Here is a 53,044-nt window from a genome sequence, read left to right on the forward strand (position 1 = left end):
TGGACGGGACGTTCGGCCCGCAGCAGGTCTTCCTCAAGGCTCCGTCGCGGGCGAACACGTCACCGGCCGAGACTCCGCCGTACTTCGGCGAGGTCGACATCGACGGCGACAGCGGCGAGTTGACGGTGCGGCTGCGACAGGAGGGCGGCGACGTGCTGTTCTCGAAGACGTTGCAGCCGGGGCGCGTCGGGCAGTGAACCCCGAGCACTGAGGCCTCGTACCGCAGCTCGGGTCCCGGACCCGGGACCACCCCCGGAGAATGGGCGGAAACCGCAGGTCAGAGCGATTGTCAGTGGTCGGCTCTACGGTTTCCCCCATGACGCGATCAACACAGGCCGTTACCTATCGCCGACCCTCCGTGCTCGAGTCCGCGGAGGGCGTGGGGCAGCTGGGACTCGAGACGTCGAGGGGCGCGACGCCTGCCGGCCCGCGGGATCATCCGCGGTTCTTCAGCGGGTTCCTGACCTCGCCTCAGGTCGCGGCGGCGGGGCTGCTGGCGGTCGCCGACGTGGCGGCCGCCCGCTACCACCAGCAGCGGCTCACCGCCTCGCTCGACCCGGTGGTCACCGGCAGCGGCGACCGGCTGCGCTTCGAGTCCTTCTCGGGCTGCGGCGGGGTGTACGCGCGGCTCGACGTCCTGTCCGGGGGCCTCGACGGCGACGAGGTGGGGCACGGCACGACCAATGTCGATGTGAACAACCCGCTGCGCGAGGCCCTTTCGCGGATCGGCAGCGCGGATCCGCTGCATCTGCGGGTGGGTCCGCAGGAGTTGGCGGTCACCACGCTCGACGGGCCCGTGATCGAGAAGAAGGTGCCGTTGCCCGACCGCTGGCTGCGCGGTTTCGCCGAGGCGCAGGTGATATCCGCCGGGTTCGAGCTGCGGGCCGAGCTCGACGCGGCGGAGGCGGTGCGGTTCCTGCGGTCGCTGCCGCGCGCGTCGGGCCGGGAGGCCCGGTGGGTGGTTCCGGCGGGGCGCGGTCTGCGCCCGACCTCGCGGCCGGTGCCGGGAGCGGTGTGCCTGCCGGGCCCCGAGCGTCTGGTCGCGTTGCAGCGGGTGCTGCGACACGCGACGGCGCTGCGCGTGTACGGCCCGTCCGCCGCCACCCGGGCCGCGGTGTCCAGCGCGTGGGAGGTGGTGCTCCCCGGCATGCGGCTGACCCTGACGCTCTCCCCCGACGCGGCGCGCGGGTTCTCCGGCGAGGGTGGCGTGCTCGACGCACTGGCCACCGACCGGGCCGCCGAGGACGCGGAATTGATCGCGGTGCTGCTCGCGTGGGAGCCGCGGATCGACCTCGGGGACCTGGCGGCGTCCTCGGGTCTGACCGTGGAGCGGGTGCGCGCGGCGCTCGTGCGCCTGGGCACATCGGGGCGGGTCGGCTACGACACGGCGGAGGCCGCCTACTTCCATCGTGAACTGCCGTACGACGCGGACCGCGTGGAGCGGCACAATCCGCGGCTGCGGGACGCGCGGGCGCTGGTGAGCGCGGGTGCGGTGACGATCGAGGACGGGGCGGGGACGGTGACGGCGGACGACGGTCGGGTGCACCGGGTCCGTGAGGACGGGGGGACGTCGAGGTGTACGTGTCTGTGGTGGGCCAGGTATCGCGGTGGGCGCGGGCCCTGCAAGCACGCGCTCGCGGTGCGGATGGCGCGCAGGAGCGCGGCCGACGAGGACACGGCCTGGGGCGTGGTGGGCGCGCGCACGACGACCGCGCTGGGGGCGTGATGGGGGCCGGGACGCTGCTGGCGGCCGTGCGCGCGGGCCGGGTGGCCGAGGTGACGGATCTGCTCGACGGGCTGTCGGAGGCGGAGCGCCGGGCGTGCCTGCCGGGCCTGAAGGAGCTGCGCAAGGAGTTGCGCGAGGGGCCCTGGGACGCGGAGGCGCGCAAGGCCTATCCGGCGCTCCAGCTCGCGGGGGCGGCCTGCCACACGGGCGCGGCGGCGACCGCGGCCTGGCTCGGGGCGAGCGAGTGGGTGTGGCAGCGCCATGTGGCGCCCCGCGTGCTGCTGCACCTGCTGGCCGGCCGGGAGCCGGCGTGGCTGGCCGACGTGGCGCACCGTCTGGCGGCGCTGCCGGCGTCGCGCGGGGTGTCGTACGAGCTGATGGCGGGGCTGGTCGAGCTGGCCGGATGTCCGGTGCCGGTGACCGAGTCGTACGTCGTCGGCTGGGTGGGGAGCCTCAACGCCGGGCGCAGGACCGACCGTTCGCTCGCGGACCGGCTGCGGGCGGAGCCGCACGTGGCGGAGCTGGCGGCGGCGCTGTTCGAGACCGAGGACATCGGTGGACGGCTCGACTGGTTCCCGTCCGACAGCGCGCAGAGCTGGCCGCGAGCGCTGGCGGAGCTGGCGCGTGCGGAGGTGCTGGAGCGGAAGGTGCTGCTCGACGGGTGCGTGGCGCGGCTGCTGCGCGGCGGGCGCCCTTCCGATCTGCGGCTGTTCCTGAAGGTGCTGGAGGCGCTCGCGCCGGAGCGGGACGAGGAGAGCGAGCGGGTCGCCGACTGGGCGGCGCTGTGCGCGGACGGGTCGTCGCCGGTGGCGGCGCACGCGCAGAAGGTGCTCGGCGGGCTCGCGCTCGCGGGCATGCTGCCGGTGCGCACCCTCGCCGAGGTGTCGGGCGCGGTGCTGTTCCGCACGGAGAAGAAGCTGGTGCGGGCGCAGTTGGTGCTGCTGGGCAAGGTGCTCAGGTCGCGCGCGGGCGAGGGGGATCCGTCGGTCGCGGACGCGTTGCTGCCGGCGGTGGGCGAGGCGTTCGGGCACGCGGACACGGAGGTGCAGGAGCGGGCGCTGAAGCTCGTGGCACGGCACGTGGCCTGCGTGGGGCCGGTGACGCGGGAGCGGCTGGTCGAGGCGGCGGCGCAGCTGACGCCGGGCCTGCGTCCCCTGGCCGAGGAGACACTCGGCGTCGAGCTCGCTCCTGAGGAGCCGTACACGGAGCTGCTGCCGCTGACGCAGGAGCCGTTCCGGCTCGCGGTCGCGCCCGATGCGGCGGCGGAGGTCGCCGAGGAGGTGGGGGCGATCCTGGCGTCCGGCGGTGATCTGGCGGCGTTCGAGCGGACGCTGGACGGACTGGTGCGCCACGCCTTCCAGAACCGCGAGCACCTCGCGGCGGCGCTGGCCCCGGTCGTCGCGCGCTGCTGGTGGGCCGGTCCGGACACGTACGGGCAGGTGCAGGGCGCGTTCCGGGAGTCGACGTACGGCCTGGAGGTCGTGGCGGCGAGCGTCGTCGGCGTGCTGCAGCCGCGCACGCTGCGCCACGGGGCCGAGCACGGGCACGACGTGCGGCCCGGCAGGGTGGACAGAGTGCTGCGCCGCTGCTACGACGCGCGGTTGTGGGAGGTCGCGTACCGGATCCGGACGGGGCCGGTACCGTTCCTGCTGGCGACGCCGACCTGGAGCACGGGCTTCATCGAGCCGGGCGAGCTGGTGGAGCGGCTGCGGACGTACCGGGACCTGGGGGCGCGGGCCGGCGCGGACGACCTGGCGCAGGCCCTGCTGCGCGTGGACCGTTCGGACGCGCGGGCGGCGGCGGACGCCGCGGCAGGGGCGGCGGCGCTCGGCACCCGGGAGGGCGACCGGCTCGCGGCGTGGCTGGCCGTGCCGTCCTCGCCCGGCCCGGAGACGGTGCTCCGGCCTGTGGTCGACCGGGTCCTGGTCGAGAGGGCGGAGGACCGGGAGCTCCAAGGGGAGTTCCCCGCGCCGTTCACGCATCTCGGCCGGCCTTTGGTGGTCCTCGACGACATACCGGCGTACTGGTGGGGCGAGTCCGGGGCCGCCGCCACGGCCGGCCACCTTCTGGCGGCGCTGCCCGGGCGCCGGGAGGCCGTGGCGGCGCGGCTGATGGGCGAGTTGTCCAGCTGCGCCGTCGAGGGGGCGAGAGGCACGTCCGGGTTTCTGCCGCTGCTCGCGGAGGCCCCGGGCGAGGCGGGACCGGCCGTGCATCTGTCGGTGGTGTACGGGCTCACGGCGCGGCATGCGGAGGACCGGCTCGCCGGGGTGGACGCCCTGCTGATCCTGGCGGCCCGGGGCGAGCTCGACGCGGGGCTGCTGGGCTCTCTGACGGCGCGGGTGTGGGAGGCGGGCGGCGTCCGGCTGACCCGGCTCGCCGACGCGTTGGGCACGGCCGCCTCGACCGGGGCGTACGCGACGGTGTTCGGTGTGGTGCGGGGGCTGCTGCCGACGCTGCTCGCGAGCGGTGAGCCGGCGACCGCGCTGCGCGGGCTCGGCGAGCTGCTCGCCGTGTCGGCGGACTGCGCGGAGCGGACCGGGGCGCGGGAGCCGATACCCGGGCTCACCGAGGTGGCGGCGCGCCGGAGTTCGTCCCGACTGGTGACCCAGGCCCGCCGGTTGCGGACCGCACTCAACGGGAGGACAAAGCGGCCATAAGACCTCTTTACCCATCGGTCACACATCGTTCGTGATCACGCAACACCGTTCCTTCACAGTGGATGCATGAGTCCAGACATGTCTGATGTGACGCGAGCGAAGCACGGCCGGCCGGTCCACCACTGGCGGCGGGATCTGGTCGAACTGGCCGCGCTGTTCACGGCGGTCGCGGTCGCGGACGCGGTGGCGAACCTGATCGGGCACGGCCCCGACGGTCCGGTGCTGCTCGCGATCTCGGCGGTGGTGCTGCTGGCCACGGCGGGGTTCCACGTGTGGTGGGCACGGCGCCACGGGCACGCTCCCCCGACCGCGGATACCGGCGCCCGGGACACCGCCCCGCACACCGGCGGGACGGCACCCGGGCGACAGGACCGGGGCCGGGACCAGGGCCCGGTCGTGGGCGGGGCGTCGGTCGATCCCGCGCACGGCACGCTGTGGCGGATGCGAACGACGGTGCGGGACGAGCCGGGTTCGCTCGCCGTGCTGTGCACGGCGCTGGCCCGGTTGCGGGTCGACATCCTGAGCCTGCAGACGCATCCGCTGGCGGACGGCACGGTGGACGAGTTCCTGCTGCGCGCGCCGCAGGAACTGCCCGCCGCGGAGCTGTCGCGCGCGGTGGCCGAGGCCGGTGGTTCGGGGACCTGGGTCGAGCGGGCCGACGCCCACGACCTGGTGGACGCGCCCACCCGGATCCTGGGTCTCGCGACGCGCACGGCGCTGGACGCGGCGGAACTGCCCCTGTCGCTGCGCCAGTTGCTGGGCCGGTGCACGATCCGGTCGCTGCCGGCCTCGTCGCCGGCGGCGCGGGCGGACGACGGGACGCCCGTGGAGGGCGGGTACGACGGGACGGCGATGCGGCTGCGTACACCCGAGGGCGGGGTGATCACGGTGGAGCGGCCGTATCTGCCGTTCACGCCGACGGAGTTCGCGCGGGCGCGGGCGCTGGTGGAGCTGGACACGCGCCTCGGCCCGCGCGTGCCGCGCGCCCACGACATGCTGACGCTGCCGCAGGGCAACGAGGTGAAGGTGCGCCGCGCCGACGTGTCGGACGTGGCGGCGGCGAAGGCGATGCACGAGCGGTGCTCGCAGCGGACGTTGAGCATGCGGTACCACGGTCCGGTCGCGGACGCGGACCGGTACCTCAACCATCTACTCGGCCCGCGCTTCGGGCGGACGCTGGCCGCGCAGACGGCCTCGGGCCGGATCGTGGCCCTCGGCCATCTGCTGTGGGACGGCGACGAGACCGAGGTGGCGCTGCTCGTCGAGGACGACTGGCAGCGCCGCGGCATCGGGGCCGACCTGCTCGGCCGTCTGGTCACGATGGCGGTCGAGGCCGGCTGCGCGAGCGTGTACGCGGTGACGCAGGCGTCCAACACCGGCATGGTCGCCGCGATGCGCGGCCTCGGGCTGCCGCTCGACTACCAGATCGAGGAGGGCACCCTGGTCGTCACCGCCCGGCTGGACGCGACGCCAGTGGCGTCACGGCCGCCGTACGAGCAGGCCGAGCGGCACTGACGGCCGCCGGTCCGGCCGCCGCTCCGGCGGAGGCCGGAACCGGTGCGGAGGCGGAGACGGAGGCGTCGAGCGCCCGGTCCAGGTCGGCCCACAGGTCCTCGACGTCCTCCAGGCCGACGGACAGGCGCAGCAGCCGGTCGCTGACGCCGGAGGCCCTGCGGTCGTCGGCGTCGACGATCCGGTGGCTGATGGAGGCCGGGTGCTGGATCAGGGAGTCGACACTGCCGAGGCTCACCGCCGGGGTGATCAGCCGTACGCCGCCGATGACGGCGTGCGGATCGCCCGCGACCTCGAAGGAGACCATGGCGCCGCCGATGCTCGGGTAGTGGACGCGGGTGACGCGCGGGTCGGCGGCGAGCCGGGCGACCAGGTCCGCCGCGGTGGCGGACGCGGCCCGGACCCGCACGGGCAGGGTCGCCAGGCCGCGCAGCAGCAGGTAGCCGGCGAGCGGGTGCAGGACGCCGCCGGTGGCGAAGCGGACCTTGCGCAGTTCGCGGGCGAAGGCCTCGTCGCAGGCGACGACGCCGCCCAGCACGTCGCCGTGGCCGCCCAGGTACTTGGTCGCGCTGTGCAGCACGAGCCGGGCGCCGTGCTCGACGGGCCGCTGGAGGACGGGCGTCGCGAAGGTGTTGTCGACGAGCAGCGGCACGGAGCCGCAGGCGTGGGCGACGGCCCGCAGGTCGACCTCGGCGAGGGTCGGGTTGGCGGGCGACTCGACCATGACGAGGCCGGTGTCGGGCCGGATGGCGTCGGCGATCCCGGCCGGGTCGACCCAGGTCACCTCGGAGCCGAGGGCGCCCGCGGTGAGGAGGTGGTCGCTGCATCCGTACAGCGGCCGGACGGCGACGACGTGCCGCAGGCCCGCGCCGAGCCGGACGAGGAGGACGGCGGTGAGGGCCGCCATGCCGCTGGCGAACGCGACGGCGCTCTCGGCGCCTTCGAGCCGGGCGAGGGCCGTCTCGAAGCGGGCGACCGTCGGGTTGGCGAGGCGGCCGTAGACGGGCGGCCTGTCGTCGAGGACGCCGTCGGCGGCGAACGCGTCGATGCGCGCGGCCTCGCCGCGGCTGTCGGCGGACGGGTAGGTGGTGGAGAGGTCGATGGGCGGGGCGTGCAGGCCCAGGGCCGCGAGATCGTCGCGTCCGGCGTGCACGGCTTCGGTGGCGAGGGCCCGGGGCGCGGGGTACGGCCGGGGGTACGTCACTGCCTCGTCGGTATCCATGGGGCAAGGCTGAACACCGACCGAGGTCCGGTGCGTATGTTCCGTGCTACGTTCGGCGAATGGCTGATTCTGTCGTACTGGATCCGGTTGATCTGGAGATTCTGCGGCTGTTGCAGAACGACGCCCGCACGACGTACCGGGACCTCGCCGCACAGGTCGGGGTCGCGCCGTCCACGTGTCTCGACCGGGTGGCTCGGCTGCGGCGCTCGGGCGTGATCCTCGGGCATGTGCTGCGACTCGATCCGGCCAAGCTGGGGCGCGGGTTGCAGGCGCTGCTGTCCGTGCAGGTGCGCCCGCACCGGCGGGAGCTGGTGGGCCCGTTCGTCGAGCGGATCCGGGCGCTGCCCGAGGCGCGCACCGTCTTCCATCTGACCGGCCCCGACGACTACTTGGTGCAGGTCGCGGTGCGGGACATGGCCGATCTGCAGCGGCTCGTGCTCGACGAGTTCACGGCGCACCGGGAGGTGGCGCGCGTCGAGACGCGGCTGATCTTCCAGCAGTGGGAGTGCGGACCGCTGCTTCCGGCCGGGACCCCGGCCGCGCCCGGCACGCCCACAGCGAATCATGGTGACGGCGCCCCCTGACTCGTACGAGGATGTCCGCATGTCAGACACCTCGAGCACCCAGCTGTCCCCCGGCCCGCTGCCCCGTCAGGTCGCCGACGCCCACGTCGACGCCGTGGTCGCCCTCGACCCGCTCACCGGTACGTATCTCGGCGACCGCGCCTCCCACGGCAAGTTGCCCGATCTGTCGCCCGCCGGGCTCGACGCGGTCGCGGCCCAGGCGCGGGACACGCTCGCCCGGCTCGACGAGGCCGAGCGCCGGCCCGGCGCCGACAGCGACGTCGAGCGCCGCTGCGCCCGGCTGCTGCGCGAGCGGCTGACGGCCGAACTCGCGGTGCACGACGCGGAGGAGCACCTGCGCGTCGTCACCAACCTGGGCGGCCCGGTGCACAACGTGCGCGAGGTGTTCACCATCACCCCCACCGAGACCGACGAGGACTGGGCGGCGATCGCCGAGCGGCTGCGCGCGGTCCCGGCCGCGTTCGCCGGGTACCGGCAGACGCTCGAGGCGGGGCTGGAGCGGAAGCTCTACGGTCCGCCGCGGCCCGCCGCCACCTTCGTCGAGCAGCTCACCGAGTGGGCGGGCGAGGCGCAGGGGCGGGGCTGGTTCGAGGAGTTCACGGCCGCCGGACCCGAGGCGCTGCGTGGCGAGCTGATCGAGGCGGCGCGCGCGGCGGACGCGGCGACGGTCGCGCTGCGCGACTGGATGCGGGACGTGTACGCGCCGGCGATCGAGGGCGCGCCGAACGCGGTGGGCCGCGAGCGCTACGCGCGCTGGTCGCGCTACTACAACGGCACGGATCTCGACCTGGACGAGGCCTACGCGTACGGGTGGAGCGAGTTCCACCGACTGCTCGGCGAGATGCGGGCCGAGGCCGAGAAGATCCTGCCGGGCGCCGAGACGCCGTGGGTGGCGCTCGCGCACCTGGACGAGCACGGGCGGCACATCGAGGGCGTGGACGAGGTCCGCGACTGGCTGCAGAACCTGATGGACGAGGCCATCGAGGCCCTGGACGGCACGCACTTCGAACTGGCCGAGCGGGTACGGAAGGTGGAGTCCCGGATCGCGCCGCCCGGCAGCGCGGCGGCCCCCTACTACACGGCGCCGTCGGAGGACTTCTCGCGGCCCGGGCGCACCTGGCTGCCGACGATGGGCCAGACCCGCTTCCCCGTGTACGACCTGGTGTCGACCTGGTACCACGAGGGTGTGCCGGGCCATCACCTGCAACTCGCGCAGTGGGCGCACGTGGCGGGTGACCTGTCGCGCTACCAGGCGACGCTGGGCGGGGTCTCGGCGAACGCGGAGGGCTGGGCGCTGTACGCGGAGCGCCTGATGGACGAGCTGGGCTTCCTCAAGGACGCGGAGACGCGCCTCGGTTATCTCGACGCGCAGATGATGCGCGCGGCCCGGGTCATCGTCGACATCGGCATGCACCTGGAGCTGGAGATCCCGGCGGACTCGCCGTTCCACCCGGGCGAGCGGTGGACGCCCGAGCTGGCGCAGGAGTTCTTCGGGTCGCACAGCAGCCGGCCCGCGGACTTCGTGGAGAGCGAGCTGACCCGCTATCTGTCGATCCCGGGCCAGGCGATCGGCTACAAGCTGGGCGAGCGCGCGTGGCTGCTCGGCCGGGCCAACGCGCGGGCGGCGCACGGCGACGCGTTCGACGCGAAGGCCTGGCACATGGCGGCCCTCTCGCAGGGTTCGCTGGGCCTGGACGACCTGGTGGACGAGCTGTCCAAGCTCTAGCCGAGCCTGCCTCCCGCGGACCGGGGTCCCGTACGTGGGTCAGCCCCCGGTCCGCCGGAAGCCGCCCTCGGAGTCGATGACCTGCCCGGTGAGCCACGCGGCCTCGTCGGTCGCCAGCCAGGAGATCAGCCGGGCCGGGTCGTCGGGCATGCCCCAGCGACCGGCCGGGAACAGTCCGGCGATCGCTTCGTAGGCGTCGCCGTCGACGTAATCGGTGTCGACGGGGCCGGGGTTGACCGTGTTGACCGTGATCCCCCGGTCGGCGAGGGCGGTCGCGAGGGAGCGGGTGACCGAGGCGAGCGCGCCCTTCTGGAGGGCGTACGCGATCTCGCCGGGCATGCCGTCGGCGATGTCCTGTCCCGAGGTCATCAGGACGATCCGTCCGCCGGGTTCGACCGGGCGGTGCCGGGCGAAGGCCTCGACCAGCAGAACGACGGAGCGCGCGTCGACCGCCCAGTGCGCGTCGAGCATCGCGGCGTCGATCGTGTCGAGGGTGCCGTCGCTGCCGCTGAGGGCGTGGTTGGCGATCAGGATGTCGAGCCGGCCGCCGAGCGCCCGCGCGGCGTCGTCGATCAGCCGGGCGGAGGCGTCGGGTGCGCTGAGGTCGGCGGGACCGTGCGCGACGACGGCGTCGGGTGCGCCCCGCGCCGCGCGCACGGCGTCGGCCACCTGCTCGGGCCGGTCGGCGCCCCAGGGCATCGCCTCGTCGTGCGGAACGTGATGGTGGAGGTAGACGGCGGCCCCGTACGCGGCGAGCCGCCGCGCCACGGCACACCCGATCCCGCCGCGCCGGCTGGCGCCGGTGACGAGGGCGGTCCGGCCGCGCAGGGGCAGCGGGTCGCGGCGGAGTTCCTCGGGCGTGGGTGCGGGCAGTTTCGGCATGAGGAGCGATGATGCCAAGGCTCCGCACCGTTCGCACGACGATTACGCCCCGGGCCCGCCGCGTGCCCCGCGAAATTGCGTGGCGCTCGGGCACCCGCGGACACATCCTCGACCCCATGAACACCGAGCCCCGCACCCTCTTCCTCTCCCCCCGTGTCACCGCCACCGGCCACGCGCTGGCCGCCGCCGCACGTCGGCGCGGGATCGGGGTGGAGACGTACGGGGACTGGCGCACGCCCGAAGCGTGGCTCGGGGCGCCGGGGGCCTCGCTGTACGCGGGGCCGTTGTTCGCGGACGCGGTGGGGCGGGAGCTCGGGGTCGGGCTGCTGGAGGCGGCGCCGGGGTGGCTGGCCGGGCTTCCGGTCGAACTCGCGGGACGGGACGTGGAGTTGACGACCGTCGCCGAGGCCCGCCGACTGCGCCGCCCGGCGTTCGTGAAGCCGCCCAACGACAAGAGTTTCCCGGCCCGCGTCTACCCGGACGGCAGCCGTCTGCCCGGCCCGGACGCGGTGGACGATGACACTCCCGTGCTGGTCAGCGACATCGTGGCGTTCGAGGTCGAGTACCGGTTGTTCCTGCTCGACGGTGCCGTGCGCACCGGGAGCCGTTACGCGCGCCGGGGCGCCCTGGACGTGGCGCCGCTGGACGGTGGCGACCCGCTGCGCGACGAGGTGCTGGAGTTCGCCGCGCGGCTGCCCGCCGAGGGGCTGCCGAGCGCGATCGTCGTGGACGTGGGCCGGCTCGCGCCGGGCGGCGACTGGGCGGTCGTCGAGGCCAACGCGGCCTGGGCCAGCGGCCATTACGCCTGCGACCCGGACGGCGCGCTCGATGTGGTGCTGCGCGCGGCGGCCCCGGCCGGGACCGTCGGCCCCCGCGACGTCCCGTTCCTGCGGGCGGCCCCGCACCGGGTGTGACGAGGCCGGGGAGGCGCCGGGTTCAGCAGCCGCAGTCCTCGGCGTCGACGGGCGAGGTGAGCGGGTCCGTGGCCTGCCGCGCGGGCCCCTCCCAGGTCTCGTAGGCGAAGCCCTCGCGGACCCAGTACTCGAAGCCGCCGAGCATCTCCTTGACCTGGAAGCCGAGTTCGGCGAGGGCGAGGGCGGCGCGGGTCGCGCCGTTGCACGCCGGGCCCCAGCAGTACGTGACGACGGGGACCGACCGGTCGAGGAGCTCCTCGGCCTGCTCGGGGATGAGCGCCGTGGGCAGGTGGAGGGCGCCGGGGACGTGGCCCTGGTCCCAGGAGGCCGTGGAGCGGGAGTCGAGCAGGACGAAACCGGGGCCTTCGGGCAGGGCGAGCGCGGCGTTGACGTCGGTCACGTCGGCGTGGAAGGCGAGGCTCGCCCCGAAGTAGGCGGCAGCGGCGGCGGGCGAGGCGGGGGCCACCCGCAGGACGGGGTGGGCGCTGGTCGTCGTGGTCATGGCGCAACTCCTGGGACGTGGGACGGCCCGCGCTCGGCGGCCTCCCGGCATCTGAAGACACTGGAAATCTACGGCCGGTGATCACCTTCACTGAAGGGGCGATCCCCGGCACATCTCTTGATCGGCCGGGGATTCTCCTGCTATTCCTCGAACATGACCGCCGATTCCACAACCGCATCCCCTGCCGCGTCCGTGCACACCCCCGACGCCACCGACTGGCGCATCCTGGAGGCCCTGCAGCGCGACGGCCGCGCGAGCTACGCCGAGCTCGCACGCGCCGTGTCGATGTCCGCGAGCGCGGTGACCGAGCGGGTGCGCCGGCTGGAGGAGGCCGGAGTGATCGCCGGGTACACGGCGGTGGTCGTGCCGGAGCGGCTCGGGCTGCCGATCCTGGCGTTCGTCCGGCTGCGGTACCCGAACGGGAACTACAAGCCGTTCCACGACCTGGTCGCGGTGACCCCGGAGATCCTGGAGGCGCACCACGTCACCGGCGACGACTGCTTCGTCATCAAGGTCGCGGCGCGCTCCATGGGGCACCTGGAGGAGGTGTCGGGCAAGCTCGGCGCGCTGGGTTCGGTGACGACCAGCGTCGTGTACTCGTCACCGCTGCCGCGTCGCCCGATCGGTCACTGAGCGCCCCATTCCCCGCGGCGCGCCTTCAGACCCCGCCGCGCTGGCGCACCTCGGACCCCTCCCGCCCCTTCACGACCTCCAGTTGGGCGTGCACCCGGCGTCTCAGGTCACCGACGTGGCTGACGATGCCGACGCTGCGGTCCCGCTCGCGCAGCGTGTCCAGGACGTCCAGGACCTCGTCGAGGGTCTGGTCGTCGAGGCTGCCGAAGCCCTCGTCGATGAACAGGGTGTCGAGCCGGACCCCGCCCGCCTCGTCGGTGACCACGTCCGCGAGACCGAGCGCGAGCGCGAGCGAGGCGAAGAACGTCTCGCCTCCGGACAGCGTCGCCGTGTCCCGCTCCCGCCCGGTCCACGCGTCGACCACGTGCAGCCCGAGGCCCGAACGCCCGCGCCCGGACAGCGAGTCGGAGTGGACGAGCGTGTACCGGCCGGACGACATGCGGCGCAGGCGCGCCGTCGCGGCGGCGGCGACCTGTTCGAGGCGCGCGGCCAGGACGTAGGACTCCAGGCGCATCTTGCGCTCGTTGTCCGCCGAGGTGCCGGCGGCGAGGGAGGCGAGCCGGGCGATCCGGTTGTACGTGGCGCGCAGCGGGCCGAGCCGGCGGGCCTCCTTGGCCGCGCTGCGGGACAGCCGGTCGAGCGCGTCGCAGCGGCGTGCGGCGGCGTCCCGCGCGGAGGCGGCGGCGCGCACCCGGGCGTCGGCGGCGTCGGCCCGCGCGGTGGCGACGTCGGCGGCGGGCCGGTGGGCGGCGGCCGCGGTGTCCTCCTCGGCGAGGACCGCCCGCACGGCGGCCTCCTCGGCCTGCCACGCGTCGAGCCGGTGCTGGAGCTCCCGGTGGGCGGCGTCGTCGAGCAGCGCGCCCGCCGCGGCCTCCGGCGTGTCGAACCCGGTGCGGAACGCGGCGTCGGCGAGTCGCGCGTCGGCGTCCTTGAGCCGCTGCGCGGTGTCCTCGACTGCCCGGGCGGCGTCGGCGGCGGTGTCGAGCAGGGTGACGAGCCGCTCCAGCTGGGCGGCGCGCGCCTCGACGCTCGCGGCGCCGCCGCGGGCCTGCTCCAACTCCCCGACCAGGCCGTCCCGTTCGCTGTCGAGCGCCTCGCGCAGGGACGCCCGGCTCGCGGTGCGGGTGGCTGCCTCCTGGCGGGCGGCGGTCCTGCGGCCGTGCTCGCGCTCGGCGTGGTCGAGCGTCTCGCGGGCGGCGCGCAGGGTGGAGGCCTCGGCGCGGGCCTCGGCGTGTCGTGTCTCCAGTTCCCGTGCCGCGTCGGCGAGTTGACCGGCGGGCGCGTCTCCGGCCGCCGCCTTCGCCGCGGCCAGCTCCTCGCGGACGCGGGCCAGTCGCCGCTCGGTGTCGGCCCGGTGGTCCTCGGCCGTGCGGTGGGCGGCGAGCGCGCGCTCCTCGGCGGCCCGGTCCACATGTCCCTCGGACCTGGCGCTCGGCGCCGGGTGCTCGACGGAGCCGCACACCGCGCAGGGTTCGCCGTCGACGAGGGCCTCGGCGAGCTCGGCGGCGACGCCGCGCAGCCGTCGTTCCTTGAGCCCGAGCCAGTGCTCGTGCGCGGCGGCGGCGTCCTCGCGGGCGCGCAGGGTCGCCTCCTGCGCCGTCCCGGCCTGCTCGGCCAGGCGGTCCCGCTCGACGGCGGCGGCGGCCCGCTGCCGTACGGGTTCGAGCTGTCCGGCGAGGTGCTCGGCTTGGGTCGCCGCCTCCTGGGCGCGCTCGACCCGGGCCTGGAGTCCGGCCCTGCGGGTGTCCCAGGCGTCCAGCCAGCCGTCGGTCTCGGTGAGCAGCTCGGCGTCGGCGCGCTCCTCGCGGTCGAGCCGGGCGCGGTCGTCGGCGATGCGGGTCAGGCGCTGCTCGGCGCGGCGGGCGGCGTCGAGTCCGCCGAGCTCGTGGGCGAGGCGCCGGGCGGCCTCGGCGAGGGCTCCGGGGCCCGCGTCGTCGGCAAGGTGCCCGCCCGGGGCGCCGGCGGTGACCTCGGGGGCGGCGGCCAGCGCGGCACGGGTGCGTGCCTCTTCGCGCAGGGCCGCGCGGTGCTCGGCGTCGGCCGTGTCGCGCAGGGCGAGGGCGGGGGCGACGGTCTCGGCCTTGCGGCCGCGGTCCATGCGCTGCTGGAGGGCGCGGTGCTCGTCGGCGCGCTCGTCCAGCGTGGCGGCGCGCGCGCGTGCCTCGGCGAAGCGCCGCTGCAGCCGGGCCGTGTCCTGCTCGGCGGCGAGAGCGTCCTGCGCGGCCGTGCGGGCGGAGTCGGCGGCGCCCAGGGCGAGGTGGGCGTGGGTGAAGCGCTCGCGGGCGCCGCTCCGGGCGACGGCGGCCCAGGTCAGGACGGCGTCGGCGAGGCCCGGCTCGCCCGGTTCGGCGTCGACGGGCGCGAGTTCGGCGGTGTCGCCCGCGGCCTGCTGCATGCGGTGCGCGTCGGCGAGGAGCTCGGTGTCGCCCGCCTTGACCTGCTTCTCGGCGGCGCGCCGGTCCTCGGCGAGCCGCTGCTCGACGGCGGCGAACCGGTGGGTGTCGAAGAGCCGGCCGAGGAGTTTGCCGCGGGCCTCCGCGTCGGCGCGCAGGAACCGTGCGAAGTCGCCCTGCGGCAGCAGCACCACCTGGCAGAACTGGTCCTTGCTCATGCCGAGCAGCTGGGTGATCTCCTCGCCGATCTCCTGGTGGGAGCGGCTGAGGTCCTTCCACGCACGGGCCTCGGCGTCGTACTCGCGCAGCCAGCTCTGTGCCTTCTCCGTGGTGAAGCCGGTGCCGCGCTTCTTGGGGCGGGCGTACGGGGGCTGGCGGGTGAGCTCCAGGCGGCGGCCCGCGACGGTCAGGTCGAGGAGGACCTCGGTGCGCACGCCGGGCTCGGCGTGGTCGCTGCGCAGGTGCTGGCCCTGGGAGCCGCCGTTCTGCCGGGCGCCGGGGACCGACCCGTACAGCGCGTAGCAGACCGCGTCGAGGACGGAGGTCTTGCCGGCGCCGGTCGGGCCGTGCAGCAGGAAGAGTCCGGCGGAGGACAGCGCGTCGAAGTCGATCTCCTGCGTGCCGCCGAAGGGGCCGAACGCGGTGATCTTCAGGGTGTGCAGTCTCACCGGGCGACCTCGCGCACCACGTCGTCGGTCCGTACGGCGTCGAAGGCGGCGCGCAGCACGGCGCGCTCGTCCGGGTCGGGCCCGGCGCCGCGGACATGGGTCACGAAGTCCTCCGCGATCTCGTGGTCGTCGCGCCCGCTGAGGCGCTCCGCGTAGCTGGCGTCGGGGCGCGCGTCGGTGCGGCGCGGGTCGAACAGCAGGCTGAGGGTGTGCGGGAAGCGCTCGGTGAGGCGGGCCATGGGGTCGTCGGGCCGCACCTCGTCGGTGAGGGTGGCCTCGACCCAGGATTCCTCGTGGACGGTGAGTTCCGGGTCGGCGAGGAGGTCCTCCAGGTCGCCGCGGATCCGGGCGAGCGGCCGGGGCACGGGGCAGTCGATCCGCTCGGCGCTCACGGCGCCCTCGGCGTCCAGGTCGACGAGCCACATGCTCTTGCGGTGGTCGGCCTCGGAGAAGGAGTAGGGCAGCGGGGAGCCCGAGTAGCGGACGCGGTCACTGATGGTCTGGCTGCCGTGGAGGTGGCCCAGAGCCACGTAGTCGACCCCGTCGAAGACGCCGGCGGGGACGGCCGCGACGCCGCCGACCGTGATGTCCCGCTCGCTGTCGCTGGGGGCGCCGCCGGTGACGAAGGCGTGGGCGAGGACCACGGACCGGGTGCCGGGGGCGCGGGCGGCGAGGTCGGCACGCACGCGCTCCATCGCGGCCCCGAGCACCTGCTCGTGTCCGGCGCGCTCGACCCCGAACTCGGCCTTGACGAGGGCGGGCTCCAGGTAGGGCAGTCCGTAGAAGGCGACGTCGCCGTGCGCGTCACTCAGCACCACGGGCTCGGCGACACGGCTCGCCGCCGTACGGAGGTGGATGCCGGCGCGGCCGAGGAGTCCGGCGCCGACGCCGAGGCGGCGGGCCGAGTCGTGGTTCCCGGAGATCATCACCGTGGGCACGCCGAGGTCGGCGAGGCGGTGCAGGGCGTCGTCGTACAGCTCGACGGCGGACAGCGGGGGCACCGCCCGGTCGTACACGTCGCCCGACACGACCACCGCGTCGACCTCCCGCTCGCGCACGGTGTCGACGAGGTGGCCTATGAACGCGGACTGGGCGTCGAGCATGCTCACGCGGTGGAACGCGCGGCCCAGATGCCAGTCGGACGTGTGCAGCAGCCTCATGACACACGAGGCTAACCGCTGGGTCTGACAGCACGGCAGAAACACCGGGGCCGCCCCGGCTCTCCCGGCTCCCTGGTGACAGGCCTCACACCGGTTCGGCGCCGGTGCCACCCGTGGCTACCCGTAGGCCTCGCCGCCGAGCTCGAAGCCGGCCTCCCCCGCCGACACGTCGGCGAGCCACGCCCGGAACTGGTCGAGGTCCGACTCGGGCAGCCCGATCTCGATGGAGACGGCCTCCCCGTAGTGGACGTCGCGCACGCTGCGCCCTGTGGAGCGCAGGTCGTTCTCCATCTTGCCCGCGCGCGCGTGGCCGACGGTGACGGTGGCGAGCCGGTAGCGGCGGCGGGTGACGGTGCCGAGCGTGTCGAGCGCCTCGCCGACCGCGCCTCCGTAGGCGCGGATGAGGCCGCCCGCGCCGAGCTTCACGCCTCCGTAGTAGCGCGTCACGACGGCGACGACGTACCGCATCTCGCGCCGGGTGAGCATCTGGAGCATCGGGACGCCCGCGGTGCCGCCGGGCTCGCCGTCGTCGCTGGCCTTCTGCACGGAGGCGTCGGCGCCGATGACGTACGCGTAGCAGTTGTGGGTGGCGGTCGGGTGCTCCTTGCGGATGCGGGCGACGAAGGCCTGGGCCTCCTCCTCGGTGGCGGCGGGCGCGAGGGCGCACAGGAACCGGGAGCGGTTGATCTCTGTCTCGTGCACGCCCTCGTGGGCCACCGTGCGGTACTCGTCCTGCATCCGGCCAGCCTATGCGCCCGCGCGGAATCGGCGGGCGGCGCGGGTGGTTAGCCGGATGTCAGCCTTCCGCCCGACCATGCTTGGAGGCGCCGATGTACGGCGACCAGGAGACCGTCCGCAAGATCCTCACCGGTACCGGGGACACCTGGGCCGTGGTGGGGCTCTCCTCGAACCGGTCGCGGGCCGCGTACGGCGTCGCGCGGGTCCTGCAGGAGTTCGGCAAGCGGATCGTCCCGGTCCATCCGAAGGCCGAGACGGTGCACGGGGAGCCGGGGTACGCCTCGCTCGCGGACATCCCGTTCCCGGTGGACGTGGTGGACGTCTTCGTGAACAGCGAGCTGGCCGGTCCGGTGGCCGACGAGGCGGTGGCGATCGGGGCGAAGGCGGTGTGGTTCCAGCTCGGGGTGGTCGACGAGGAGGCGCATGCGCGGACCCGCGAGGAGGGCCTGGCGATGGTGATGGACCGCTGCCCGGCGATCGAAATCCCACGGCTGGCCTGACAAGTCGTCGCAGCGACTCCGTCGCGGGGCGCAAGCAACCTGCCCCTGGGGCGCACGAAGTGTGCCTTCCAGGGGCGCGGGGAACTGCGCGAGAAGCCCCACCGGGCGGCACCCCGGCAACGATCCTCGACCCCCTACGGCGGCGCCGCCGCAGCCCGAGCTCAGGGCGTGTCGAAGGAGGCGTAATACGCGGCGGCCATGTCTTCGTGGCCGTGTCCCTGTTCCGAGGCACGGCTGAAGCGGGCCGCGGCCGCCTCGGCCACGTCGAGGCGGACCCCGTGCGCCCGCCCGGCCTCGGCGATCAGACGGGCGTCCTTCGCCGCGGTGTCCACCGCGAACTGGGCCGGGCTCAGCCGGTCCTCCAGGATCAACGCCGACTTGGCATGCAGGTACGGCATGTCGAGCCCGCCGCCGGCGATCGCGTCGAGGAAGGACTGCGGGTCGACGCCGAGCGCCTTGGACAGGGCCAGCGCCTCCCCCACCGCATTGGTCGCGGCGAGCACCCAGCTGTTGGCGACGAGCTTGAGCCGGGTGGCCCCGCCCGCGCCGCCGTCCTCGCCGATCCACACGGTGCGGGCCCCGACCGCGTCGAGGACCGGGGCGACGGCGTCGCGCCGGTCGGCGGGCCCGGCCGCGAGGACGAGGAGCTGCCCGGCCTCGGCGGGCTGGCGGGTGCCGAGGACCGGTGTGTCGAAGAAGACGAGGCCGTGCCCGGCGGCGAAATCGGCCAGCTCGGCGACGCCGTCGATCCCGGCCGTCGTCGACTGCAGCCAGGCGGCGCCCGGCTTCAGCCCCGGCGCTGCCTGCCGCATGACGTCGAGCGCGGCGGGCCCGTCGTAGAGCATCGTGAGGACGACGTCGGCGTCGGCGACGGCCTCGGCCGGGGTGTCGCTGACCTGCACGCCGTCGGCGGCGAGCGGCTCGGCCTTGGCGCGGCTGCGGTTCCAGGCGCGCACGGTGTGTCCGGCGCGCGCGATGTTGCGGGCCATGGCGGCGCCCATGATGCCGGTGCCGAGGACACCGACGGTCAGCTGGTCTGTCATGTCGTCAACTCTCCCTCTGCGGCTGTCCGGTTCAAGATCTCATGAGCCGGCGTGCGACCGTGCCGTGCTCCGCTCCGGGCGCGTACGGTCGGCCAGGTGGACGAACGCACCCTGCTCACCCGTTCCGGCGGCCCCGTCACCCGGCGCCGTCTCGCCCGCGACCTGGTCGCGCTGGGACTGGGCCCCGGCGACACGGTCATGTTCCACACCAGGATGTCCGCGCTCGGCTACGTGACGGGCGGCTCCGGCACGGTGCTCGACGCGCTCCTCGACGTGGTCGGCGCGTCCGGCACGCTGATGGTCACGTGCGGCTGGAACGACGCCCTGCCCTACGACTTCGACACCTGGCCCGCCGACTGGCGGGACGCGGTGCGGGACGAACACCCGGCGTTCGATCCGGAGTCGAGCGAGTGCGACCACGCGAACGGGCGGCTGCCGGAGGCCCTGCGGCACCGGCCCGGAGCGCTGCGGAGCCGGCATCCGGACGCGAGTTTCGCCGCGCTGGGCGCGGGCGCCCGGGAGTTGACGGTGGATCACCCCTGGGACGACCCGCACGGGCCGGACAGTCCGCTCGCCCGGCTGGTGGCACGCGGCGGCCGGGTCCTGATGCTGGGCGCGCCGCTGGACACGCTGACCCTGCTGCATCACGCGGAGGCGCTGGCCGAGGCGCCGGGCAAGCGGTTCGTGTCGTACGAGCAGCCGGTGCGGGACGGCGGGCGGCGGGTGTGGCGGCGGTTCCACGACATCGACTCCGAGCGGGGCGCGTTCGACTACGGCTCCGTGGTGCCGCCGGGACGCGACGCGTTCGAGGTCATCGGCGCCGATCTGCTGGCCGCGGGGCTCGGGACCAGCGGGCGGGTCGGGGCGGCGCAGTGCCATCTCCTCGACGCGGGCACGGTCGTGGGGTTCGGACGGGCCTGGATCGAGGAGAGGCTGGGCGGGGCCTCCTAGACGGCGATGCCGAGGCCCTCGAGGACGGTGGCGCCGGGCAGTTCGGCGAGGGCCTTGCCCGGCACGATGAGCTTGCCGCGGCGGGTGCCGCTGCCGATGAGGACGTACGGCAGGTCGACTACGGCCGCGTCGACGAGGACCGGCCAGTCGGCGGGCAGCCCGATGGGGGTGATGCCGCCGTACTCCATGCCGGTCTCGCCGGTCGCGGTGTCCATCGAGGCGAAGGAGGCCTTGCGGGCGCCGAGGTGACGGCGCACGACGCCGTTGACGTCGACCTTGGTCGCGGACAGGACGACGCAGGCGGCGAGGGTCGCCTCGCCGCCGCGCTTGCCGCTGACGACGACACAGTTCGCGGAGGTGTCGAGCAGGTCGGGGCCGTAGTGCTCGACGAACGTGGCGGTGTCGGCCCAGTCGGGCTCGGTGTCGACGTGGATCAGATCCTGCGCGGGGACGCTGCCGCGCCAGTTCCGGACGGCGTCCGCGACGGGGCGGGTGAGGAGGTTCAGGGCCTCCGGGGCGGGGCTGACGGTGTCGAAGGTGCCGATGGGTGCGCGCATGTCCGGCACGCTAACAGTTGCCCGGGGCGGGATCGTGCGGGTCTCCAGTGATCTCCAGTCGGCTGCGGGCCGGTGGGGGCTGATCGCGCAGTTCCCCGCGCCCCTGAAATGCAGACCCTTCGGGTCGCATTTCCCCGATACAAGTGCGGGGAGCCTTTCATCTGGGAAAGGCGCGGCGAAGCCGCAGCCTTTCAGGGGCGCGGGGAACTGCGCGAGAAGCCCCACCGGAGCCGCACCCGACGACGCGACCGAGAGGAACTCAGCGCTCGAAGGGCACCGAAACCGCCAGCATCATTTCCACGGGCGTAGAGCCATCGTTCCGGTACTCGTGGGACACGGACGCCTCGAAGGTCGCACTGGCCCCCGCCGGCACCCGATGCACCACCCCGTCCACGACCAACGCCAGCTCACCGGAGGTCACGTGCAGCAACTCCACCGTCCCCTGCGGATGGGGGTCCGACGGGCTGCCCTCGCCCGGCGCGAGCCGCCACTCCCACATCTCGAACGGGCCGGGCGCCTCCGCGCCGACGAGCAGCCGGTTGTGGCTGCCGCCCTCCGTCGACCACAGCCGGACGGCCTGGTCACCGGGGACGACCCGCACCTTGGGGCCCTGCTCGTAGTCGAGCAGGGTGGTGATGCTGACGCCGAGCGCGTCGCCGATCTTGACGACCGTGCCGATGCTCGGGTTGGTGCGGGCCTGTTCGATCTGGATGACCATGCCTCGGCTGACCCCCGCCCGGGAGGCGAGCGTGTCGAGGGTGAAGCCGCGCTCGGTGCGCCAGTGCCTGACGTTGCGGGCGAGCGACTGGGTCAGCAGGTCGAGGTCCGACACGTTCCGTCCATCGAGGGGCCTGGAGGGGCACACCTGGTTGCACCCCGACGTGCAGCAAACTGTACTCAGACCCGGTAGCGGCGCAGCGCGGGCATCGCGCAGGCCAGGCCCAGCATCGTGACGACGACCAGGAGTCCGCCCCCGACCACGGCCGCGCGGGGCCCGAACGCGGAGCCCGCCGAGCCGTGCAGCACGTCGGCGAGCCGGGGCCCGCCCGCGACGACGACGGTGAAGACGCCCTGCATCCGGCCGCGCATCTCGTCGGTCGCGGCGGACAGCAGGATCGCCCCGCGGAAGACCATCGAGACCATGTCGGCGACCCCGGCGAGCGCGAGGAACGCCACGGCGAGCCAGAGGTTGCCGCTGAGCCCGAACCCGGCGATCGCGAGCCCCCACGCGACGACCGCGCCGATGACCATCCAGCCGTGCCGCCGGGCTCGCGAGAACGTGCCGGAGAACAGCCCGCCGGCCACCGCCCCGACGGGGATCGCCGCGAACAGCAGGCCGAGGGCGAGCCCTTCGCCGTAGGGCGCGTAGGTCTCGGCGGCGAGCTGCGGGAAGAGGGCGCGGGGCATGCCGAGGACCATCGCGACGATGTCGGCGAGGAAGGACAGCAGCAGCACCTTGTGCAGGGCGATGTACCGGAAGCCCTCGGCGATCTCGCGCACTCCGGCGCGGCGGGCGACGGCGCCGAGCGGAGGCAACGCGGGCAGCCGGTACACGGCCCAGACGGTGACGCAGAGGGCGAGCGCGTCGATGAGGTAGAGCTCGGGCAGGCCGATCACGGGGATCAGGACGCCGGCGAGCAGTGGGCCGACGACCTGGCCGGTCTGCATGACGGTGGAGCCGAGCGCGTTGGCCGCGGCGAGCTGTTCCTTGGGCACGAGCCGGGCGATGGAGGCCGTGCGGGCGGGCGAGTTGAGCCCCCAGAAGGCCTGCTGGAGGGCGAGGAGCAGCATCAGTACGGCGACGGAGCCGAGCCCGGTGACGGCCTGGAGCCAGAACAGGACCGAGGTGCCGGCGATGCCGCAGTTGGTGATGAGGAGCAGTTTGCGGCGGTCCATGGTGTCCGCGACGGCGCCGCCCCACAGGGCGAACACGACGAGCGGCACGAGCCCGGCGAGACTGGCCGCGCCGACCCAGGCGGAGGATCCGGTGATGTCGTAGATCTGCTTGGGCACGGCGACGGCGGTGAGCTGGCTGCCGACGGCGGTGACGATCGTGGAGGACCACAGGCGACGGTAGGCGGGGATGCGCAGCGGCCGGGTGTCCATCGCCCAGCGGCGCCGTGGTGCCGGTGTCTCGTCCGGTGCGGTGCCGGTACTGCTCTCGCTGGTGCCTGTGTCGTCCACGCTCATCCTGATTGCTCGCTACATCTACCTGTGCGGGCATCAGTGTCGCAGTCCTGGCGCGGACGGTGTCGGGCGGTCTCAGGTGCCGGCGATGAGCAGGGCTCCCATGGCGAGCATCGTGACGGCGACGAGTCCGTCGAGCACGCGCCAGGCGGCGGGCCGGGCGAGGTGGCGGCTCAGCAGCCGGGCGCCGAAGCCGAGTGCGACGAACCAGACCAGGCTCGCGAGGGTGGCGCCGAGTCCGAAGGTCCAGCGCAGCGGGCCGCGGTCGGCGGCGACGGAGCCGAGCAGCAGCACCGTGTCGAGGTACACGTGCGGGTTGAGCCAGGTCAGGGCGAGGCAGGTGAGCACGGCGCGGCGGCGCGAGCCGGTGGAGTCGCCCTCGGTCCGCAGGGCCGCGTCGCCGGGGCGCAGCACGCGCCGGGCGGCGAGTGCCCCGTAGCAGAGCAGGAAGGCGCCGCCGATCCAGCCGACGGCGGTGACCGCGCCCGGCCACGCGGCCACCAGCGCGCCGACGCCGCCGACGCCGAGGGCGATGAGCACCGCGTCGGACAGGGCGCAGATGCCGACCACGGCGAGGACGGCGTCGCGGCGGATGCCCTGGCGGAGCACGAACGCGTTCTGGGCGCCGATGGCGACGATGAGCGAGAGGCCGGTGCCGAAGCCGGCGGCCGCGGCGGTGAGGGAGGCGGTCATGGCCTCGACGCTACGGAGACGATCACCGCGCGTACAGCTAAAGATTTTTACGTAGCATGAGCACAGCTTAAGAAGGAACTGGGAAAGGGGTGGCGGGTGGTGATGTCCGAGCTGCCGCTGGACCAGGTGCGGACGCTGCTGGCCGTGGTCGACGAGGGCACGTTCGACGCGGCGGCGGCCGTGCTGCACGTGACGCCGTCGGCGGTGAGTCAGCGGGTGAAGGCGCTGGAGCAGCGCACGGGCCGGGTGCTGCTCGTGCGCACCAAGCCGGTGCGGCCGACCGAGTCGGGGCAGGTGGTGGTGCGGTACGCCCGGCAGCTGGCGCGCCTGGAGCGGGACGCGCACGCGGCGCTCGGGATGGGCCCGGACGACGGCGGGACGCGGGTGACGGCCGCGGTGAACGCGGACTCGCTGGCGACCTGGTTCCTGGACGCGCTCGCCCGGGTGCCGCAGGCTCCGCCGATCGCGTTCGAGCTGCACCGCGAGGACGAGACGCGCACGGCCGAGCTGCTGCGCGAGGGCCTGGTGATGGCGGCGGTGACCTCGTCGCCGGACGCGGTGGCGGGGTGTTCGGTGCGGGCGCTGGGCCGGATGCGGTATCTGGCGGCGGCGCACCCCGACTTCGTACGGGAGCGGCTCGACGGGCCGCTCGTGGAGGGGCTGGCGCGGGCGCCGGTGATGACGTTCGACCGCAGCGACGTGTTGCAGGACGCGTTCGTACGGGGGCTCGGCGGTGCCGGGGCGGGCGGGGTGCGGCACGCGGTGCCGACGTCGGACGGGTTCGCCGCGTCGGTGGCGGCGGGGCTCGGCTGGGGTCTGGTGCCCGAGGCGCAGGCGGTGCCGCTGCTGCGCGCGGGCCGGCTCGTCGAGCTGGCGCCTCGGCGGCCGGTGGACGTCCCGCTGTACTGGCAGCAGTGGAAGCTGGACTCGCCCGCGCTCGCGGCGGTGACCGAGGCGGTGACCACGACCGCGGCGACGGCCCTGCGCCACTGAGGCCGCGCCGCTACGGCCACGCCTTACTGCCGGCCCTCCAGTTCGGACAGCGCGAGGAGCTGTTCCGGGGTGATGTCCGCGGGGATGGGGCGGGGCGTCGGCGTGCGCAGCGGCGGCTGCCAGCCGGCCTCCTCGTCCCAGGTCCGCACGACCTTGGCGGGCGCCCCGGCGACGACGGCGTGGTCGGGGACGGTGCCGCGCACGACGGCGCCGGCGGCGACGACCACGTTCCGTCCGAGGCGGGCGCCCGGCAGGATCACGGCGCCGGTGCCGATCCAGCAGCCGGAGCCGATCTCCACGGGCTCCATGCGGGGCCACTGGCGTCCGACGGGCTCGTGCGGGTCGTCGTAGGAGTGATTGGTGGAGGTGATGTAGACGTACGGGCCCATGTAGACGTCACTGCCGATGGTGACCGTCGTGTCGGCGACGACGTGGCCACCGCGGCCGATGACGACGCCGTCGCCGAGGGTCAGGATCGGGTCGGGACCCAGGTCGAGGTCCGGCATCATCCCGGCCGTCAGGGTGACCTGTTCGCCGATGATGCAGTGCGCGCCGAGCCGGATCCACGGTTCGCCGAAGACGGTGCCCTGCGGGAACGCGAGCTTGGTGCCGGGGCCGATGGCGCGGAACCGGTAGCCGCCGGGCTGCTCCGCGGTGACGGCGCCGCGGCGCTGGGCCCACCGCCAGCCGGCCTGCACGGCGCGATGGGCGAGCCCGCCCCGGACGGCCCGCCGGCCTGGGGAGAACACGTTCCTGTTCTTTGGCACGGCGCCACGTTACTCACCCGTACGGCACTCCCCCACCTCGACGGCCTGTGATCTTCACCCCACGGGTACGGTTCGCTCAGGCGCGACGCAGGCGGAGCACGCCACGACTTGCAAGGAGCGGGATCGCATGGCCCACGAGGCACTCATCGCCGGGTTCGGCGGCAAGGAACCGAAGCTGGACCAGGACGCCTTCGCGGCGCCCAACTCCACGCTGATCGGCGACGTCACGCTGCACGCCGGGGCGAGCGTCTGGTACGGCGCGGTGCTGCGCGCGGAGTTCGAGCCGATCACGCTCGGTGCGGACAGCAACATCCAGGACAACTGCACGGTCCATGTCGACGCGGGGTTCCCGGTGACGATCGGCGAGCGCGTCTCGGTGGGGCACAACGCGGTCCTGCACGGCTGCACGATCGAGGACGACTGCCTGGTCGGGATGGGCGCGACGGTGCTCAACGGCGCGGTGATCGGCGCGGGTTCGCTGGTCGCGGCGCAGGCTCTGGTCCCGCAGGGCATGGTCGTCCCGCCCGGTTCGCTGGTCGCGGGCGTGCCGGCGAAGGTGCGGCGCGAGCTGACGCAGGAGGAGCGCGAGGGCGTGACCTTCAACGGCACGGTCTATGTGGACCTGGCCCGCTCCCACCGTGAGGTCCACGAGAAGGCCGCGGACGCGAGCTGACCGGCCCGCGGGGCCGGGGCCCGGTGCGGCGGGGGCGTCACTCGCCCGCGGGCACCGGCTCCGGCCCGGACTCCGTCTCGGCCTCGGCCTCGGCCTTGGCGGCGGCCTTCGCCGCCTTGCGCTTGACGATCAGCATCGAGGCGATGCCGATGAGCACGGCCGCACCGAGCCCCACGTACGAGAAGCGCTTGAGCCAGTCCTCGGCGACGACGCCGATGTAGTAGATGACGGCCGTGGTGCCGCCGGCCCAGACGACGCCGCCCAGGAAGTTGGCGATGAAGAACTTCCAGTACGGCATGTGCAGGACGCCGGCCAGCGGGCCGGCGAAGATGCGCAGCAGGGCGATGAAGCGGCCGAAGAACACGGCCCACATGCCCCACTTCTCGAACGACCGCTCCGCGGTGGCCACATGGGCGGGCCCGAAGTGCCGCGGGAACTTGGCGCCAAGTTTCGCGAGGAGCGGCCGGCCGCCCTTGCGGCCGATCGCGTAGCCGATGGAGTCGCCGATGACGGCGCCGGCCGTCGCGCACACGCCGAGCACGATCGGGTTCACGTCGCCGTGCTGCGAGGACAGCAGGGCGGCGGAGACGAGGACGATCTCACCGGGCAGCGGGATGCCGAGACTCTCCAGGCCGATGACGCCCGCCACCAAGGCGTAGATGGCGACCGCCGGGATCGTGTCGAGCCATTCCTGGACGTGCAACGCCGTCGCCTCCCGTGCCGGTGCGGTGTCTCCCCGAGGTGCGCGCCCCCTGTGCCGCGCGCCTCGGGAAGCCTACCTGTTCGGCCTGTTCGGTCCGGATCAGCTGTTGGGCCGCAGGGTCCACACGACGGTCATCTCGCCGGTGACGGCGCCGTCCGCGCGCGTGATGGCGATGCTGACGGGAAACTCCGGGCGCCCGCCCGCGTCCAGCTCGGCGACGACGTCGGCGGCCGGGCGGCCGAGGGTGGCCGTGGCGGTGACCGGGCCCATGGCCAGCTTCTTGTAGGCGATCTCGGCGCTGACGGCCAGCGGCACGGCGCGCGAGAGCTGGTCGCCGAAGGCGGCGAGGACGATGGCTCCGCTCGCGGACTCGGCCAGCGTGAACATGGCGCCGGCGTGCGGGCCGCCGACGTGGTTGTGGTAGTCCGCCTGGTCGGGCAGGGAGACGACGGCCTTGTCGGGCGCCGTCTCCTGGAACTCGAGGTTCAGCGTGCGGGCCATCGGCACGGTGGCGGCGAGCATGTCGCCGATGGACATCTGGTCTGCGCTCATATCCGAAGGTTACCCACGAGTAGCCAGCTTGGCCATCCCCTCGCGGACGTCCCCAAATGCCCCAGCCGCGCCACCTTCGTCCGCCGGAACGTTGCACGTCCGGTACAGGGCAGGGACATCCGTGGCCCCGGAACCCTCTATCGTTGACGGCCATGTGGCCAGGAACGCAGCCGCCCGGGGGCGAGCAGAACCCGCAGGACCCGAATCAGCCGGGACCCAACCCGTATCAGCAGCCGGGGTACCAGCAGCCGAACCCCTATCAGCAGCCGGGGTACCAGCAGCAGCCCAACCCGTACCAGCAGCAGCCTCAGCAGCCTGCCTGGAACGCGCCGACGACGCCGATGGGTCCACCCCAGGCGCCGAAGGGCGGCGGCGGGAACCAGACGAAGATCGTCGCCATCGTTGCCGCGGCCGCCGTCGTCGTGGCCGCGGGTGTGACCGGTTTCCTGGTGCTCGGTGGTGACAAGGACGACGACGCCAAGGGCGGTACGAAGAAGTCGCCCAAGGCCTCGGCGTCCGCTTCGAAGAGCCAGGAGCCGAGCGCGAGCGCGTCCGCGGCGAACCCGCGCGGCGGGGACAACGCGGTGCAGCCGGTCGTCGCCGGCTGGCAGACCGTTGTGAACACCAAGCACAAGACGGTGTTCGACGTGCCACAGGGCTGGGAGGTCAGCAGCAGCGGCTCGGACCAGATCATCGGCTTCGAGTACGACTACAAGGGCAAGGACGGCAAGAAGGAGCACGGGATGACCACCGTCTCCGCTCCCGCCCAGCTCCAGTCCAAGTGGTGCACCGAGGACTCCGACAAGGACGGCCGCGACGAGGACACCTCGCTGTCCGGGGCCGGCACCCGCGGTGAGAACGGCGCGAAGACCGCCAAGGAAGCCGCCCAGAACCGCATCCCGTGGTGGATCTACGGCGGCTACACCGAGCCGTCCACCAAGGCGGTCAAGGTCGACAAGCCCAAGGACTTCACCAACGCGCAGGGCATCAAGGGCAGCCTGATCAAGGCGCACTCCGAGGGCACCCCCAAGAAGGGCAAGTGCGCCAGCGAGGGCAAGGCCGTGGTCTTCGCCTTCCAGAACGGCGTCGGCGACTTCGTCTCCTGGGACCTGTGGGCCGCCAAGGGCGTCAAGAACGAGCTGTCGGACGCGACGATCACGAAGATCCTCAACTCCGTGCGCTACTACGAGGACCCCGAGGCCCAGTAGCACGACCGCTCCCGTCCGGTGCTCGGCCGGGAACCGGCTTGTGGATGCGGGTGTGCGGCGGCGATAGTCCCTGAGTGACCGACGCCGCCGCCTCCCCGCCCCACCAGCCACGACGTCCGCGCCGGCCCGCGTGGGCGGGGCGGAACTACACACTGCTCGCGGTGTCGGCGTTCATCACGACGCTCGGTTCGCACGGCGCGCTCATCGCCTCCGCGTTCGCCGTGCTCGACGCGGGCGGCGACGCCGGTGACGTGGGCCTGGTCGCGGCGGCCCGCACCCTGTTCCTGGTGGTCTTCCTGCTGGTGGGCGGCGCGGTCGCCGACCGGCTGCCGCGCCACCACGTCATGGTCGCCGCGAACGCCCTGAACTTCCTGTCCCAGGGCGCCTTCGCCCTGCTCGTCCTCCAGGGCGATCCGCAGCTCTGGCAGATGCTGGCGCTCAGCGCCCTCGGCGGCACGGGTCAGGCGTTCTTCAACCCGGCGGCCGAGGGCATGCTCATGTCCTCCGTCTCCGGCGAACAGGCGTCCCGCGCCTTCGCGCTCTTCCGGATGGGCATGTCCGGCGCGGCCGTCGGCGGGGCCGCGCTCGGCGGGGCGATGGTCGCCGCGCTCGGCCCCGGCTGGGTGCTCGCGCTCGACGCGGCGGCCTTCGCGGTGGCGGGCGGGCTGCGGGCGTTCCTCGACATCGGCCACATCGCGCCGCGCGAACCGGGCGCCGGACTCCTCGCGGACATCCGCGACGGCTGGCGGGAGGTCGTGGGGCGCCCCTGGCTGTGGGCGGTCATCGCCCAGTTCTCGGTGGTGGTCGCCGTCGTCGGCGCCGCCGAGTCGGTGTTCGGGCCGCTGGTCGCCCGGGACGAGCTGGGCGGGGCCGGTCCTTGGGGTCTGGCGCTCGGCGCGTTCGGCGCCGGCACGATCCTCGGCGGCCTGCTGATGATGCGCTGGAAGCCGAAGCGCCTCCTGCTCGCCGGCTCCCTGGCCGTCTTCTCCCTGGCGCTGCCCTCCGCCGCGCTCGCCGTGCCCGTGCCGCTGCCCGCCCTGATCGCCGTCATGTTCGTCAGTGGCGTCACGATCGAGATCTTCGGCGTCTCCTGGATCACCGCGGTGCACCAGGAGATTCCCGAGGAGAAGCTGTCCCGGGTCTCGGCCTACGACTGGTTCGGCTCGGTGGCGATGGTGCCGCTGGCGACCGCGCTGGCCGGGCCCGCCGAGTCGGCCTTCGGCCGCTCCCCCGCCCTGTGGGGCTGCGCGGCCCTGGTGGTGCTCGCCACGGCGGCCGTCCTGTGTGTGCCCGACGTACGCAACCTGCGGCGCCGCGAGCCGGAACCGGTCACGGCCGACGGGACCGCGGACCCCGCCGAGCTCACCCCACGCTGAACGAGCCGCCCGGCGGCAGCGGCGAGGGCACCGCGTCGGCGTCCGTCACGGGCCGCGCGTCGCCGATGAAGCGGCGCAGCCCGGGGCCGTGCTCGACCCGCGCGGGGAACGCGTCGCGTGCCGTGCGCCGGGCCAGCTCGGCCACGTCGATCTCGCCCTGCGAGGCGATCAGCACCGCGTTCCCGAACCGCCGCCCGCGCAGCACGGCGGGCTCGGCGATCACCGCGAGGTGGGTGAACACCTCGGCGAAGGTGGCCAGTTGGGAGCACAGGAAGGCGAAGGGGGCGCCGTCGGCGAGGTTGGCCGCGTAGAGCCCTCCGGGCCGGAGCACCCGGTCGGCCTCCCGCGCGTAGGCGAGCGTCGTCAGATGGGCGGGCACCTGGGAGCCGCCGAACACATCGGCGACGAGCACGTCCGCCGCGTCGTCGGGCGCCGCCGCGAGCCAGGCGCGGGCGTCCTCGCCGTGCACGGTCACGCCCGCGCCGGCGGGCAGCGGCAGCTCCTCGCCGACCAGCGCGAGCAGCCCCCGGTCGGCCTCGACGACGTCCTGCCGCGAGCCGGGGCGGGTGGCGGCCACGTACCGGGGCAGGGTGAGGGCGCCGCCGCCGAGGTGCAGCACGTCGAGCGCGCGGCCCTCGTCGTCGGCGCAGTCGAGGACGTGCCCGAGGCGCCGCGCGTACTCGAACTCCAGGTGCGTCGGCTGGTCGAGGTCGACGTACGACTGCGGGGCCCCGTCCACCGTGAGCAGCCAGGCGCGCCGCCGGTCGACATCGGGCATCAACTTGGCGAAGCCGTACTCGACAGCACGGCCGACGGGTATGGCCTCGACCTCAGGTTCGTTCACGTCCCTATTGTGCCGGTCCTCCGGAGGGGGAAGGCGCGGGGCCGCACAGCCCCGCGCCCCCCTTCAGAAGGCGCCGTCCCCTACATCAGCACGGCCGTCACGGTGCCGGCCCCCACCGTGCGCCCGCCTTCCCGGATCGCGAAGCCGAGCCCGGCCTCCAGGGGCACGTCCCGCCCCAGCTCGACGGTCATCGTGACCGTCTCCCCGGGCCGGGCGACCCCGGCCTCTCCGAGGTCGACGTCCCCCACGACGTCCCCGGTCCGCAGATAGAACTGCGGCCGGTACCCGGTGGTGAGCGGCGTACTGCGCCCGCCCTCCTTCGCGGAGAGCACGTAGACCTGCGCGGTGAAGCGCCGGGCCGGCCGGACGCTGCCCGGCTCGGCGACGACGTGCCCGCGCCGGACGGCGTCCCGCGGGACCCCGCGCAGCAACAGCGCCACGTTGTCCCCCGCCTGCGCCTCCTCCATCGGCTTGCCGAAGGTCTCGACGCCGGTGACGACGGTCTCCGCGTCCTTCAGGGACTCGGCCCCGTACACCCGGACGCGGTCCCCGACGCGGACGCGCCCGCGCTCGACGGCCCCGGTGACGACGGTGCCACGCCCGCTGATCGTCAGCACGTTCTCGACGGACAGCAGGAACGGCGCGTCCACGTACCGCTCGGGCATCGGCACGTACGTGTCCACGGCGTCGAGCAGCGCCTCGACGGCGGCCGTCCAGCGCGGGTCGCCCTCCAGGGCGCGCAGTCCGGAGACCCGGACGACGGGGACGGAGTCTCCGCCGTAGCCGTGCGCGGAGAGCAACTCGCGCACTTCCAGCTCGACGAGGTCGGTGAGCTCGTCGTCACCGGCGTCCGCCTTGTTGAGCGCGACGACGATGTGGTCGACGCCGACCTGCCGGGCGAGGAGCACGTGCTCGGCGGTCTGCGGCATGATCCCGTCGAGCGCCGAGACGACGAGGATGGCCCCGTCGAGCTGGGCGGCGCCCGTGACCATGTTCTTGACGTAGTCGGCGTGGCCCGGCATGTCCACGTGCGCGTAGTGCCGGGTGTCGGTCTCGTACTCGACGTGCGCGATGTTGATGGTGATGCCGCGCTGCGCCTCCTCGGGCGCCTTGTCGATGCGGTCGAACGGCACGAAGGTGCCGGATCCGCGCTCGGCGAGGACCTTGGTGATGGCGGCGGTCAGCGTGGTCTTGCCGTGGTCGACGTGGCCCATGGTGCCGATGTTGAGGTGCGGCTTGGTGCGCACGTATGCCGTCTTGGGCATGACTGGGTGGTCCCTTCCGGAACAGAAAAAGAGAAGCCTCCTGGGTGAGGCGGGGACCCCTGAGCTGTACCGACCCTCCCCCTGCGGGGTCCGCCGGAATGTCCGGAGAGGGTCAGCTTCGCGCGCCGTCGACGGCTGCTGCGAGGAAGTGGGTGGCGGCAGCCCGAGCAGCGCCCGCGACTGCGGGCGTAGCTGCGTGAGTGGCGTGCCGGAACATGAGGCAGATCATCGCCGACCCCGCGGCGGACGTCGAACGATTTTCCGCGCCCGGCGCGGGAGTTGTCAGGCGCCGGTGTGCTTGAGGGCCTCGCGCACGGACAGCGGCGCGAGCACGTCCCGGTGCGCGGCGACGAAGGCCCGCACGGCGTCGGGGTCGGTCTTCGCGTACGCCCGCAGGCTCCAGCCGATGGCCTTGCGGAGGAAGAACTCGCTGTCGCCCGCCCGGCGCAGGCAGTACCCGAAGAGGCGCTCCGTGTCGGTGGTGTCCGCGCGGCGGAGCTGGTGGAGCAGGGCGGTCCGGGCGAGCCAGATGTCGTCGTCGGCGATCCAGCGGTCCATCTCGGCGGTGAGCGCAGGGTCCGCGGCGACGAGGCCGCCGAAGACGTGCGCGGCGAGCAGGTCGACGGTGTCCCACCACGGGTCGGTCGTGATCAGGTGCCGGGCGACGGGCAGGAAGGCGGAGGTGAGGCGTCCGGTGTGGCGGCGCAGGTAGTCGACGGCGAAGTAGGCGTACTCGCGCTCGGGCAGCGCCCAGCAGCGCAGGGCGACGGCGGTGAGGTCGCGTTCGTCGGGGCGGGGCGTCCCGGCGAGGACGGCCCGGGTCCGTTCCTTGCGCACCGGTTGGGGCAGCCCGAGGAACGGGGCGACGTCCTTCATGTAGGCGCGCATCGCGGCGGCGCGCTCGGGGTCCGCCACAGCCTCGTACGCGGTGGGCAGCCGGGACAGGATCGTGTCGGCGAGCGCGCTGGGCGGCGGCGTGAGGACGGGCATCGCGATCCCCCTGGGCGACGGGGCCCGGCAGGTGAGACTCGGCAGGCAGACTCGGCAGGTGAGACCCACCCTACGGCGATCTTACGGAGGGGTCGGTTACTCTCCCCGGATGTTCGAGACCGTCCCCGCCCGTCCTGCCGGGTTCACCACGCGCTGCACCAGGGTGCTCCTTTCTCCCTGGTCACGGCTGTCGCTCCTGGTGATGCTGCTCGCGGCGGGTGCGACCTCGGTCCTGCTGTTCGAACCGCAGCGTCTGCTGGAGCGGGGCTGGCCGCCGCAGGTGGACGGTGCGGCGGCGCTGGTCCTGTTCACGGTGGCGTACGGGCTGTGCACGGTGGCGTTCGTGCCGCGGCCCTTCATCAGTCTGGCGGCGGGCGCGCTGTTCGGGTCCGCGCTCGGGCTGGCCGGCGCGATCGGCGGGACGGTGCTCGGCGCGGGGATCGCGTTCGGGCTGGGCCGGCTCCTCGGGCAGGACGCCCTGCGTCCGCTGCTGCGCGGGCGCTGGCTCAAGGCGGCGGACGGCCAGCTCAGCCGGCACGGTTTCCGGTCGATGCTGGCGGTCCGGCTGTTCCCCGGTGTCCCGTTCTGGGCGGCGAACTACTGCGCCTCGGTGTCCCGCATGGGCTGGACCCCGTTCCTCGTGGCGACGGGGCTCGGGTCGATCCCGAACACGGCGGCGTACGTGGTCGCGGGCGCCACCGCCGCGACGCCCACCTCCCCCGTGTTCCTGGTGTCGACGGGGTTCATCGTGGTGACGATGCTGGGGGGCGCGGTGGTCGCCTGGCGCAAGCGCCACGCCCTGAAGCACCGGGTCCGCTCCGGCGAACCGTCCGGGGTCTGACCGGCGGGGCTCAGAGGGCCTCGACGATCGTGGCGTTGGCGAGTCCGCCGGCCTCGCACATGGTCTGCAGTCCGTAGCGGGCGCCGCGGGCGCGCAGCGCGTGCACCATCGTGGTCATCAGCCGCGCCCCGCTGGCGCCCAGGGGATGGCCGAGCGCGAGGGCGCCGCCGTGCACGTTCAGCCGGGCCGGGTCGGCGCCGGTCTCCCGCAGCCAGGCGAGGACGACGGCGGCGAAGGCCTCGTTGACCTCGAACAGGTCGATGTCGCCGAGGTCGAGTCCGGCGCGGCGCAGCACCTTCTCGGTGGCCGGCACGACGCCGGTCAGCATGAGGAGCGGGTCGGAGCCGGTGACGGCGAAGGAGTGCAGCCGGGCCAGCGGGCGCAGTCCGAGCCGGGCCGCGTGCTCGCTGGTGGTGATCAGCAGGGCCGAGGCCCCGTCGTTGACCGGGCTGGCGTTGCCCGCGGTCACGTCCCAGGTGATCTGAGGGAACCGCTCCTCGAACGCGGGGTCGTAGTAGGCGGGCTTGAGTCCGCCGAGGACGTCGGGCGAGGTGCCGGGCCGTACGGACTCGTCGCGGGTGACGCCGTCGAGCGGGGCGACCTCGGCGTCGAAGAGACCGGCGTCCCACGCGGCTGCGGCTTTGGCGTGCGACGTGACGGCGTAGGCGTCCATCTGCTCCCTGGACAGGCCCCACTGCGCGGCGATCAGTTCGGCGCTGATGCCCTGCGGCACGAGGCCCTCCGGGTAGCGCGCGGCGACACCCGGGCCGAAGGGGTCGGCGCCTTCGGGCACGTTCGACCACATCGGTACGCGGCTCATCGACTCGACGCCGCAGGCGATCGCCATGTCGTAGGCGCCGGACAGGACGCCCTGCGCGGCGAAGTGGACCGCCTGCTGGGAGGAGCCGCACTGCCGGTCGACGGTGGTGGCGGGCACGGTCTCGGGGAAGCCCGCGGACAGGACGGCGTAGCGGGTGGTGTTCATGGCCTGCTCGGCGACCTGGTCGACGGTGCCGCCGATGACGTCGTCGACGAGCGCGGGGTCGACCCCGGCACGGTCGACGAGGGTGCGCAGGGTGTGGGCGAGGAGTTCGACGGGGTGGACGTGGGCGAGCGCGCCGCTCGGCCTGCCCTTTCCGATCGGGGTGCGTACGGCTTCGACGATGACGGCGTCACGCATGGCTCGGGCCTCCGGGGCGTGTGCGGTTACGCGTGAGTAGGAAATCCGGACTCACCATAACGCTGTACGTTGGGAAATCAAACCCTCTCCGGGAAGGGCCCCTACACTGGGCGCATGCCCGCTGCCGCCAAGGACCCGCGCCCCTGCTCGATCGCCGACACCCTGGCCGTGGTCGGCGAGAAGCACTCCCTGCTCGTGCTCCGTGAGGTGTGCCTGGGCAACGGGCGCTTCGACCGGCTCGTCCGGAACATCGGGGCGCCGCGCGACATCCTGGCCGCCCGCCTCAAGCGGCTCGTCGAGGCCGGGATCCTGGAGAAGGTCGCCTACCAGGAGCGCCCGCAGCGCTTCGAGTACCGCCCGACGCAGGCCGGACTGGAGCTCGAACCGGTGCTGATGACCCTCATGGCCTGGGGCGACCGCCATCTGCGCGACGACCGCCCGATGGTGATCGAGCACGGCTGCGGGCACGACCTGCGGCCCGTCGTGACCTGCGCCGCGTGCGGCGAGGCGGTGCGCCACGAGGACCTGCGGGCCCACCCGCAGGCGCCGGGCTGGACGACCTCGGGCCCCGAGGCCGCCTGACCGCGCGTCCGGCGGCACATTCCGGACACGCGGGGCGGGTCCGCGCCCGCGGGACACGCCCCCGTGGGAGGCCCGTCATTTTCGGGCGCTACGCTGCCCCCGCGTTCGCCCGCGACCCATGCGGGTGCGCCTCGCCGTGCCCGGACCGCGATCGCGGGACCGGTCTTCCGTCCCGTCACCTGGATCGCGTCTCTCCTCCATGTCTTGGTTCGAATCATTCATTCTCGGACTCGTCCAGGGGCTGACAGAGTTCCTGCCGATCTCGTCGAGCGCCCATCTGCGGCTCACCGCCGCGTTCGCCGGCTGGCACGACCCGGGGGCCGCCTTCACCGCGATCACCCAGCTCGGCACCGAGACCGCGGTGGTGATCTACTTCCGCAAGGACATCGCGCGGATCATCTCGGCGTGGTTCAGGTCGCTCACCGACAAGACGCTGCGCGGCGACCACGACGCGCAGATGGGCTGGCTGGTGATCGTCGGCTCCATACCCATCGGCGTGCTGGGCCTCGCGTTCAAGGACCAGATCGAGGGCCCGTTCCGCGATCTGCGCCTGACGGCGACGACGCTGATCGTGCTCGGCGTCGTGCTCGGCGTCGCGGACCGGCTCGCGGCGCGTGACGAACTGGGCGGCCGGCACCGCGCCGTGCGCTCGCGCAAGGAGCTCAAGGACCTGTCCGTCAAGGACGGTCTGATCTACGGCCTGTGCCAGGCGATGGCGCTGATCCCGGGCGTCTCGCGGTCCGGCGCGACCATCAGCGGCGGCCTCTTCCTCGGCTACACGCGCGAGTCGGCGGCCCGCTACTCGTTCCTGCTGGCCATCCCCGCGGTGCTCGCCTCCGGCGTCTTCGAGCTGAAGGACGCGACGGAGAGCGGCCATGTCTCGTGGGGTCCGACGATCTTCGCCACGGTCATCGCGTTCGGCGTCGGCTACGCGATCATCGCCTGGCTGATGAAGTTCATCTCGACGAAGAGCTTCATGCCGTTCGTCTACTACCGGATCGCGCTCGGCATCGCCCTGTTCGTCCTCGTGTCGCTGGGCGTCCTGAGCCCGCACGCGGCCGAGTCGGCGGGCTGACCTCAGGCCTCGACGGCCTCGACGCCCTGGACCGCCTCGATCACCGTAGGTCTCACCGGTTCGGGCCGCCGCGCACGGGTCGGCGGGCGTTCGCACCCCGAACCGTCAACTCCCGTTCACATTCGATCACTTGGCGCACCCGAACGCTCGCTCAGGGTTCCCAACCGGGCGGCGCGCACGTAGCCTTGGCACATGCCGCCTGTCATTTCCCGTCCCTCGCGGTCCGCCGACGAGGTGAACGAGCAGATCCGCAGTCTGTGGCTGCGGGCGGGGGGCCGCCTGACCGCGGAGCAGCGGGCGCAGTACGCGCTGCTGGTCACGGAGTGGGCGGACGCGACCCGGTCGCAGGCCCCCGAGGCCGCCTGACCGGGCCCGCCCCCGCCGCCGGACGGCTCAGCGCCCGCCGGCCACCCTGAGCACCGTGCCCGTCGTGTACGCCGCGCTGGGCGAGAGCAGCCAGGCGATCGCCGCCGCGACCTCCTCCGCCGTGCCCGGGCGGCGCAGCGGGATGCCGGGCGCCGCGGCCGCGGCCCGGCCCGGGTCGCCGCTCGCCGCGTGGATCTCCGTGTCGATGATGCCGGGCGCCACCGCGTTGACCCGTACGCCGAGCGGCCCGAGCTCCTTGGCGAGGCCCAGGGTGATGGTGTCGACGGCGGCCTTCGAGGCGGCGTAGTGGACATAGTCGCCGGGGCTGCCGAGGGTGGCGGCGGCCGAGGACACGTTCACGATGGCGCCTTCGCCTGCGGCGCCCATGTCGCGGGCGGCGCGGCGGCAGCAGAGCAGGACTCCGAGCACGTTCACGTCGACGACGCGGCGCAGGTCGTCGGTGCTGGTGTCGGCGAGCGGGCCGAGCGGGGCGGTGACGCCCGCGTTGTTCACCAGGCCGGTGAGCGCGCCGAGTTCGGCCTGCGCGAGGTCGAAGAGGCGCTCGACGTCCTCCTCCCGGGACGTGTCGGCCCGGGCGACGGCACAGCGGGCGCCGGCCGCGCGCACGGCGTCCGCGGTGCGTTCGGCCGCGTCCTTGTCGCTGACGTAGGACAGCGCGATGTCGTGGCCGTCGTGTGCGAGCCGCAGCGCGGTGGCGGCACCGATGCCGCGGCTGCCGCCGGTGACGAGGGTGCGGGGGCGGGTCAAGGAGTCCTCCCGGACGGGGTGCGGTCCCTCAGGACGATGATCACGTCGCGCCGGGCGCACCGTACCAGCGCCACGTGGTCCGGCGCGCGTGACCGGGCAGGTCGCCGCGGCCCGTCGCCCACAGCAGGGTCGCCCAGGGCGGGGTGTCCCGCGGCACGTCGGGGAAGAGCCGGCGCAGCGAGCGGGCGCACAGGTCCGCGGGCGCCTCGAAGGGGACCCCGAGGCCGAGCGCGAGGTCGTGGGTGTGCACGAGGGTCTCGACGACGCCCATCGCGGCGAAGCCCTCGGGGTCGCTGACGCCGAACACGTGGTGGCCGCGGGCGCTGGGCGCAGTGGCCCGCACGACGGCGGCGAGCAGCCCCCCGCAGTCCTCCAGGACCTGGAACATGCCCTCGGCCCCGGCCGTGCGGTCGGCGGTGACGGTGTTCAGCGGGCCTTCGGGGCGGCGCCGGTCGCCACCGAAGGGGTCGCCCGGCTCGGTCCTCGGGTTCAGGGAGCCGATGCGCGAGGCGTAGGCGAAAAGGTCGTCGGCGAGATGTTCGCCGGTCTCCCAGCAGGTCCAGGTGAGAGGTCCCGCGGGGGCGTCCCAGTCGGCCGCGGTGGCGGGGCGCAGTGTGGTCACGGCGAGCCGGACGGCCTGGGCGACGTCGTCGGCGGTGACCGGTCCGGTGACCGCCGCGGATGCCGTCGTGTTCGATTCAGCTGACATGCGGGCCACCGTAACGGACCTGGTGCCGCAAAACCGTCACGCCTCAACGTCCGGTCGGCGCACACCTCTTGGATCCGCGCGCGGCACACTCGACACTGATCCGATGACGCAGCGTGTGGAACTCGCGACCGTCCTCGACCGGCTCGCCGTCGACGAGCTGGTGACCGACTACGCCGTGGCCGTGGACGACGGCGACTGGGCGGCGTACCGCGCCCTGTTCGCCCCCGGTGGCCGCGCCGACTACCGCACGGCGGGCGGCGTGGAGGGCAGCGCGGAGGAGATCGCGCGCTGGCTGTCCGAGACCATGGAGCTGTTCCCGATGCGGCAGCATCTGATCGTCAACCGCCGGGTGCGGTTCGGCCGGCTCGACCGTGACGTGGGTGACGAGGCGCTGGTCCAGGCGGACTACGTCAACCCGATGCGGTTCCCCGGCGACGGCACGGCACCGGACTTCGAGTGCGGCGGCCGGTACGCGTTCGGCCTCGTCAGGACGGACTCCGGCTGGCGCCTGCACCGGGTCACCGTGCACGAGAAGTGGCGCCGCCTGCCGGAGCACGCGGCGAGCGCCCCGGGCGGCTCCTGACCCGCGCCGCCGGGGCCCACTGTCGTCGATCGCCCGGGACGCGCACACTGAAGGGACCTCTACAGGTCTCGTAGGAGGACGGGAGGCGCGGCCCATGGTGGGTTGGCGGCGGCGGCTCGACGTGTCGCCCTGGTTGCGGGGCGGGGCGGCGGCCGGGGCGGGCGCGCTGCCCGCGCTCGCGTTCCCCGCACCGTCGTTGTGGTGGTTCGCCTACGTCGCGCTCGTGCCGTGGATGCTGTTGGCGCGCTCGGCGGACACGCCGCGCCGGGCCGCCCTGGACGGCTGGCTCGGCGGTCTCGGGTTCATGCTCGCCGTGCACCACTGGCTGCTGCCGAGTCTGCACGTGTTCACGGTGGTCATCGCGGCGCTGCTCGGCGCCTTGTGGGCGCCGTGGGGGGTGCTGCTGCGGCGGCTGCTGCACGGGTCGCCCACGCCGGGGCAGGCGGCGGCCGCGCTGGTCGCGGTGCCCTCGGGCTGGCTGATGGTGGAACTGGTGCGTTCCTGGGAGGGGTTGGGCGGGCCGTGGGGTCTGCTCGGGTCCAGCCAGTGGCAGGTGGTGCCCGCGCTGCGGCTCGCGTCGGTGGGCGGGGTGTGGCTGGTGAGTCTGCTGGTGGTCACGGTGAACACGGCGATCGTGGTGCTCCTCGTGGCCCGCGACGCGCGGACGCCGGCCGTGGCGGGGCTCGTCGCGACGGTCACCGTGACGGGGGCCGCGTGGGCCTGGGCGCCGCGTCCCGAGACCGACGGGCGGGTACGGATCGCGGTGGTGCAGGCGGGCGTCGTGACCGGGGGCGCGAGCGCGGAGCGCCGCTTCGACCGTGAGGAGACGCTCACCCGGGAGCTGATCGGCCGGGACGTCGACCTGGTCGTGTGGGGCGAGAGCAGCGTCGGTTTCGACCTGACCGAGCGCCCCGACCTCGCCCGCCGGATCGCGGCGCTGTCCCGGGCGGTCGGCGCGGACGTGCTGGTCAACGTGGACGCGCGGCGGTCGGGTTCGGGCACCGGCGCGGGCCAGGGCATCTACAAGAGTTCGGTCCTGATCGGCCCGGACGGGCCGACGGGCGCGCGCTACGACAAGATGCGGCTGGTCCCGTTCGGCGAGTACGTGCCGGCGCGGGGGCTGCTGGGCTGGGCCACGTCGGTGGGCAGGGCGGCGGGCGAGGACCGGATGCGCGGCACCCGGCAGGTCGTCATGGACGTGTCGAACGGTAACGGGGGCGGACCGCTCCGGGTCGGCCCTCTGGTCTGCTTCGAATCGGCCTTCCCCGACATGACGCGGAAGCTGACGCAGGACGGGGCGCAGGTGCTGCTCGCGCAGTCGTCGACGTCCTCGTTCCAGCACAGCTGGGCGCCGGAGCAGCACGCTTCGCTGGCGGCGGTGCGGGCGGCGGAGACGGGGCGGCCGATGGTGCACGCGACGCTGACCGGGGTGTCGGCGGTGTACGGGCCCGACGGATCCCGGGCGGGGGCGTGGCTGGGCACGTCGGCGAGCTCCGCCCGCGTGTTCGACGTACCGACGGCCCGGGGCACGACCCTGTACGTGCGGTTCGGGGACTGGCCGGTGCACGGCGCTGTCGCGGTCCTGGTCGTCCTCGCCGCGACGGACATCCTCCGCCGCTCCCGCCGAGCGTCCCCGCTGCCGACGGCGCGCCCCGGAGTCGGCGGCGCCGTCCACTGAGTCCGGCGGCCCGTCAGGGGCGCGGGGAACTGCGCGAGAAGCCCCACCGGGCTGCGGGCGCGTGGCGGCGTGAACCACCCGCGGCGCGTAGGCGCGATCAGCCTCCGCCGGGCCGAGGCCTGCGAGGAGACCGGGAGGCTCAGCCCCCGATCCGGGTGACCTCCATGACGACCCGCTCGCACAGCTCATGCGTGGCCAACGCATCCCGCGCGCTCACGACATGCCCACTGCGCACCCCGTCGAGGAACGCCAGCACGGCCTGCTCGATACCCCGCTGCCGGGCCACGGGCACCCAGTCCCCGCGCCGCCGCACCGTCGGCTGCCCCTTGTGGTCGATGACCTCCGCGAGGTTCAGCACCTGCCGCTTGCTGTCCTCCCCGGACACCTCGAGGATCTCCTCGGCCGACCCGCTGAGCCGGTTCATGACCCCGAGCGCGGTGAACCCGTCGCCGGCGAGCTGCAGCACCACGTGATGGAGCAGCCCGTCCACGACCCGCGCCCGTACCGTGATGTCGTCGACGACGCCCGGCACGAGGAAGCGCAGGGTGTCGACGACGTGGATGAAGTCGTCGAGGATCATCGCCCGGGGCTCCTCGGGCAGCCCGACCCGGTTCTTCTGCATGAGGATCAGCTCGCGCGGATGGTCGGCGCACTGCGTGTATCCGGGGGCGTGGCGCCGGTTGAAGCCGACGGCGAGGCCGACCCCGCGCTCTTCCGCGCGCCGCACGAGCCGCTCGGAGTCGGCGAGTTCATAGGCGAGCGGCTTGTCCACGTAGGTGGGGACGCCGGCCTCGAGGAGCCGGGTGACGATCTCGGGGTGCACGGACGTGGGGGCGTGCACGAACGCGGCGTCGAGTCCCTGCGCGAGCAGCGCGTCGAGGTCCGCGTGGCGCTGCGCCGGCGGCAGGCGCAGCCCGTCCGCGACGCGGTTCAGGGTGGCGGGCGTCCGGGTCTGCAGATGCAGCTCGATCCCGGGCTGGGCGCCGAGTACCGGCAGGTACGCCTTCTGCGCGATGTCGCCGAGTCCGATGCAGCCGACCTTCACGTGCCCGCGCTCCTCTGTCCCCGCTCGCCCGGGCCCGTCGTGGCCCGGACTCCCTTCGGGCAGCATAGACGCGCCAGGTCAGACCCGCTCCCGGCGCCCGTCCGGGTACGGGGCGGCCTGCGGGGGCCGCCAGTCGGCGATGCCGTCCATGCCGCGCAGCAGCAGCGCCGGACCGAGGGCGCCGACGGCGCGGATCGCCGCGTCGCGCACGGCGATGCCCGGGCGGTTGCGCATCATGCTGAACCGGCTGATGGCCGCCGACCTGCGGACGATCCGGGTCATGCGGGCGAGGCGGGCCCGCGTGTAGCCGGGCAGATCCGCGGCGCGGCCGGGTGCCGCGTGGTGGGCGAGGACGACGGCGTCCTCGATGGCCTGATTGCCGCCCTGGCCGAGCGTGGGGGCCATCGCGTGCGCGGCGTCCCCGAGGAGGGCGACCCGGCCGCGGTGGAGGGCGGGGAGCGGCTCGGTGAGGTGGTGGACGTCGTGCCGCAGCACCCGGGCGGGATCGGCCCCGGCCAGGATCGCGGGGATCGGGTCGTGCCAGTCGCCGAACCGGCGCAGCAGTTCGGCCCGCTCGTCACCGTCGGGCGCCCGGCCGCCGGCGGGGGTCATGGCCGCCGCGTAGGCGTAGACGGTGCCGTCGGCGAAGGGATGCGTGCCCCAGAGCCGGCCCGGCCCCCAGCTCTCGTGCTGGACGAAGGGCCGATCGAGCGCCGGCACGAGGACGCGCCAGGTGGTGAATCCGGCGTACGTGACCCCGGGGTGCTCGGGGAAGAGCGCGCCGCGCACGGCGGAACGGACCCCGTCGGCGCCGACGACGAGGCCGGCGGCGAACTCCTCCCCGTCCGTCGTCACCCGGGCCGGGCGGGCCGGATCGGCCGGATCGCCGGGGTCGGTGAGGCGCGCGGCGGACGCGGTGCGCACGGCGCCGCGCGGCAGCCGGGCGGCGAGCTTGTCGATGAGGGTGGCGCGGTGCAGCAGCACCAGCGGGCCGCCGAAGCGGTCCGCCGCGCGCGCCGCGTCGGAGCGCGACAGCCAACGGCCGCCCGGCGTCATGAGCCCGCCCTCACCCTCCCACGCGGCCAGGGAGCGGATCTCGTCCCCCAGACCGACCACGTCGAGGGCGCGCAGGGCGTTGGGCGCGAGGGCGATCCCCGCCCCCACAGGCTTCAACTCCTCGGCTCGCTCCAGGACGGTCACACGGCGACCGCCCAGGTGAAGGGCCAGGGCGGCGGTGAGCCCGCCGATCCCGCCGCCGACCACCACAGCAGTCTCCTCGGCCGATGTCATGACGCCTCCCGGTGCTCCAGAACACGACGCCTCACTACACCTGTAGTGAGCTCCCTCCCTGACCGTACTACAGGTGTAGTGCAGTCGACTACAGGTGTAGTCAGCGCGATAGATTGCCGACCATGAAGCGCCCCGCCACCACCGAACCGTCCGGCGCACAGCCGTCCCGTGCCGACCGCATCGCCGACGCCGCCCTGGTCCTGCTCGCCGAGCGCGGCATGCGAGGCCTGACGCACCGGGCCGTCGACGAGACGGCGGGGCTGCCGCAGGGGTCGACGTCGAACCACGCCCGCACCCGGCTCGCCCTCCTGGAGGTGACGCTGCGCCGGCTCGCGGAGCGCGAGGCCCAGGTCCTCGCGATCGACGAGCTGCCCGCACCGGCGGACGGACTGCCCGCCCTCGTGGACGGCATGGCGCTGGCCCTGCACCGCTACCTGAGCCGCCATCCGCAACTGGTCGTCTGCCGCTACGAGTTGGCCCTGGAGGCGACCCGGCGACCCGAGCTGCGCACGTTCTTCGACGAGACCGGCCGTCAGTTCCGCGGGCCGCTGACCGAGTTGCTGCGCGCCGCGGGCTCGCCGGACCCCGCGCGGCACACCCTGTCCCTCGTGGCGTGGACGGAGGGGATCATGTTCTGCTGCGTCGCCGGAACGTTCCACGCGTCGGTGCCGAGCCTGACGGAACTGCGCGAAGGCTACGGGGAGTTGCTGCACGGCATGCTCGGTGGGCCGGGCCCGCGCCAGAGCTCCTGAACGGCGCGCGGCTCACGCTCGCGGCACCTCCGCGCCCTTCGCGTCACCCGTGCGGGGCATCCTCGCCCTCCACGGTTCCGCCGGCGTCCCGGCGTCCAGCAGAGTGGCGCGGGTGCCCAGAAAGATCACTTCCGCCTCGCTCCTGCTCACGGCGGCCGCGGCCGTCACCGCCGCGGCCTCCTCAGGCTGCATGAGCGTGTCCACGCCCGACGTCCCGGACCGGCCCGCCTCCCCCTCGGTGACCGCACCGGAAGCCCGCCCGGACGGTCAGGCCGACCTGCCGCTCACCCCGAGCCCGGTGAGCGACGGCCTGCGGCGCACCGGCGCCTCACCGCACCCGTCGAAACCGCACGCGGCGCCGCCCGCTCCCCCGGCCCGGCACGCCGCCCCTCCCCCGCGGCCCCCTGCGCAGCCCGCCCCGCACGTACCGGCGCCCCGCGCCGAAACCGAGCCCCCGCCCGCCCCGAAGCCCCCGGCCCAGACCGACGTCTGCGCCCTGGGCCGCCGCTACGGAGGCTGGGACCCGGACAGCCCCCAATCGGCGATCTGCCACAACGTGTACGGCGGCTGACCGGCTCATTTCTCGTACCGATGCGGCTGCGGGCCGTTGGGGGCTGGTCGCGCCCACGCGGCGGAGCCGCAAATCGACACAGCCCCGCGCCCCTGGAGATGCGCACTTCGTGCGCGATCTCCATCGGGGCGGTGCCCCATCGGGGAAATGCGACGCGAAGCGTCTGCATTTCAGGGGCGCGGGGAACTGCGCGACCAGCCACGACGAGAGCCGTGGACGAAGAACAACCCCACCCGGCACCCACCTGAAAATCCCGCCCCCGCCGGAGGCCCCCTCAGAACCCCCGCCGCGGCGGCCCGAGCGGCTCGCCCCCCGGCCGCCCACCCTCCTCGTCCCCGTCCTCGGGCAGCGCCGCGACCCGCTGCTCAAGCCGGGCGAGGGAGGCACGGACCCCCTGACCGTGCCCGTCGTCCCCCAGCGCTCCGAGCCCGGCCCGGGCCCGGGCGAGATGGCTGCGAGCGGCGCCGGGCCGGCCCAGCTTCACGTAGTCCGACGCGAGGCTGAGATGCAGCGTCGGATACAGGGAGCGCAGCGCGGCGCCCCCGCCCGGCCCCCGGGAGTCCGCGGCGGACAGCGCCCGCAGGTCCCAGGCCAGCTCGTCGTCCGGGTCGTCCTGGGTGTCGGCCATGTAGTGCGCCAGGGTGCAGCGGTGCAGTGGGTCGCCGTCCTCGCCGATCTCCGCCCACAGGCCGAGGAAGCGGTCGCGCGCCTCCTCGCGGTCGCCGGCGTGGGCCAGCATGACCACCTGCCCGATGCGGGTCATCATGGCGTCGTCCGCCGCCTGCTCACGCTGCTGTGCCACTGGCTCCTCCAAGCGCTGTCACCGATCGCGTGCGGCGCACACCCGTCGACGCTAACGGCCGCCGCCCGCGATCCCCGGCAGGCACGGCTCAGCCCAGATCGGGGATCTGCCAGTCGATCGGGTCGTGGCCCTGGGCCTTGACCGCCTCGTTGATCTGCGTGAACGGCTGGGAACCGAAGAACTTCTTCGCGGACAGCGGCGAGGGGTGGGCGCCCTTCACGACGATGTGCCGCTCGGTGTCGATGAGGGGAAGCTTCTTCTGCGCGTAGTTGCCCCACAGGACGAACACGCAGGGGTCGGGGCGGTCCACGACGGCGCGGATCACGGCGTCGGTGAACTTCTCCCAGCCCTTGCCCTTGTGCGAGTTCGCCTCGCCGGCGCGGACGGTCAGCACCGCGTTGAGCAGCAGGACGCCCTGCTCGGCCCACGGCATCAGATACCCGTTGTCCGGAATCGTGGTGCCGAGCTCGGCCTGCATCTCCTTGTAGATGTTCCGCAGCGACGGCGGGGTCTTCACACCGGGCCGCACCGAGAAGCAGAGGCCGTGCCCCTGGCCCTCGCCGTGGTACGGGTCCTGACCGAGGACGAGGACCTTGACCTTGTCGTACGGCGTCGCGTCGAGGGCGGCGAAGACCTGGTCGCGCGGCGGGTAGACGGGACCCTTCGCACGCTCCTCCTCGACGAACTCGGTGAGCTCCTTGAAGTAGGGCTTCTGCAGCTCCTCGCCGAGGACGCCGCGCCAGGACTCGGGCAGCATCGCGGTGTCGGTCACGTCAACAACCTCCGGGGTACGGTCACTTGCCCGGCCGGGCGCGGAGAAGTCCGCGCCCGGCCGGTTCGACAACACCCCTGAACCTACCGGCGCCCACTGACAGTCGGCGCCGGGGATCCCGTGCGGACCTCGCTCACCAGCTGGTCTTGCGGGACAGCTCCCACATCATCATGATCGTCGACGGGTCCAGGGCCCGCTCGCCACCGGAGATCTCGTCGCTGGCCGCGATGAACTGCTTGCCCTGCCACAGCGGCAACAGCTGCGCGTCCTGCGCCATGATCTGCTGCGCTCGCTCGAACTGGCGCACCACGGCCCCGCGGTCGCTCTCCTGGCGCGACTGCGGCAGCAGCCGGTCGGTGATCTCCGGCGTCACGTACGGGGTGCCCAGCGCGTTCTCCTTCCCGACGAACGGCGCGATGAAGTTGTCCGCGTCCGGGAAGTCGGGGAACCAGCCGCGGCCGAACACCGGGTACTCACCCTTGCGGTAGCCCGCCTCATAGGTCTTCCAGGGGCGGCTCTTGAGCGTCACCTTGAAGAGCTTGGACTCCTCGAGCTGCCGCTTGATCTCCTGGAACTCGGGCGCGGTCTGGGAGCCGTACCGGTCCGTGGTGTACCAGAGGGTGAGCGGGACGGGCGTGGTGATGCCCGCGTCCGACAGGATCCCGGCGGCCTTCGTGGCGCTCGGATCGCCGAAGTCGTCGAAGAAGTCCGTGGTGTGGCCCGTGAGGCCCTTGGGGACCATGGAGTACAGCGGCTCGACGGTGTCCCGGTAGACCTCGTGCGCGATGGCGCCGCGGTCGATCACCTGGGCGACGGCCCGGCGCACGGCGCGCTTGCCGGCCCACGGGTCCTTCGGGTTGAAGACGAGGTAGCTGATCTCGGTGCCCGCGCCCTCGACGAGCTGCAGACCCTCGGAGCCGTGCTTGGCCTGGAGGTCGACGACGTCGGACGCGCCGAGTCCGCGGAAGGTCGCGTCGATCTTCTTCGCCTTCAGGGCGGCGACCATGTCGGCCGAGTCCTCGAAGTAGCGGATCGTCACGGCGTCGTTCTTGCGGTCGGCGAAGCCGTCGTAGTGCTCGTTCTTCACGAGGACGGCCTTGTCGCCCTCGGTGTAGGAGTCGAGCGCGTAGGGCCCCGAGCCGGTGATCTTGCCGTCCTCGCGGAGCTTGTCGGCCGGGTACTCCTTCGGGTCCACGATCGACATCGCCGGAGTGGCGAGGACGAAGGGGAACGTGGCGTCGGTCTTCTTGAGGTGGAAGGTCACCTCCCGGTCGCCCTTGGTGGTGACGCGGTCGAGGCTGCCGAGCAGTCCGACCGGTCCGCCCTTGACCCCGACCCTGCGGATGCGGTCGATCGAGTACTTCACCGCGGCGGCGTCGAGCTTGTCGCCGTCGGAGAACTTCATGTCCTCGCGCAGGGTGCACCGGTACTCGCGGTTGCCGGCGTCCTCGAAGGAGCACTCGGCGGCGTCGGGTTCCGGCTGGGCGGCTCCGGAGGGGAAGGCGACGAGGGTCTGGAAGACGTTGCGGTACAGCTCCCAGGAACCGTCCCAGGAGGCCGCGGGGTCGAGCGTGCTGGGCGCGCTCGTCGTTCCCACGACGATGGGCTCCGCATCCTCGGAGCCGCCTGATTCCACCAGTCCGCACCCGGCGAGCAGGGATATGGACGCAGTCGCCGCCAACGTACGGGGGGCAAGCAACCGTTTGAACACGCGCACGCTCCTCGATCGGACATGCCAAGGGATCGGCAGACCATATCGCAGAGCCCCGCCGGTTGAACCGCTTGTTCCGGCGGGGCTCTTCAACTGCGAGGACGTTTGTCAGCCGTTGTCAGCCGACGCCCTTTTCATCGTGCTCAGCCGACGCCGGCGTTGAGGAAAATGCCGCCGTCCACGACCAGGGTCTGACCCGTGATCCAGTCGGACTGGCTCGAGGTGAGGAACGCGGCGGCGCCGCCGATGTCCTCGGGCACGCCGAGCCGGCCCAGCGGGTAGGACGCCGCGACCTCGGCCTCCCGGCCCTCGTACAGGGCCTCGGCGAACTTGGTCTTCACGACGGCCGGCGCGATCGAGTTGACCCGCACCATCGGGGCGAACTCGTGGGCGAGCTGGAGCGTCAGGTTGATCATCGCGGCCTTGCTGATGCCGTACGCGCCGATGAAGGGCGAGGCGGAGACGCCGGCGACGGACGCGATGTTCACGATCGCGCCGCCGTTGTCCTTCTGCCAGGCCTTCCAGGTCTGCTGGGCGAAGCCGAGCGCCGAGACGACGTTGGTCTCGAAGACCTTGCGGGCGACGTCCAGGTCGAGGTCCGCGATGGGGCCGAAGACCGGGTTCGTGCCGGCGTTGTTCACCAGGAAGTCGACGCGGCCGAAGGCCTCCATGGTGCGCTCGACGGCGACGGCCTGGTGCGCCACGTCGTGGGCCTTGCCCGCTACGTAGATGACGCGGTCGGCGCCGAGGGACTCGACGGCCTCCTTGAGGGCGTCCTCGCCGCGTCCGGTGATGCAGACGCGGTCGCCGCGGGCGACGAGGGCCTCGGCGACGCCGTAGCCGATGCCGCGGCTGGCGCCGGTGACGAGGGCGACCTTGCCGGAGAGCGGCGGGAGTTCGGTGGTGCTCATGTCCGTGGCCTCCGGGTTCAGTTGAGCGGGCCGCCGGCCACGTACATGACCTGGCCGGAGACGAAGCCGGCCGCCTCGCCGGTGAAGAAGGCGATGGCATTGGCGATGTCGTCCGGGCGGCCCACGCGCTGCACCGGGATCTGGGTGGCGGCGGCGGCCTGGAAGTCCTCGAAGCCCATGCCGACGCGCTCGGCGGTGGCCTTGGTCATCTCGGTGACGATGAAGCCGGGGGCGACGGCGTTGGCGGTGACGCCGAACTTGCCGAGCTCGATGGCGAGGGTCTTGGTGAAGCCCTGCAGGCCGGCCTTGGCGGCGGAGTAGTTGGCCTGGCCGCGGTTGCCGAGCGCCGAGGAGGAGGACAGGTTCACGATGCGGCCGAACTTGGCCTCCACCATGTGCTTCTGGACGGCCTTGGACATCAGGAACGCGCCGCGCAGGTGCACGCTCATGACGGTGTCCCAGTCGGAGACGCTCATCTTGAACAGGAGGTTGTCGCGCAGCACGCCCGCGTTGTTCACGAGGATCGTGGGGGCGCCGAGCTCCTCGGCGATGCGCGCGACGGCGGCCTCGACCTGCGCCTCGTCGGACACGTCGCAGCCGACGGCGAGGGCCTTGCCACCGGCGGCGGTGATCTGCTCGACGGTGTCCTTGCAGGCGGCCTCGTCGAGGTCGATCACGGCGACGGCGCGACCCTCCTGGGCCAGACGGATCGCGGTGGCGGCGCCGATGCCGCGCGCCGCTCCGGTGACGATCGCTACGCGCTGCTCAGTGGTGGACATGCTGTTCGGTCTCCTCGCCCTAGAGGTCGGCCGCTTCGCTCCGGTGCGGGTGAGCGACCGCTTAGTACCTTGTGCGGGTGACGCTAGAAGCCCTGGCACGCGGTGTCAACGTACCCACCGCGTGCCTCTGATCACTCACGCCGCCGGACGGCCGCCGGAAGGGGGCGCGAACGCCCCGGTCAGCGCACGAGGAGGTCGAGCAGCCGCTCGGCCTCGGCCGCCGGATCGGCCGTCAGGCCGGTGTGCACGGGGCCGGGCTGGACGACCGTCGAGCGCGGGGCGATGAGCCAGCGGTAACGGCGGCCCGCGTCGTCCTCCGCGGCCTGGCCGGAGGCGGCGCCGCCCTCGCAGTGCCGCTCGATCGCGCCGAGGAGGGCGCGCACGCCGGTTACGTCGACCTCGGGGGCGAGGGCGAGCAGGCGGCTCTCGTCCAGGTGGGTCAGCGCGGCGACGAAGGACCGGGCACGGCAGTACACGACCACGCCGGCGTTGATCTGCTCGCCGCGCTCGACACGGGGCACGACCCGCAGCAGGGCGTACTCGAAGACGTCGCGCTCGCTCATCGGCCGGCTCCCGGGGTCAGCCAGCCCGGCGCGCTCGGCCGGGCCTGGTCCGCGCCGCCCTCGGGCAGCGTGATGCGTTCGTGGATCGTGGCCACGCGCGCGTGCAGCGTCTCCACGTAGGCGCGGCGCACGGCGTCGGGCGAGTCGAACCCGGGCTCGTCGGTGAGCCACACGTCGGGGATGTCGGCGACCGCCGCGCCGAGCAGCTCCTCGGTGACGCGCGGCGCGAGTGCGGCGGCTGCCGCGGCGATGTCGGGGGCGAACCGGGCGAGGGCGTGGTCGCTCGCGTCGTACGGCTTGCCGGCCCAGGCCGGGGCGCCGCGCCAGTTGTGGTGCCAGATCATGCTGGCGCCGTGGTCGATCAGCCAGAGGTCGCCCTGCCAGACCAGCATGTTCGGGTTGCGCCAGGACCGGTCGACGTTGTTGATCAGCGCGTCGAACCAGACGACGCGGCCCGCCTCCAGCGGGTCCACGCCATAGGCGAGCGGGTCGAACCCCAGGGCGCCGGACAGGTACCGCATCCCCAGGTTCGTGCCGCCGCTCGCCTTGACGAGCCCCTGCACCTCGGGGTCGGGCTCGCCCAGGCCGATCACCGGGTCGAGGTCGAGCGCGACGAGCTCCGGCACCCGGAACCCGAGCGCCCGCGCGAGCCGCCCGCAGACCACCTCGGCGACCAGCGTCTTGCGCCCCTGCCCCGCCCCGGTGAACTTCAAGACATAGGAGGCGAGATCCCCGCCCTCCACGAGCCCGGGCAGAGAGCCCCCCTCACGCAAAGGCGCGATGTACCGCTTCACAGCGACTTCATCCAGCATCCGCCCAGGTTATACGGGGTCCAGAACACCCTGGGGACCGCTCCGGTGTCGCGCCCGTCGACCGAGCCGGCACCGGCGACCTCCCGGGGCCGCGCACCGGGACGGAGCGCCGCACTCGCGCCGCTCCGTCCCAGCATCCGGGCTACCAGGAGGACTTGGTCACCCCGGGGAGGTGGCCCCCGTGGGCCTGTTCGCGGACGTTCACGCGGGAGAGGCCGAACTTGCGGAGGTGGCCTCGGGGGCGCCCGTCGACGCTGTCGCGGTTGCGGACGCGGGTCGCGCTCGCGTCGCGGGGCTGGCGGCGCAGTTCCGTCCGGGCGGCGGTCTTCTCGTCGTCCGTGGCGCGCGGGGACGCCAGGACGGCCTTCAACGCCGCGCGGCGCAGGGCGTACCGGGCCACGATCCGCTTGCGCTGTTCGTTCTTCGCGATCTTGCTCTTCTTCGCCATCAGACGCGCTCCCCTCGGGCCCGGATCCGGGCGACGGCCGCCTCGACGCCGATGACGTCCACGGTCTTGATGCCACGCGCGCTGAGCCGCAGCCGGACGTGCCGCCCCCCACCGGGCAGCCAGTAGCGCTTGTTCTGGATGTTGGGGTCGAAGCGGCGTGAGGTGCGCCGGTGCGAGTGGGAGATCTTCTTGCCGAAGACCGGCCGGGCGCCGGTCAGTTGGCAGTGCGCGGACATACGAGTGCTGCCTTTCTCTCCATCGGCTTACCGATAATGGAAATCATTGTCGTATGCTACCCGCCATGAACCCAACCGAAGAACCCCCGATGCCGGTGGTGATCGTCGGCGGGCTGCACGCAGAGGCCCGTCGCGCCGCGGTCGAGCGGCTGCTGCGCGAGGTGCCCGGGAGCGTGGCCCTGCACCACGACCTGTCCGCGGGCCCGACAGGCACCGTGCGCCGCACCGTCCGCGACGCCACGGGCGAGACCGCCCGGGGCGAGACGCCCCTCGTCAACGACTGTGCCTGCTGCGCCCTGCGCGAGGACCTCGTGCCCGAGCTGGAGCGACTGGCCGCCGGCGGACTGACCCGCCTCGCGGTCGTGGAGCTGTGGGACTCCGTGGAGCCGCGCGCCATGGCCGAGGTCGTCGCCGCGCACGGCCACGACGTGTTCCGCCTCGCGAACGTGCTGACCGCCGTCGATCCCGCCCTGGTCCTGCCCTGCCTGTCGAACGGCGACGACCTCGCCGACGCCGGGCTGGCCGCGGCCGCCACGGACCAGCGCACGGTCGCCGACACCTTCGCGCGACAGTTGGAGTACGCCCCCGTCCTCGCCGTCACCGACAGCCCGGACGCCGGGCTCGACGACCTCGCGCTCCTGCGCCAGCTGCATCCCACGGCGACCCATGTCCGGGTGGATTCAGGGAAGTTGGGCGGCGCGGCGCTCGCCCGGTTCGACGTGGGCGCGGCGGCCTCCGCCCAGCACCCGGCCTGCGCCCGGCTCCCGCACGACTGCGACGAGGAGGGTGTCAGCACGCTCGTCTGGCAGCGCCGCCGCCCCTTTCACGCCGGGCGTCTCTACGCGGCCCTGGAGGACCTGTGCTGCGCCGCGGCCCGCAGCCGCGGACGGTTCTGGCTCGCCGACCGGCCCGACAGCCTGCTCGCCTGGGACGCCGCCGGAGGCGCCCTGTGCGTGGAGAACGCCGGCCCCTGGATGGCCGCGCTGCCGGACGCCGCCTGGGAGTTGATGCCGCCCGAACGCCGCACCGCGGCCGCCCTCGACTGGCATCCCGAGCACGGCGACCGCTGCCAGCACCTCGTCTTCACCTCACCCGACCTGGACCGGACGGGACTGCTCTCGCTGCTCGACTCCTGCCTGCTCACCGACGACGAACTCGCCTCCGGGCCGGCCGCCCTGCCGCGCCCCACCGGCTTCGACCACCTGCTCGACGCCGCCTGACCCGCCCCACCCCACCCCACCCCACCCCACCGAGGAGACCTCATGGCCCGCACCGGCAAGCCCGCGCCCGCCCGCAAGAACCGGCCGAACCCGCTCGACGCGGCCGGCATCACCCACATCGACTACAAGGACACCGATCTGCTGCGGAAGTTCATCTCCGACCGCGGCAAGATCCGCAGCCGCCGCGTCACCCGGGTCAGCCGACAGCAGCAGCGGCAGCTCGCCACGGCCGTCAAGAACGCCCGCGAGATGGCCCTGCTCCCCTACGCCACCCGCTGACCCGCACCCGCTCCGTCCCACCCCTCCTACGATCGGACCCTCATGGCCGTCCCCAAGCGCAAGATGTCCCGCAGCAACACCCGCCACCGCCGCGCGCAGTGGAAGGCGAGCACCCCCTCCCTGGTTCCGGTGACCGTCGAAGGCGTCACTCACCTCGTACCGCAGCACCTCAGGAAGGCGTACGAGCGCGGCCTCCTGCGGCCCGAGGGCTGAGCCCGGCGGGAGCCGCCCCGCGCCGCCGTCCCGGCCTCATGCCGCGCGCCCCGAGAGAGCCGAGGCAGTGGCCGGGTCGGCGAGGACCTTGCGCGTGATGCGTTCGGCGACGGCCGCGACCAGGGTGCGGGGACGGCGGGGCGTGAGGTGGGCGCCCAGGGCGTTGCTCAGCCCGGGGGCCACGTAGCCGCGGTCGCGTTCCAGGGCGCGCAGCGCGGCGCGGACGACGGGCGCCGGAG

57 protein-coding genes (2 of these 57 running past the window's edge) are annotated in these 53,044 nt (G+C 73.8%); 25 read left to right on the forward strand and 32 right to left on the reverse strand.

Annotated elements, in window-relative coordinates:
• The 4 genes from ACZ4E1_RS25555 to ACZ4E1_RS25570 all read left to right on the forward strand — a co-directional run.
• Window positions 1-197, forward strand: the 3' end of a protein-coding gene (locus ACZ4E1_RS25555) for an alkaline phosphatase D family protein (protein WP_467543022.1). It extends 1,384 nt beyond the left edge of the window; the window shows 197 of its 1,581 coding nt (coding positions 1,385-1,581); the start codon falls outside the window, past its left edge; it ends in the stop codon at window positions 195-197.
• Between the two features lie 119 nt (window positions 198-316).
• The gene (locus tag ACZ4E1_RS25560) at window positions 317-1,726 is read left to right on the forward strand and encodes an SWIM zinc finger family protein (RefSeq protein ID WP_467543024.1); all 1,410 of its coding nucleotides are present in this window, start codon (window positions 317-319) and stop codon (window positions 1,724-1,726) included.
• Window positions 1,726-4,383, forward strand: a complete 2,658-nt coding sequence (locus ACZ4E1_RS25565; RefSeq protein WP_467543026.1) for a DUF7824 domain-containing protein — start codon at window positions 1,726-1,728, stop codon at window positions 4,381-4,383. Before ACZ4E1_RS25560 ends, ACZ4E1_RS25565 begins: the two co-directional genes overlap by 1 nt.
• A 78-nt stretch (window positions 4,384-4,461) precedes the next feature.
• Window positions 4,462-5,898, forward strand: a complete 1,437-nt coding sequence (locus tag ACZ4E1_RS25570; protein WP_467543028.1) for a GNAT family N-acetyltransferase — start codon at window positions 4,462-4,464, stop codon at window positions 5,896-5,898.
• Here ACZ4E1_RS25570 and ACZ4E1_RS25575 read toward each other — a convergent pair.
• A complete protein-coding gene (locus tag ACZ4E1_RS25575) occupies window positions 5,831-7,117 on the reverse strand; it encodes a trans-sulfuration enzyme family protein (RefSeq protein WP_467543030.1) in 1,287 nt (428 codons plus the stop codon). The two genes, ACZ4E1_RS25570 and ACZ4E1_RS25575, sit on opposite strands and share 68 nt — an antisense overlap.
• Window positions 7,118-7,176: 59 nt before the next feature.
• Here ACZ4E1_RS25575 and ACZ4E1_RS25580 point away from each other — a divergent pair, with 59 nt between their 5' ends.
• Both ACZ4E1_RS25580 and ACZ4E1_RS25585 read left to right on the forward strand, forming a co-directional pair.
• Entirely contained in the window at window positions 7,177-7,701 is a 525-nt protein-coding gene (locus ACZ4E1_RS25580; RefSeq protein ID WP_399128165.1) for an Lrp/AsnC family transcriptional regulator, read from the forward strand.
• A gap of 19 nt (window positions 7,702-7,720) precedes the next feature.
• Window positions 7,721-9,427 carry a DUF885 domain-containing protein gene (locus ACZ4E1_RS25585; RefSeq protein ID WP_467543033.1) on the forward strand — a complete coding sequence of 569 codons (1,707 nt, stop codon included), beginning with the start codon at window positions 7,721-7,723 and terminating at the stop codon, window positions 9,425-9,427.
• A 39-nt stretch (window positions 9,428-9,466) separates the two neighbouring features.
• On the opposite strand, the gene ACZ4E1_RS25590 is transcribed toward ACZ4E1_RS25585, so the two are convergent.
• The gene (locus ACZ4E1_RS25590) at window positions 9,467-10,309 is read right to left on the reverse strand and encodes an SDR family oxidoreductase (protein WP_467543036.1); all 843 of its coding nucleotides are present in this window, start codon (window positions 10,307-10,309) and stop codon (window positions 9,467-9,469) included.
• A gap of 116 nt (window positions 10,310-10,425) precedes the next feature.
• Here ACZ4E1_RS25590 and ACZ4E1_RS25595 point away from each other — a divergent pair, with 116 nt between their 5' ends.
• The gene (locus tag ACZ4E1_RS25595; protein ID WP_467543038.1) at window positions 10,426-11,223 is read left to right on the forward strand and encodes an ATP-grasp domain-containing protein; all 798 of its coding nucleotides are present in this window, start codon (window positions 10,426-10,428) and stop codon (window positions 11,221-11,223) included.
• Window positions 11,224-11,245: 22 nt separating this feature from the next.
• Here the strand turns inward: ACZ4E1_RS25595 and ACZ4E1_RS25600 are convergent, their stop codons facing one another.
• Complete coding sequence (locus ACZ4E1_RS25600; protein ID WP_467543040.1) at window positions 11,246-11,725, reverse strand: rhodanese-like domain-containing protein; 480 nt, start codon at window positions 11,723-11,725, stop codon at window positions 11,246-11,248.
• A gap of 153 nt (window positions 11,726-11,878) precedes the next feature.
• On the opposite strand from ACZ4E1_RS25600, the gene ACZ4E1_RS25605 reads away from it, so the two are divergent.
• Complete coding sequence (locus ACZ4E1_RS25605) at window positions 11,879-12,358, forward strand: Lrp/AsnC family transcriptional regulator (RefSeq protein WP_467543043.1); 480 nt, start codon at window positions 11,879-11,881, stop codon at window positions 12,356-12,358.
• 25 nt (window positions 12,359-12,383) lie between these two features.
• Here the strand turns inward: ACZ4E1_RS25605 and ACZ4E1_RS25610 are convergent, their stop codons facing one another.
• From ACZ4E1_RS25610 to ACZ4E1_RS25620, 3 genes are all read right to left on the reverse strand, one after another.
• Window positions 12,384-15,419: an AAA family ATPase gene (locus tag ACZ4E1_RS25610; protein WP_467543046.1), complete on the reverse strand. Its 3,036-nt coding sequence runs from the start codon at window positions 15,417-15,419 to the stop codon at window positions 12,384-12,386.
• Window positions 15,416-16,579, reverse strand: coding sequence for an exonuclease SbcCD subunit D (locus tag ACZ4E1_RS25615; protein ID WP_467543048.1), 1,164 nt, complete (start codon window positions 16,577-16,579; stop codon window positions 15,416-15,418). Before ACZ4E1_RS25615 ends, ACZ4E1_RS25610 begins: the two co-directional genes overlap by 4 nt.
• A gap of 117 nt (window positions 16,580-16,696) precedes the next feature.
• Window positions 16,697-17,317, reverse strand: a complete 621-nt coding sequence (locus ACZ4E1_RS25620) for a YigZ family protein (RefSeq protein ID WP_467543050.1) — start codon at window positions 17,315-17,317, stop codon at window positions 16,697-16,699.
• A gap of 92 nt (window positions 17,318-17,409) precedes the next feature.
• Between ACZ4E1_RS25620 and ACZ4E1_RS25625 the strand changes: the two genes are divergently transcribed.
• The gene (locus tag ACZ4E1_RS25625; protein WP_467543052.1) at window positions 17,410-17,817 is read left to right on the forward strand and encodes a CoA-binding protein; all 408 of its coding nucleotides are present in this window, start codon (window positions 17,410-17,412) and stop codon (window positions 17,815-17,817) included.
• 161 nt (window positions 17,818-17,978) lie between these two features.
• On the opposite strand, the gene ACZ4E1_RS25630 is transcribed toward ACZ4E1_RS25625, so the two are convergent.
• Window positions 17,979-18,860, reverse strand: a complete 882-nt coding sequence (locus ACZ4E1_RS25630; RefSeq protein ID WP_467543054.1) for an NAD(P)-dependent oxidoreductase — start codon at window positions 18,858-18,860, stop codon at window positions 17,979-17,981.
• Window positions 18,861-18,956: 96 nt separating this feature from the next.
• Between ACZ4E1_RS25630 and aac(3) the strand changes: the two genes are divergently transcribed.
• Window positions 18,957-19,811 (forward strand): aminoglycoside 3-N-acetyltransferase, encoded by an 855-nt coding sequence (aac(3), locus tag ACZ4E1_RS25635; protein WP_467543057.1) that lies wholly within the window; start codon window positions 18,957-18,959, stop codon window positions 19,809-19,811.
• Here aac(3) and ACZ4E1_RS25640 read toward each other — a convergent pair.
• From ACZ4E1_RS25640 to ACZ4E1_RS25655, 4 genes are all read right to left on the reverse strand, one after another.
• On the reverse strand, window positions 19,808-20,368 hold the full coding sequence (locus ACZ4E1_RS25640; protein ID WP_467543060.1) for a YbaK/EbsC family protein: 561 nt from the start codon (window positions 20,366-20,368) through the stop codon (window positions 19,808-19,810). The genes aac(3) and ACZ4E1_RS25640 overlap by 4 nt on opposite strands.
• A gap of 259 nt (window positions 20,369-20,627) precedes the next feature.
• A complete protein-coding gene (locus ACZ4E1_RS25645; protein WP_467543063.1) occupies window positions 20,628-21,200 on the reverse strand; it encodes a helix-turn-helix domain-containing protein in 573 nt (190 codons plus the stop codon).
• 65 nt (window positions 21,201-21,265) lie between these two features.
• Window positions 21,266-22,558: an MFS transporter gene (locus tag ACZ4E1_RS25650; protein ID WP_467543066.1), complete on the reverse strand. Its 1,293-nt coding sequence runs from the start codon at window positions 22,556-22,558 to the stop codon at window positions 21,266-21,268.
• A gap of 72 nt (window positions 22,559-22,630) precedes the next feature.
• Window positions 22,631-23,248, reverse strand: a complete 618-nt coding sequence (locus ACZ4E1_RS25655; protein ID WP_467543069.1) for a LysE/ArgO family amino acid transporter — start codon at window positions 23,246-23,248, stop codon at window positions 22,631-22,633.
• Between the two features lie 102 nt (window positions 23,249-23,350).
• Between ACZ4E1_RS25655 and ACZ4E1_RS25660 the strand changes: the two genes are divergently transcribed.
• A complete protein-coding gene (locus ACZ4E1_RS25660) occupies window positions 23,351-24,241 on the forward strand; it encodes a LysR family transcriptional regulator ArgP (RefSeq protein ID WP_467543071.1) in 891 nt (296 codons plus the stop codon).
• 23 nt (window positions 24,242-24,264) lie between these two features.
• Here ACZ4E1_RS25660 and ACZ4E1_RS25665 read toward each other — a convergent pair whose 3' ends face one another.
• Window positions 24,265-25,008: an acyltransferase gene (locus tag ACZ4E1_RS25665; RefSeq protein WP_467543073.1), complete on the reverse strand. Its 744-nt coding sequence runs from the start codon at window positions 25,006-25,008 to the stop codon at window positions 24,265-24,267.
• Window positions 25,009-25,135: 127 nt separating this feature from the next.
• Here ACZ4E1_RS25665 and ACZ4E1_RS25670 point away from each other — a divergent pair, with 127 nt between their 5' ends.
• Complete coding sequence (locus tag ACZ4E1_RS25670) at window positions 25,136-25,681, forward strand: gamma carbonic anhydrase family protein (protein WP_467543075.1); 546 nt, start codon at window positions 25,136-25,138, stop codon at window positions 25,679-25,681.
• Between the two features lie 37 nt (window positions 25,682-25,718).
• Here the strand turns inward: ACZ4E1_RS25670 and ACZ4E1_RS25675 are convergent, their stop codons facing one another.
• Both ACZ4E1_RS25675 and ACZ4E1_RS25680 read right to left on the reverse strand, forming a co-directional pair.
• A complete protein-coding gene (locus ACZ4E1_RS25675; RefSeq protein WP_467543078.1) occupies window positions 25,719-26,384 on the reverse strand; it encodes a DedA family protein in 666 nt (221 codons plus the stop codon).
• Window positions 26,385-26,483: 99 nt separating this feature from the next.
• Window positions 26,484-26,936 carry a DUF4442 domain-containing protein gene (locus tag ACZ4E1_RS25680; RefSeq protein WP_467543080.1) on the reverse strand — a complete coding sequence of 151 codons (453 nt, stop codon included), beginning with the start codon at window positions 26,934-26,936 and terminating at the stop codon, window positions 26,484-26,486.
• Window positions 26,937-27,088: 152 nt separating this feature from the next.
• Between ACZ4E1_RS25680 and ACZ4E1_RS25685 the strand changes: the two genes are divergently transcribed.
• Both ACZ4E1_RS25685 and ACZ4E1_RS25690 read left to right on the forward strand, forming a co-directional pair.
• Window positions 27,089-28,144 (forward strand): DUF8017 domain-containing protein, encoded by a 1,056-nt coding sequence (locus tag ACZ4E1_RS25685; protein WP_467543083.1) that lies wholly within the window; start codon window positions 27,089-27,091, stop codon window positions 28,142-28,144.
• Between the two features lie 74 nt (window positions 28,145-28,218).
• Window positions 28,219-29,520 (forward strand): MFS transporter, encoded by a 1,302-nt coding sequence (locus ACZ4E1_RS25690; RefSeq protein ID WP_467543086.1) that lies wholly within the window; start codon window positions 28,219-28,221, stop codon window positions 29,518-29,520.
• On the opposite strand, the gene ACZ4E1_RS25695 is transcribed toward ACZ4E1_RS25690, so the two are convergent.
• From ACZ4E1_RS25695 to ACZ4E1_RS25705, 3 genes are all read right to left on the reverse strand, one after another.
• On the reverse strand, window positions 29,507-30,298 hold the full coding sequence (locus ACZ4E1_RS25695) for a spermidine synthase (RefSeq protein WP_467543261.1): 792 nt from the start codon (window positions 30,296-30,298) through the stop codon (window positions 29,507-29,509). The genes ACZ4E1_RS25690 and ACZ4E1_RS25695 overlap by 14 nt on opposite strands.
• 146 nt (window positions 30,299-30,444) lie before the next feature.
• A complete protein-coding gene (gene tuf / locus ACZ4E1_RS25700) occupies window positions 30,445-31,629 on the reverse strand; it encodes an elongation factor Tu (protein ID WP_467543088.1) in 1,185 nt (394 codons plus the stop codon).
• A 282-nt stretch (window positions 31,630-31,911) separates the two neighbouring features.
• Entirely contained in the window at window positions 31,912-32,619 is a 708-nt protein-coding gene (locus ACZ4E1_RS25705) for a DNA alkylation repair protein (RefSeq protein WP_467543091.1), read from the reverse strand.
• Window positions 32,620-32,728: 109 nt separating this feature from the next.
• Here ACZ4E1_RS25705 and ACZ4E1_RS25710 point away from each other — a divergent pair, with 109 nt between their 5' ends.
• On the forward strand, window positions 32,729-33,460 hold the full coding sequence (locus tag ACZ4E1_RS25710) for a TVP38/TMEM64 family protein (RefSeq protein WP_467543095.1): 732 nt from the start codon (window positions 32,729-32,731) through the stop codon (window positions 33,458-33,460).
• Between the two features lie 10 nt (window positions 33,461-33,470).
• Here the strand turns inward: ACZ4E1_RS25710 and ACZ4E1_RS25715 are convergent, their stop codons facing one another.
• Window positions 33,471-34,640, reverse strand: coding sequence for a thiolase family protein (locus ACZ4E1_RS25715; protein ID WP_467543098.1), 1,170 nt, complete (start codon window positions 34,638-34,640; stop codon window positions 33,471-33,473).
• 114 nt (window positions 34,641-34,754) lie between these two features.
• Between ACZ4E1_RS25715 and ACZ4E1_RS25720 the strand changes: the two genes are divergently transcribed.
• From ACZ4E1_RS25720 to ACZ4E1_RS25730, 3 genes are all read left to right on the forward strand, one after another.
• Entirely contained in the window at window positions 34,755-35,222 is a 468-nt protein-coding gene (locus ACZ4E1_RS25720) for a winged helix-turn-helix transcriptional regulator (RefSeq protein ID WP_467543101.1), read from the forward strand.
• A gap of 199 nt (window positions 35,223-35,421) precedes the next feature.
• A complete protein-coding gene (locus tag ACZ4E1_RS25725; protein ID WP_467543104.1) occupies window positions 35,422-36,297 on the forward strand; it encodes an undecaprenyl-diphosphate phosphatase in 876 nt (291 codons plus the stop codon).
• 192 nt (window positions 36,298-36,489) lie between these two features.
• Window positions 36,490-36,663 carry a hypothetical protein gene (locus ACZ4E1_RS25730; RefSeq protein ID WP_467543107.1) on the forward strand — a complete coding sequence of 58 codons (174 nt, stop codon included), beginning with the start codon at window positions 36,490-36,492 and terminating at the stop codon, window positions 36,661-36,663.
• Between the two features lie 27 nt (window positions 36,664-36,690).
• Here the strand turns inward: ACZ4E1_RS25730 and ACZ4E1_RS25735 are convergent, their stop codons facing one another.
• Window positions 36,691-37,431: an SDR family oxidoreductase gene (locus ACZ4E1_RS25735; protein WP_467543109.1), complete on the reverse strand. Its 741-nt coding sequence runs from the start codon at window positions 37,429-37,431 to the stop codon at window positions 36,691-36,693.
• Between the two features lie 40 nt (window positions 37,432-37,471).
• Entirely contained in the window at window positions 37,472-38,140 is a 669-nt protein-coding gene (locus ACZ4E1_RS25740; RefSeq protein WP_467543112.1) for a hypothetical protein, read from the reverse strand.
• Window positions 38,141-38,243: 103 nt separating this feature from the next.
• On the opposite strand from ACZ4E1_RS25740, the gene ACZ4E1_RS25745 reads away from it, so the two are divergent.
• Together ACZ4E1_RS25745 and lnt are read left to right on the forward strand one after the other, a co-directional pair.
• Window positions 38,244-38,723 carry a nuclear transport factor 2 family protein gene (locus ACZ4E1_RS25745; RefSeq protein WP_467543114.1) on the forward strand — a complete coding sequence of 160 codons (480 nt, stop codon included), beginning with the start codon at window positions 38,244-38,246 and terminating at the stop codon, window positions 38,721-38,723.
• 94 nt (window positions 38,724-38,817) lie between these two features.
• A complete protein-coding gene (lnt, locus tag ACZ4E1_RS25750; protein WP_467543117.1) occupies window positions 38,818-40,401 on the forward strand; it encodes an apolipoprotein N-acyltransferase in 1,584 nt (527 codons plus the stop codon).
• A 139-nt stretch (window positions 40,402-40,540) separates the two neighbouring features.
• Here the strand turns inward: lnt and ACZ4E1_RS25755 are convergent, their stop codons facing one another.
• Both ACZ4E1_RS25755 and ACZ4E1_RS25760 read right to left on the reverse strand, forming a co-directional pair.
• On the reverse strand, window positions 40,541-41,446 hold the full coding sequence (locus ACZ4E1_RS25755) for a Gfo/Idh/MocA family protein (RefSeq protein WP_467543120.1): 906 nt from the start codon (window positions 41,444-41,446) through the stop codon (window positions 40,541-40,543).
• Window positions 41,447-41,524: 78 nt separating this feature from the next.
• Window positions 41,525-42,736 (reverse strand): FAD-dependent monooxygenase, encoded by a 1,212-nt coding sequence (locus ACZ4E1_RS25760; protein ID WP_467543122.1) that lies wholly within the window; start codon window positions 42,734-42,736, stop codon window positions 41,525-41,527.
• Between the two features lie 122 nt (window positions 42,737-42,858).
• On the opposite strand from ACZ4E1_RS25760, the gene ACZ4E1_RS25765 reads away from it, so the two are divergent.
• Both ACZ4E1_RS25765 and ACZ4E1_RS25770 read left to right on the forward strand, forming a co-directional pair.
• Complete coding sequence (locus tag ACZ4E1_RS25765; protein ID WP_467543125.1) at window positions 42,859-43,488, forward strand: TetR/AcrR family transcriptional regulator; 630 nt, start codon at window positions 42,859-42,861, stop codon at window positions 43,486-43,488.
• 112 nt (window positions 43,489-43,600) lie between these two features.
• Window positions 43,601-44,059, forward strand: coding sequence for a hypothetical protein (locus ACZ4E1_RS25770; RefSeq protein ID WP_467543128.1), 459 nt, complete (start codon window positions 43,601-43,603; stop codon window positions 44,057-44,059).
• A gap of 274 nt (window positions 44,060-44,333) precedes the next feature.
• On the opposite strand, the gene ACZ4E1_RS25775 is transcribed toward ACZ4E1_RS25770, so the two are convergent.
• From ACZ4E1_RS25775 to rpmB, 9 genes are all read right to left on the reverse strand, one after another.
• Window positions 44,334-44,861 carry a hypothetical protein gene (locus ACZ4E1_RS25775; RefSeq protein WP_467543131.1) on the reverse strand — a complete coding sequence of 176 codons (528 nt, stop codon included), beginning with the start codon at window positions 44,859-44,861 and terminating at the stop codon, window positions 44,334-44,336.
• 88 nt (window positions 44,862-44,949) lie between these two features.
• Window positions 44,950-45,633, reverse strand: coding sequence for a uracil-DNA glycosylase (locus tag ACZ4E1_RS25780; RefSeq protein ID WP_467543134.1), 684 nt, complete (start codon window positions 45,631-45,633; stop codon window positions 44,950-44,952).
• A 133-nt stretch (window positions 45,634-45,766) separates the two neighbouring features.
• Window positions 45,767-47,350 (reverse strand): ABC transporter substrate-binding protein, encoded by a 1,584-nt coding sequence (locus ACZ4E1_RS25785; protein WP_467543136.1) that lies wholly within the window; start codon window positions 47,348-47,350, stop codon window positions 45,767-45,769.
• Between the two features lie 137 nt (window positions 47,351-47,487).
• On the reverse strand, window positions 47,488-48,255 hold the full coding sequence (locus ACZ4E1_RS25790; protein ID WP_467543138.1) for an SDR family oxidoreductase: 768 nt from the start codon (window positions 48,253-48,255) through the stop codon (window positions 47,488-47,490).
• A gap of 17 nt (window positions 48,256-48,272) precedes the next feature.
• A complete protein-coding gene (fabG, locus tag ACZ4E1_RS25795; RefSeq protein ID WP_399128116.1) occupies window positions 48,273-49,034 on the reverse strand; it encodes a 3-oxoacyl-ACP reductase FabG in 762 nt (253 codons plus the stop codon).
• 179 nt (window positions 49,035-49,213) lie between these two features.
• Window positions 49,214-49,597, reverse strand: coding sequence for a DUF3037 domain-containing protein (locus tag ACZ4E1_RS25800; protein WP_467543142.1), 384 nt, complete (start codon window positions 49,595-49,597; stop codon window positions 49,214-49,216).
• Window positions 49,594-50,409 carry a HipA family kinase gene (locus ACZ4E1_RS25805; RefSeq protein ID WP_467543144.1) on the reverse strand — a complete coding sequence of 272 codons (816 nt, stop codon included), beginning with the start codon at window positions 50,407-50,409 and terminating at the stop codon, window positions 49,594-49,596. The genes ACZ4E1_RS25800 and ACZ4E1_RS25805 overlap by 4 nt, the downstream gene beginning before the upstream one ends.
• 142 nt (window positions 50,410-50,551) lie before the next feature.
• Complete coding sequence (rpsN, locus tag ACZ4E1_RS25810) at window positions 50,552-50,857, reverse strand: 30S ribosomal protein S14 (protein ID WP_467543146.1); 306 nt, start codon at window positions 50,855-50,857, stop codon at window positions 50,552-50,554.
• On the reverse strand, window positions 50,857-51,093 hold the full coding sequence (rpmB, locus tag ACZ4E1_RS25815) for a 50S ribosomal protein L28 (protein WP_467543148.1): 237 nt from the start codon (window positions 51,091-51,093) through the stop codon (window positions 50,857-50,859). Before rpmB ends, rpsN begins: the two co-directional genes overlap by 1 nt.
• A 65-nt stretch (window positions 51,094-51,158) precedes the next feature.
• Between rpmB and ACZ4E1_RS25820 the strand changes: the two genes are divergently transcribed.
• From ACZ4E1_RS25820 to rpmF, 3 genes are read left to right on the forward strand one after another with little or no spacing between them, the layout of a single operon-like run.
• On the forward strand, window positions 51,159-52,313 hold the full coding sequence (locus ACZ4E1_RS25820) for a CobW family GTP-binding protein (RefSeq protein ID WP_467543150.1): 1,155 nt from the start codon (window positions 51,159-51,161) through the stop codon (window positions 52,311-52,313).
• A 42-nt stretch (window positions 52,314-52,355) separates the two neighbouring features.
• Window positions 52,356-52,592 (forward strand): 30S ribosomal protein S18, encoded by a 237-nt coding sequence (gene rpsR, locus ACZ4E1_RS25825; protein WP_467543152.1) that lies wholly within the window; start codon window positions 52,356-52,358, stop codon window positions 52,590-52,592.
• 42 nt (window positions 52,593-52,634) lie between these two features.
• Entirely contained in the window at window positions 52,635-52,805 is a 171-nt protein-coding gene (gene rpmF, locus ACZ4E1_RS25830; RefSeq protein ID WP_467543154.1) for a 50S ribosomal protein L32, read from the forward strand.
• Window positions 52,806-52,841: 36 nt separating this feature from the next.
• Here the strand turns inward: rpmF and ACZ4E1_RS25835 are convergent, their stop codons facing one another.
• On the reverse strand, window positions 52,842-53,044 hold the 3' portion of the coding sequence (locus ACZ4E1_RS25835) for an SDR family NAD(P)-dependent oxidoreductase (protein WP_467543156.1). 616 nt of this gene lie beyond the right edge of the window; 203 of the gene's 819 nt are visible here — the last part of the coding sequence; the start codon falls outside the window, past its right edge; its stop codon occupies window positions 52,842-52,844.

This window comes from Streptomyces sp. NPDC025806, assembly GCF_055558275.1.

What these genes read in the sequence shown, in the direction of transcription:
- ACZ4E1_RS25655 (WP_467543069.1), bottom strand. Translation starts at nt 23,248, where the DNA reads ATGACCGCCTCCCTCACCGCCGCGGCCGCCGGCTTCGGCACCGGCCTC.
- ACZ4E1_RS25590 (WP_467543036.1), bottom strand. Translation starts at nt 10,309, where the DNA reads ATGCCGAAACTGCCCGCACCCACGCCCGAGGAACTCCGCCGCGACCCG.
- ACZ4E1_RS25765 (WP_467543125.1), top strand. Translation starts at nt 42,859, where the DNA reads ATGAAGCGCCCCGCCACCACCGAACCGTCCGGCGCACAGCCGTCCCGT.
- ACZ4E1_RS25740 (WP_467543112.1), bottom strand. Translation starts at nt 38,140, where the DNA reads ATGTCAGCTGAATCGAACACGACGGCATCCGCGGCGGTCACCGGACCG.
- ACZ4E1_RS25570 (WP_467543028.1), top strand. Translation starts at nt 4,462, where the DNA reads ATGTCTGATGTGACGCGAGCGAAGCACGGCCGGCCGGTCCACCACTGG.
- ACZ4E1_RS25760 (WP_467543122.1), bottom strand. Translation starts at nt 42,736, where the DNA reads ATGACATCGGCCGAGGAGACTGCTGTGGTGGTCGGCGGCGGGATCGGC.
- ACZ4E1_RS25725 (WP_467543104.1), top strand. Translation starts at nt 35,422, where the DNA reads ATGTCTTGGTTCGAATCATTCATTCTCGGACTCGTCCAGGGGCTGACA.
- ACZ4E1_RS25595 (WP_467543038.1), top strand. Translation starts at nt 10,426, where the DNA reads ATGAACACCGAGCCCCGCACCCTCTTCCTCTCCCCCCGTGTCACCGCC.
- ACZ4E1_RS25580 (WP_399128165.1), top strand. Translation starts at nt 7,177, where the DNA reads ATGGCTGATTCTGTCGTACTGGATCCGGTTGATCTGGAGATTCTGCGG.
- ACZ4E1_RS25565 (WP_467543026.1), top strand. Translation starts at nt 1,726, where the DNA reads ATGGGGGCCGGGACGCTGCTGGCGGCCGTGCGCGCGGGCCGGGTGGCC.
- ACZ4E1_RS25620 (WP_467543050.1), bottom strand. Translation starts at nt 17,317, where the DNA reads ATGCAGGACGAGTACCGCACGGTGGCCCACGAGGGCGTGCACGAGACA.
- ACZ4E1_RS25650 (WP_467543066.1), bottom strand. Translation starts at nt 22,558, where the DNA reads ATGAGCGTGGACGACACAGGCACCAGCGAGAGCAGTACCGGCACCGCA.
- ACZ4E1_RS25680 (WP_467543080.1), bottom strand. Translation starts at nt 26,936, where the DNA reads ATGAGCGCAGACCAGATGTCCATCGGCGACATGCTCGCCGCCACCGTG.
- fabG (WP_399128116.1), bottom strand. Translation starts at nt 49,034, where the DNA reads ATGTCCACCACTGAGCAGCGCGTAGCGATCGTCACCGGAGCGGCGCGC.
- ACZ4E1_RS25730 (WP_467543107.1), top strand. Translation starts at nt 36,490, where the DNA reads ATGCCGCCTGTCATTTCCCGTCCCTCGCGGTCCGCCGACGAGGTGAAC.
- ACZ4E1_RS25790 (WP_467543138.1), bottom strand. Translation starts at nt 48,255, where the DNA reads ATGAGCACCACCGAACTCCCGCCGCTCTCCGGCAAGGTCGCCCTCGTC.
- ACZ4E1_RS25605 (WP_467543043.1), top strand. Translation starts at nt 11,879, where the DNA reads ATGACCGCCGATTCCACAACCGCATCCCCTGCCGCGTCCGTGCACACC.
- ACZ4E1_RS25705 (WP_467543091.1), bottom strand. Translation starts at nt 32,619, where the DNA reads ATGCCCGTCCTCACGCCGCCGCCCAGCGCGCTCGCCGACACGATCCTG.
- rpsR (WP_467543152.1), top strand. Translation starts at nt 52,356, where the DNA reads ATGGCCCGCACCGGCAAGCCCGCGCCCGCCCGCAAGAACCGGCCGAAC.
- rpmF (WP_467543154.1), top strand. Translation starts at nt 52,635, where the DNA reads ATGGCCGTCCCCAAGCGCAAGATGTCCCGCAGCAACACCCGCCACCGC.
- ACZ4E1_RS25805 (WP_467543144.1), bottom strand. Translation starts at nt 50,409, where the DNA reads ATGCTGGATGAAGTCGCTGTGAAGCGGTACATCGCGCCTTTGCGTGAG.
- ACZ4E1_RS25720 (WP_467543101.1), top strand. Translation starts at nt 34,755, where the DNA reads ATGCCCGCTGCCGCCAAGGACCCGCGCCCCTGCTCGATCGCCGACACC.
- tuf (WP_467543088.1), bottom strand. Translation starts at nt 31,629, where the DNA reads ATGCCCAAGACGGCATACGTGCGCACCAAGCCGCACCTCAACATCGGC.
- ACZ4E1_RS25820 (WP_467543150.1), top strand. Translation starts at nt 51,159, where the DNA reads ATGAACCCAACCGAAGAACCCCCGATGCCGGTGGTGATCGTCGGCGGG.
- ACZ4E1_RS25585 (WP_467543033.1), top strand. Translation starts at nt 7,721, where the DNA reads ATGTCAGACACCTCGAGCACCCAGCTGTCCCCCGGCCCGCTGCCCCGT.
- ACZ4E1_RS25625 (WP_467543052.1), top strand. Translation starts at nt 17,410, where the DNA reads ATGTACGGCGACCAGGAGACCGTCCGCAAGATCCTCACCGGTACCGGG.
- ACZ4E1_RS25685 (WP_467543083.1), top strand. Translation starts at nt 27,089, where the DNA reads ATGTGGCCAGGAACGCAGCCGCCCGGGGGCGAGCAGAACCCGCAGGAC.
- ACZ4E1_RS25715 (WP_467543098.1), bottom strand. Translation starts at nt 34,640, where the DNA reads ATGCGTGACGCCGTCATCGTCGAAGCCGTACGCACCCCGATCGGAAAG.
- ACZ4E1_RS25575 (WP_467543030.1), bottom strand. Translation starts at nt 7,117, where the DNA reads ATGGATACCGACGAGGCAGTGACGTACCCCCGGCCGTACCCCGCGCCC.
- ACZ4E1_RS25640 (WP_467543060.1), bottom strand. Translation starts at nt 20,368, where the DNA reads ATGCGCGCACCCATCGGCACCTTCGACACCGTCAGCCCCGCCCCGGAG.
- ACZ4E1_RS25630 (WP_467543054.1), bottom strand. Translation starts at nt 18,860, where the DNA reads ATGACAGACCAGCTGACCGTCGGTGTCCTCGGCACCGGCATCATGGGC.
- rpsN (WP_467543146.1), bottom strand. Translation starts at nt 50,857, where the DNA reads ATGGCGAAGAAGAGCAAGATCGCGAAGAACGAACAGCGCAAGCGGATC.
- ACZ4E1_RS25660 (WP_467543071.1), top strand. Translation starts at nt 23,351, where the DNA reads ATGTCCGAGCTGCCGCTGGACCAGGTGCGGACGCTGCTGGCCGTGGTC.
- ACZ4E1_RS25800 (WP_467543142.1), bottom strand. Translation starts at nt 49,597, where the DNA reads ATGAGCGAGCGCGACGTCTTCGAGTACGCCCTGCTGCGGGTCGTGCCC.
- lnt (WP_467543117.1), top strand. Translation starts at nt 38,818, where the DNA reads ATGGTGGGTTGGCGGCGGCGGCTCGACGTGTCGCCCTGGTTGCGGGGC.
- rpmB (WP_467543148.1), bottom strand. Translation starts at nt 51,093, where the DNA reads ATGTCCGCGCACTGCCAACTGACCGGCGCCCGGCCGGTCTTCGGCAAG.
- ACZ4E1_RS25560 (WP_467543024.1), top strand. Translation starts at nt 317, where the DNA reads ATGACGCGATCAACACAGGCCGTTACCTATCGCCGACCCTCCGTGCTC.
- ACZ4E1_RS25695 (WP_467543261.1), bottom strand. Translation starts at nt 30,298, where the DNA reads ATGCCCGATGTCGACCGGCGGCGCGCCTGGCTGCTCACGGTGGACGGG.
- ACZ4E1_RS25745 (WP_467543114.1), top strand. Translation starts at nt 38,244, where the DNA reads ATGACGCAGCGTGTGGAACTCGCGACCGTCCTCGACCGGCTCGCCGTC.
- ACZ4E1_RS25615 (WP_467543048.1), bottom strand. Translation starts at nt 16,579, where the DNA reads ATGAGGCTGCTGCACACGTCCGACTGGCATCTGGGCCGCGCGTTCCAC.
- ACZ4E1_RS25710 (WP_467543095.1), top strand. Translation starts at nt 32,729, where the DNA reads ATGTTCGAGACCGTCCCCGCCCGTCCTGCCGGGTTCACCACGCGCTGC.
- ACZ4E1_RS25670 (WP_467543075.1), top strand. Translation starts at nt 25,136, where the DNA reads ATGGCCCACGAGGCACTCATCGCCGGGTTCGGCGGCAAGGAACCGAAG.
- ACZ4E1_RS25600 (WP_467543040.1), bottom strand. Translation starts at nt 11,725, where the DNA reads ATGACCACGACGACCAGCGCCCACCCCGTCCTGCGGGTGGCCCCCGCC.